The sequence below is a fragment of the Pseudarthrobacter sp. C1 genome (genome assembly GCF_034720455.1).
Lineage (GTDB): Bacteria > Actinomycetota > Actinomycetes > Actinomycetales > Micrococcaceae > Arthrobacter.
Genome location: NZ_JAYESK010000002.1, coordinates 408576 through 466246 on the forward strand (window position 1 = coordinate 408576; position 57671 = coordinate 466246).

At 67.3% G+C, this 57671-nt stretch carries 48 protein-coding genes and 1 pseudogene (1 of these 49 only partly in view); 13 read left to right on the plus strand and 36 right to left on the minus strand.

Features of this window, described 5'->3' with window-relative positions:
* Positions 1-13: 13 nt before the first annotated feature.
* The 6 genes from guaA to U7114_RS04565 form a co-directional block, all read right to left on the minus strand.
* Complete coding sequence (gene guaA / locus U7114_RS04540) at positions 14-1603, minus strand: glutamine-hydrolyzing GMP synthase (protein WP_139029867.1); 1590 nt, start codon at positions 1601-1603, stop codon at positions 14-16.
* Between the two features lie 96 nt (positions 1604-1699).
* Complete coding sequence (locus U7114_RS04545; RefSeq protein ID WP_323056636.1) at positions 1700-2242, minus strand: DUF3817 domain-containing protein; 543 nt, start codon at positions 2240-2242, stop codon at positions 1700-1702.
* Positions 2239-3075, minus strand: a complete 837-nt coding sequence (locus U7114_RS04550) for an SURF1 family protein (RefSeq protein WP_323056637.1) — start codon at positions 3073-3075, stop codon at positions 2239-2241. Before U7114_RS04550 ends, U7114_RS04545 begins: the two co-directional genes overlap by 4 nt.
* 107 nt (positions 3076-3182) lie before the next feature.
* Positions 3183-3671 carry a PTS sugar transporter subunit IIA gene (locus U7114_RS04555; protein WP_157241660.1) on the minus strand — a complete coding sequence of 163 codons (489 nt, stop codon included), beginning with the start codon at positions 3669-3671 and terminating at the stop codon, positions 3183-3185.
* A gap of 41 nt (positions 3672-3712) precedes the next feature.
* Positions 3713-5452: a glycerol-3-phosphate dehydrogenase/oxidase gene (locus U7114_RS04560; protein WP_157241659.1), complete on the minus strand. Its 1740-nt coding sequence runs from the start codon at positions 5450-5452 to the stop codon at positions 3713-3715.
* 75 nt (positions 5453-5527) lie between these two features.
* Positions 5528-6664 carry a GuaB3 family IMP dehydrogenase-related protein gene (locus tag U7114_RS04565; protein ID WP_323056638.1) on the minus strand — a complete coding sequence of 379 codons (1137 nt, stop codon included), beginning with the start codon at positions 6662-6664 and terminating at the stop codon, positions 5528-5530.
* 65 nt (positions 6665-6729) lie between these two features.
* On the opposite strand from U7114_RS04565, the gene U7114_RS04570 reads away from it, so the two are divergent.
* Positions 6730-7413: a hypothetical protein gene (locus tag U7114_RS04570; RefSeq protein WP_323056639.1), complete on the plus strand. Its 684-nt coding sequence runs from the start codon at positions 6730-6732 to the stop codon at positions 7411-7413.
* Here U7114_RS04570 and U7114_RS04575 read toward each other — a convergent pair.
* From U7114_RS04575 to U7114_RS04595, 5 genes are all read right to left on the minus strand, one after another.
* Entirely contained in the window at positions 7391-9244 is a 1854-nt protein-coding gene (locus U7114_RS04575; RefSeq protein ID WP_323056640.1) for an ABC transporter ATP-binding protein, read from the minus strand. The two genes, U7114_RS04570 and U7114_RS04575, sit on opposite strands and share 23 nt — an antisense overlap.
* A 38-nt stretch (positions 9245-9282) precedes the next feature.
* A complete protein-coding gene (locus U7114_RS04580; RefSeq protein WP_323056641.1) occupies positions 9283-9690 on the minus strand; it encodes a hypothetical protein in 408 nt (135 codons plus the stop codon).
* A 91-nt stretch (positions 9691-9781) separates the two neighbouring features.
* Entirely contained in the window at positions 9782-11209 is a 1428-nt protein-coding gene (locus U7114_RS04585; RefSeq protein WP_323056642.1) for a hypothetical protein, read from the minus strand.
* 20 nt (positions 11210-11229) lie between these two features.
* Complete coding sequence (guaB, locus tag U7114_RS04590) at positions 11230-12741, minus strand: IMP dehydrogenase (RefSeq protein WP_104998577.1); 1512 nt, start codon at positions 12739-12741, stop codon at positions 11230-11232.
* A gap of 230 nt (positions 12742-12971) precedes the next feature.
* The gene (locus tag U7114_RS04595; protein WP_323056643.1) at positions 12972-15050 is read right to left on the minus strand and encodes an acyltransferase family protein; all 2079 of its coding nucleotides are present in this window, start codon (positions 15048-15050) and stop codon (positions 12972-12974) included.
* Between the two features lie 123 nt (positions 15051-15173).
* Here U7114_RS04595 and U7114_RS04600 point away from each other — a divergent pair, with 123 nt between their 5' ends.
* On the plus strand, positions 15174-16142 hold the full coding sequence (locus U7114_RS04600) for a DUF389 domain-containing protein (RefSeq protein WP_323056644.1): 969 nt from the start codon (positions 15174-15176) through the stop codon (positions 16140-16142).
* Here U7114_RS04600 and U7114_RS04605 read toward each other — a convergent pair.
* The 4 genes and pseudogenes from U7114_RS04605 to U7114_RS04620 all read right to left on the minus strand — a co-directional run bounded on the left by U7114_RS04605 (position 16111) and on the right by U7114_RS04620 (position 20944).
* Entirely contained in the window at positions 16111-17217 is a 1107-nt protein-coding gene (locus U7114_RS04605; protein ID WP_323056645.1) for a flavin-containing monooxygenase, read from the minus strand. The genes U7114_RS04600 and U7114_RS04605 overlap by 32 nt on opposite strands.
* Entirely contained in the window at positions 17214-17558 is a 345-nt protein-coding gene (locus U7114_RS04610) for a hypothetical protein (RefSeq protein ID WP_157241652.1), read from the minus strand. Before U7114_RS04610 ends, U7114_RS04605 begins: the two co-directional genes overlap by 4 nt.
* A gap of 90 nt (positions 17559-17648) precedes the next feature.
* Positions 17649-19292 (minus strand): response regulator transcription factor, encoded by a 1644-nt coding sequence (locus U7114_RS04615; RefSeq protein ID WP_323056646.1) that lies wholly within the window; start codon positions 19290-19292, stop codon positions 17649-17651.
* Between the two features lie 127 nt (positions 19293-19419).
* Positions 19420-20944 (minus strand): annotated as a pseudogene (locus tag U7114_RS04620) (ATP-dependent DNA ligase).
* Between the two features lie 78 nt (positions 20945-21022).
* On the opposite strand from U7114_RS04620, the gene U7114_RS04625 reads away from it, so the two are divergent.
* A complete protein-coding gene (locus U7114_RS04625; protein ID WP_323056647.1) occupies positions 21023-21625 on the plus strand; it encodes a dihydrofolate reductase family protein in 603 nt (200 codons plus the stop codon).
* A gap of 101 nt (positions 21626-21726) precedes the next feature.
* On the opposite strand, the gene groL is transcribed toward U7114_RS04625, so the two are convergent.
* Both groL and groES read right to left on the minus strand, forming a co-directional pair.
* Positions 21727-23337 carry a chaperonin GroEL gene (gene groL, locus U7114_RS04630; protein ID WP_157241649.1) on the minus strand — a complete coding sequence of 537 codons (1611 nt, stop codon included), beginning with the start codon at positions 23335-23337 and terminating at the stop codon, positions 21727-21729.
* A 77-nt stretch (positions 23338-23414) separates the two neighbouring features.
* Complete coding sequence (gene groES / locus U7114_RS04635) at positions 23415-23708, minus strand: co-chaperone GroES (protein WP_003805290.1); 294 nt, start codon at positions 23706-23708, stop codon at positions 23415-23417.
* 226 nt (positions 23709-23934) lie between these two features.
* On the opposite strand from groES, the gene U7114_RS04640 reads away from it, so the two are divergent.
* Positions 23935-24867, plus strand: coding sequence for a DMT family transporter (locus tag U7114_RS04640; protein ID WP_321214033.1), 933 nt, complete (start codon positions 23935-23937; stop codon positions 24865-24867).
* On the opposite strand, the gene U7114_RS04645 is transcribed toward U7114_RS04640, so the two are convergent.
* On the minus strand, positions 24795-25172 hold the full coding sequence (locus U7114_RS04645; protein WP_157241648.1) for a hypothetical protein: 378 nt from the start codon (positions 25170-25172) through the stop codon (positions 24795-24797). The genes U7114_RS04640 and U7114_RS04645 overlap by 73 nt on opposite strands.
* A gap of 54 nt (positions 25173-25226) precedes the next feature.
* Here U7114_RS04645 and U7114_RS04650 point away from each other — a divergent pair, with 54 nt between their 5' ends.
* A complete protein-coding gene (locus U7114_RS04650) occupies positions 25227-26510 on the plus strand; it encodes a class I SAM-dependent methyltransferase (protein WP_157241647.1) in 1284 nt (427 codons plus the stop codon).
* On the opposite strand, the gene U7114_RS04655 is transcribed toward U7114_RS04650, so the two are convergent.
* The gene (locus U7114_RS04655; RefSeq protein ID WP_157243042.1) at positions 26494-27291 is read right to left on the minus strand and encodes a shikimate 5-dehydrogenase; all 798 of its coding nucleotides are present in this window, start codon (positions 27289-27291) and stop codon (positions 26494-26496) included. The genes U7114_RS04650 and U7114_RS04655 overlap by 17 nt on opposite strands.
* Before the next feature lie 111 nt (positions 27292-27402).
* On the minus strand, positions 27403-28836 hold the full coding sequence (locus tag U7114_RS04660) for a glycoside hydrolase family 3 N-terminal domain-containing protein (protein WP_323056694.1): 1434 nt from the start codon (positions 28834-28836) through the stop codon (positions 27403-27405).
* A gap of 377 nt (positions 28837-29213) precedes the next feature.
* Between U7114_RS04660 and U7114_RS04665 the strand changes: the two genes are divergently transcribed.
* Positions 29214-30365, plus strand: a complete 1152-nt coding sequence (locus U7114_RS04665; protein ID WP_323056648.1) for a glutamate--cysteine ligase — start codon at positions 29214-29216, stop codon at positions 30363-30365.
* 15 nt (positions 30366-30380) lie between these two features.
* Here U7114_RS04665 and tsaD read toward each other — a convergent pair whose 3' ends face one another.
* Genes tsaD through U7114_RS04695 form a run of 6 tightly spaced genes read right to left on the minus strand, consistent with a single transcriptional unit; the run spans position 30381 to position 35607 of the window.
* Complete coding sequence (gene tsaD / locus U7114_RS04670) at positions 30381-31484, minus strand: tRNA (adenosine(37)-N6)-threonylcarbamoyltransferase complex transferase subunit TsaD (protein WP_323056649.1); 1104 nt, start codon at positions 31482-31484, stop codon at positions 30381-30383.
* Positions 31481-31960: a ribosomal protein S18-alanine N-acetyltransferase gene (gene rimI / locus U7114_RS04675; protein WP_323056695.1), complete on the minus strand. Its 480-nt coding sequence runs from the start codon at positions 31958-31960 to the stop codon at positions 31481-31483. Before rimI ends, tsaD begins: the two co-directional genes overlap by 4 nt.
* A gap of 44 nt (positions 31961-32004) precedes the next feature.
* Positions 32005-32676 carry a tRNA (adenosine(37)-N6)-threonylcarbamoyltransferase complex dimerization subunit type 1 TsaB gene (tsaB, locus tag U7114_RS04680; protein WP_157241645.1) on the minus strand — a complete coding sequence of 224 codons (672 nt, stop codon included), beginning with the start codon at positions 32674-32676 and terminating at the stop codon, positions 32005-32007.
* The gene (tsaE, locus tag U7114_RS04685) at positions 32676-33257 is read right to left on the minus strand and encodes a tRNA (adenosine(37)-N6)-threonylcarbamoyltransferase complex ATPase subunit type 1 TsaE (RefSeq protein ID WP_323056650.1); all 582 of its coding nucleotides are present in this window, start codon (positions 33255-33257) and stop codon (positions 32676-32678) included. Before tsaE ends, tsaB begins: the two co-directional genes overlap by 1 nt.
* A complete protein-coding gene (gene alr, locus U7114_RS04690) occupies positions 33254-34474 on the minus strand; it encodes an alanine racemase (RefSeq protein WP_323056651.1) in 1221 nt (406 codons plus the stop codon). Before alr ends, tsaE begins: the two co-directional genes overlap by 4 nt.
* Positions 34475-34515: 41 nt before the next feature.
* Positions 34516-35607 carry a carbohydrate kinase family protein gene (locus U7114_RS04695; RefSeq protein WP_157241644.1) on the minus strand — a complete coding sequence of 364 codons (1092 nt, stop codon included), beginning with the start codon at positions 35605-35607 and terminating at the stop codon, positions 34516-34518.
* Between the two features lie 69 nt (positions 35608-35676).
* On the opposite strand from U7114_RS04695, the gene U7114_RS04700 reads away from it, so the two are divergent.
* The 3 genes from U7114_RS04700 (at position 35677) to U7114_RS04710 (ending at position 40159) form a co-directional block, all read left to right on the plus strand.
* Positions 35677-37098 carry a 6-phospho-beta-glucosidase gene (locus U7114_RS04700; protein WP_323056652.1) on the plus strand — a complete coding sequence of 474 codons (1422 nt, stop codon included), beginning with the start codon at positions 35677-35679 and terminating at the stop codon, positions 37096-37098.
* A gap of 75 nt (positions 37099-37173) precedes the next feature.
* Positions 37174-38439: a D-inositol-3-phosphate glycosyltransferase gene (gene mshA / locus U7114_RS04705; protein WP_323056653.1), complete on the plus strand. Its 1266-nt coding sequence runs from the start codon at positions 37174-37176 to the stop codon at positions 38437-38439.
* 43 nt (positions 38440-38482) lie between these two features.
* Positions 38483-40159: a formate--tetrahydrofolate ligase gene (locus U7114_RS04710; RefSeq protein ID WP_157243037.1), complete on the plus strand. Its 1677-nt coding sequence runs from the start codon at positions 38483-38485 to the stop codon at positions 40157-40159.
* A 62-nt stretch (positions 40160-40221) separates the two neighbouring features.
* On the opposite strand, the gene U7114_RS04715 is transcribed toward U7114_RS04710, so the two are convergent.
* The gene (locus U7114_RS04715; RefSeq protein WP_323056654.1) at positions 40222-40761 is read right to left on the minus strand and encodes a DUF2306 domain-containing protein; all 540 of its coding nucleotides are present in this window, start codon (positions 40759-40761) and stop codon (positions 40222-40224) included.
* A 92-nt stretch (positions 40762-40853) separates the two neighbouring features.
* Between U7114_RS04715 and U7114_RS04720 the strand changes: the two genes are divergently transcribed.
* Positions 40854-41471 (plus strand): MerR family transcriptional regulator, encoded by a 618-nt coding sequence (locus U7114_RS04720; RefSeq protein WP_321214042.1) that lies wholly within the window; start codon positions 40854-40856, stop codon positions 41469-41471.
* Positions 41472-41595: 124 nt separating this feature from the next.
* On the opposite strand, the gene U7114_RS04725 is transcribed toward U7114_RS04720, so the two are convergent.
* The 8 genes from U7114_RS04725 to glmS all read right to left on the minus strand — a co-directional run bounded on the left by U7114_RS04725 (position 41596) and on the right by glmS (position 54379).
* The gene (locus U7114_RS04725) at positions 41596-42681 is read right to left on the minus strand and encodes an inositol-3-phosphate synthase (protein WP_321214043.1); all 1086 of its coding nucleotides are present in this window, start codon (positions 42679-42681) and stop codon (positions 41596-41598) included.
* Positions 42682-42844: 163 nt separating this feature from the next.
* Complete coding sequence (gene mgrA / locus U7114_RS04730; RefSeq protein WP_323056655.1) at positions 42845-43885, minus strand: L-glyceraldehyde 3-phosphate reductase; 1041 nt, start codon at positions 43883-43885, stop codon at positions 42845-42847.
* A gap of 105 nt (positions 43886-43990) precedes the next feature.
* Positions 43991-45760 (minus strand): malto-oligosyltrehalose trehalohydrolase, encoded by a 1770-nt coding sequence (gene treZ / locus U7114_RS04735; RefSeq protein ID WP_323056656.1) that lies wholly within the window; start codon positions 45758-45760, stop codon positions 43991-43993.
* The gene (gene treY / locus U7114_RS04740) at positions 45757-48084 is read right to left on the minus strand and encodes a malto-oligosyltrehalose synthase (RefSeq protein WP_323056657.1); all 2328 of its coding nucleotides are present in this window, start codon (positions 48082-48084) and stop codon (positions 45757-45759) included. Before treY ends, treZ begins: the two co-directional genes overlap by 4 nt.
* The gene (glgX, locus tag U7114_RS04745; protein WP_157241636.1) at positions 48081-50336 is read right to left on the minus strand and encodes a glycogen debranching protein GlgX; all 2256 of its coding nucleotides are present in this window, start codon (positions 50334-50336) and stop codon (positions 48081-48083) included. The genes treY and glgX overlap by 4 nt, the downstream gene beginning before the upstream one ends.
* Positions 50337-50403: 67 nt before the next feature.
* On the minus strand, positions 50404-51999 hold the full coding sequence (locus tag U7114_RS04750; protein ID WP_323056658.1) for an NAD(P)H-hydrate epimerase: 1596 nt from the start codon (positions 51997-51999) through the stop codon (positions 50404-50406).
* Between the two features lie 29 nt (positions 52000-52028).
* The gene (locus U7114_RS04755) at positions 52029-52376 is read right to left on the minus strand and encodes a holo-ACP synthase (RefSeq protein ID WP_323056659.1); all 348 of its coding nucleotides are present in this window, start codon (positions 52374-52376) and stop codon (positions 52029-52031) included.
* A gap of 116 nt (positions 52377-52492) precedes the next feature.
* Positions 52493-54379: a glutamine--fructose-6-phosphate transaminase (isomerizing) gene (gene glmS, locus U7114_RS04760; protein WP_323056660.1), complete on the minus strand. Its 1887-nt coding sequence runs from the start codon at positions 54377-54379 to the stop codon at positions 52493-52495.
* A gap of 116 nt (positions 54380-54495) precedes the next feature.
* Between glmS and coaA the strand changes: the two genes are divergently transcribed.
* The 3 genes from coaA to mscL are packed head-to-tail and all read left to right on the plus strand — an operon-like array spanning position 54496 to position 56810.
* Entirely contained in the window at positions 54496-55491 is a 996-nt protein-coding gene (gene coaA, locus U7114_RS04765) for a type I pantothenate kinase (protein WP_157241632.1), read from the plus strand.
* Between the two features lie 5 nt (positions 55492-55496).
* Entirely contained in the window at positions 55497-56381 is an 885-nt protein-coding gene (locus U7114_RS04770; protein WP_323056661.1) for a M15 family metallopeptidase, read from the plus strand.
* 24 nt (positions 56382-56405) lie between these two features.
* Positions 56406-56810 carry a large conductance mechanosensitive channel protein MscL gene (mscL, locus tag U7114_RS04775; RefSeq protein WP_157241631.1) on the plus strand — a complete coding sequence of 135 codons (405 nt, stop codon included), beginning with the start codon at positions 56406-56408 and terminating at the stop codon, positions 56808-56810.
* Between the two features lie 66 nt (positions 56811-56876).
* Here the strand turns inward: mscL and glmM are convergent, their stop codons facing one another.
* Positions 56877-57671: the 3' portion of a phosphoglucosamine mutase gene (gene glmM, locus U7114_RS04780; protein WP_323056662.1), read on the minus strand. The gene runs 567 nt beyond the window's last position; 795 of the gene's 1362 nt are visible here — the last part of the coding sequence; its start codon lies beyond the right edge, outside the window — the gene reads right to left on this strand; it ends in the stop codon at positions 56877-56879.

Here is a 57671-nt window from a genome sequence, read left to right on the forward strand (position 1 = left end):
GCCACTCAGGATGCTACTCCCACTCGATGGTTCCCGGCGGCTTGCTGGTGACGTCGAGCACCACGCGGTTGACGCCTTCCACCTCGTTGGTGATGCGGTTGGAGATCCTGGCCAGCAGTTCGTACGGAAGCCGGGACCAGTCCGCCGTCATGGCGTCCTCGGAGGAGACGGGGCGGAGCACGATGGGGTGGCCGTAGGTGCGGCCGTCACCCATGACTCCGACGCTGCGCACGTCAGCCAGCAGCACCACGGGCATCTGCCAGACCTCGTTGTCCAGGCCGGCGGCGGTCAGCTCGGCGCGCGCGATGGCGTCGGCCTTGCGCAGCAGGTCAAGGCGTTCCTTGGTGACCTCGCCGACGATCCGGATCCCGAGGCCGGGGCCGGGGAAGGGCTGGCGACCCACGATTTCCTGGGGCAGGCCCAGCTGTGCACCCACGGCGCGGACTTCGTCCTTGAAGAGTGCCCGCAGCGGTTCGACGAGCTCGAACTGCAGGTCCTCGGGCAGGCCGCCCACGTTGTGGTGGCTCTTGATGTTCGCTGCGCCTTCGCCACCGCCGCTTTCGACGACGTCCGGGTAGAGGGTGCCCTGGACCAGGAACTTGATCTTCTCGCCATGGGCGGCGGCCTCGGCGATGATGGCCAGTTCGGCTTCCTCGAACGCGCGGATGAACTCGCGGCCGATGATCTTGCGTTTGGTTTCGGGATCGCTGACGCCGGCAAGCGCGGACAGGAAGCGCTCCTGCTCGTTCGCGACATACAGCTTCACGCCGGTGGCGGCCACGAAGTCGCGCTCCACCTGCTCGGCTTCGCCTTCGCGCAGCAGTCCGTGGTCCACGAACACACAGGTCAGCTGGTCACCGACGGCGCGCTGCACCAGGGCTGCGGCGACGGCGGAATCCACGCCGCCGGAGAGGCCGCAGATGACCCTCGCATCACCGATCTGCTTCCGGATCCGTTCCACCTGCTCCTCGAGGATGTTCCCGGTGGTCCAGTTGGGCTCGATCCGGGCACCCTTGAAGAGGAAGTTTTCCAGGACCTGCTGGCCGTAGGCGGAGTGCTTTACCTCGGGGTGCCACTGCACGCCGAACAGGCCCTTCTCCTCGTTGGCGAAGGCAGCCACTTCGGCGCCCGCCGTCGTCGCCAGCACTTCAAAGCCTTCCGGGGCCTCGTGGACGGAGTCGCCGTGGCTCATCCAGGTGTTCTGGTGCTGGGGCATGCCTTCCAGGACCGAGCGGCCTTCACCGATGATGGTGGTCTGGGTTGAGCCGTACTCGCGCAGCCCGGTCTTGTCCACCTTGCCGCCGAGGGCGTTCGCCATGGCCTGGAAGCCGTAGCAGATGCCGAAGACCGGGACCCCGGCCTCGAAGAGGTCGGCACCGACGCTCGGGGCCCCGTCAGCGTAAACGCTGGAGGGGCCGCCGGACAGGATGATGGCGGCGGGGTTCTTGGCCAGGAGCTGCTCGGTGGTGTAAGTATGCGGAACCACTTCCGAATACACGTTTGCTTCCCGGACGCGGCGGGCAATCAGCTGCGCGTACTGGGCACCGTAGTCAACAACCAGCACCGGCTTCTGGGAAGTCTGGGATGCAGTGGGAGTAGTCACCGTTATAGCCTACTTTGCGCTGTTGCGCCGGCGCACCTTGAGAAGCGGTGCTGTGACGGAGCAGACTCCCCGGCGGGCAGCCCCGGCCATTGCCGGTCAGTAGCGCCGGGGTGCCTGGGGGTTGGCGGCCAGCTCCGCCTCAACCTCGGCGTGGACTTTCTTTTCCACGATGAAGGAGAGGAAGGGAACCACGCCGCCCAGTGCCAGCAGGACCAGTTTGAGGAACGGCCAGCGCATCAGGGACCAGAGCCGGAAGTTGGAGATCAGGTACACCACGTACATCCAGCCGTGCACAATCAGGACGGCCACGGACAGGTTGACGCCTCCCAGCACACCCGGAGGCTCCGCATCGGCAAAACCGAAGCCGAAAGGCTGCCCGGTGACGGCGTTGGTGCCGCCGGCAAACAGGTACTGCCCGAAGCCGTACCGGGCGGCCAGTTCGGCGCAGAGCAGCAGCAGCATGGTGCCGGTCAGGTAGGCGAGCACCTTGTAGAACTTCAGGGCAGAGCGGATCTGGGCCTCAGTCCCGCCGAAGCGCCGCTTCCTGCCGGCGGACTTTCCTGCCGGGCTGGCGCCGGTGTTGGTGCCGGTGTTGGTGCCTGCGGCGGTGGCGGGGTTGGCCGGTTTCGGGTCGATCATGGCTGTACCTTTTGCTGGTTGTGTTCGGGATGCAGGGTGTCTTCGTCTTCTTCCTCAAGGCTGTCCTCGAGGTCGCGGTGGTAGTCGTCCTTGACGAGCCGCCACCAGATGAAGAGGGCAAAGCCGGCGAAGACCACCCATTCGAGGGAATAGAAGAGATTTAGCCAGTTGATCTGCTGGGCCGGCGGCTGCGGGCCGATGTTCAGGGGAAGGAGCTCGCCGGGCACGGCAGCCGGGCTGACGTCCTCGCCGCCCGTTATTTCCGCGGTGGCGGCGACGAAACCGGGGTAGCTGCTGACCTCCCAGTAGTTGATCAGCTCAGCCACGGAAACCGCGGTGGCTTCTCCCGGCCGGGGCGCCGTTCCCGGCACGGGCGCCTCGGACGGCAGGAGCCGCCCCGTCAGTTGGAGGATGCCCGACGGCGGCGCTGGAGCAGCCGCGCGGTCCGCCACCCAGCCGCGGGCCACCGGGATCCACGTCTGGGGTGAGGCGGCAACGCCGCTCAGCGTGGGTGCGCCGGAGACGGCAAAGGCGGTAACTACCCAGTAGCCTGGCCTGCCGTCGTGAAGCCGGCCGGGAACCAGCAGCTGCCTTGCGGGATCATAGGATCCCTCTGCCGAAACCATCTGGTCGGCATCCGTTCCGTGGAAGAACTCGCCGGGCTGCAGGGTTTCAGTGAGGGGCCGGACCTGTTCGGTGGCGGGGTTGGCGGGGATTTCGGGCCTGGTGGACCGCCCGAACTGCCACTGGCTCAGCAGCACGAAGACCCCGGAGATGGCGATCGCGAAGACAAAACCGGCGATCCATCGGGGCTTAAGGGCTGTTTTCCACACGTCTTAACCGTACTTCGTGCCGCTGTAGAACAACTAAACGCCGGGACGGCGGCAGGAACCGCACCGGACGGTCGGTCCCGGTGGCCCGGGTGGTTGGCTGGGGCTGCCTAGTGATCGAAGAACACCAGGCTCGAGTTGATGAGCTCCGCAATCACCTCAGGATCGTAAGCCCGGCGCAGCGACTCCCGGAACGACTCCTTGGACAGCGACCGGGCCAAGGTTGCCAGGACTTCGAGATGGTCCGAGAAGGAACTCGCGGGGGTGGCGATCAGCAGGATCACGGTAGCGGGACCGTCCGCCGCGCCAAAGTCCAGGGCATGTCCGTACTTGGCGATGCCGACGGCAATGGACGTGCGGGAAACAAACTCGCTGCGGGCGTGCGGAAGGCCAATCCCGCCGGGAAGCCCTGTGGCCAGCTGGTGTTCCCGGGCATTCACATGCTTGAGGAATCCGTCCAGGTCCGAAATCCGCCCGGCGGCATACAGCCGCTTGGCGAGTTGCGTGGCGGCATCAGCCTTGTCCGTTGCCTCCAGCTCCAGGATCACCATTTCGGGCGTGGTGAGCCCGGCATCGTACCGGTCAAGTGGTTCCGCCAAGGCGTGTCCCTTCGGTCAGGAGTGCTGTTGCCGTGGACCCCTCAGCGCAAGGGCACGATGTCTTCCACGCCCAGGCGGGCGGCGTCTGCGGATTCGTCGTCCGGCTGTTGCTGGCTGAGGCGTTCGGCCTCCACCCGTGCGATGTAGTGCCGGACCTCGTTTTCGCGCTGTTCGTCACTCCAGCCAAGAACGTCACCCATTAGTTTAGCGACAACCGGCACGGCGGACACGCCGCGGTCCCACGCCTCGATGGAAATCCGGGTCCTTCGGGTCAGGACGTCGTGCACGTGCCGGGCACCCTCGTGGGTGGCGGCGTACACGGCCTCGGCCTGGAGGTAGTCGTCAGCGCCGGGAATCGGCTCAGCCATTGCCGGATTCTCCTCGATGATGGCCAGCACTTCATCGGTCATGGAGCCATAGCGGTTCAGCAGGTGCTCGATGCGGGCCACATGCACGCCGGATTCCTCCGCGGTGCGGTTGCGCCGGTTCCAGGCCGCCCTGAATCCGCTTGCGCCCAGCAGCGGGATGGTCTCCGTGCAGCTGGGCGGAACCCGCTCGTCCATGGTGCGGGTGGCCTCATCCACCGCGTCCTTGGCCATCACGCGGTAGGTGGTCCACTTCCCGCCGGCCACCACCACAAGGCCCGGAACGGGATGGGCCACCACGTGTTCGCGGGACAGCTTGGCGGTGGAGTCGTTTTCCCCGGCGAGGAGCGGACGCAGGCCGGCGTAGACGCCCTCCACATCCTCCCGGGTCAGCGGCCGTTTGAGGACCTTGTTGACGTGTTCCAGGATGTAGTCGATGTCCTTGCTGGAGGCGGCCGGGTGGGCCTTGTCCAGGTTCCAGTCGGTGTCCGTGGTGCCGATGATCCAGTGCCGGCCCCAGGGAATCACGAACAATACCGACTTTTCGGTGCGCAGGATCAGCCCCACCGTTGACTGGAAGCGGTCCCGCGGAACCACCAGGTGGATGCCCTTGGAGGCCCTGACCTTCAGCTGGCCGCGGTCGGTCACCATGGCCTGGGTTTCGTCCGTCCAGACCCCCGTGGCATTGATGACCTGCTTGGCGCGGATGTTGAACTGCGTCCCGTCCTCATGGTTGACCACCTTGGCCCCCACTACCCGTTCACCCTCGCGGAGGAAATCCACCACTTTCATCTGGTTGACGGCGTGGGCGCCATAGTAGGCGGCGGTCCGCACCAGGTTGGCGCAGTATTTGGCGTCGTCCACCTGGCCGTCGTAGTACCGGATGGAGCCAACGAAGGCATCGTTCTTGAGGCTGGGGGCGGCACGCAGGGTGCCCCGGCGGGTGAGGTGTTTATGGAACGGCACTCCCCTGCTGTGCCCGCTGGAGATGGACATGACGTCATACAGCGCGATGCCGGCACCCACGTAGGGCCGCTCGATGAAGGGCTTGGTCAGCGGATACAGGAATGGCACCGGCCGCGCGAGGTGGGGCGCCAGTTCCGAGAGCAGCAGCCCCCGCTCCTGCAAGGCCTCCTTCACCAGGCCGAAATCCAGCATTTCGAGGTAGCGGAGACCGCCATGGATAAGCTTCGAGGACCTGGAGGACGTGCCTGCCGCCCAGTCGTTCGCCTCAACGATGCCCACCGTCAGGCCCCGCGTGACGGCGTCCAGCGCGGCTCCGGTGCCCACGATCCCGCCGCCAACAATGAGGATGTCCAGCTCCTGGCCGGGCTCCGAGGTTGCACGCAGCCGTTGGATGGATGCTTCCCTGGCTTCCGGGCCGAGTGCCCCGCCGTTAACAGGAAATCTCTTCATTGAACGCCTCCAGTGCCTCTCGTGCCGGTAGTAAAACCACCCTACTTGCTTGCGGCACGCTTGGGCAGGAGTCTGTCAGTTTCCGGCGTAAGGGGAAACCACGACGTCGACCCGCTGGAATTCCTTCAGGTCCGAGTAGCCGGTGGTCGCCATGGAGCGGCGCAGTGCGCCGATGAGGTTGGAGGTTCCGTTGGTGTGGTGGCCCGGCCCGAACAGCACTTCCTCCAGCGGGCCTACAGTGCCCACGTTGGCGCGGTCGCCGCGGGGAAGTTCGAGGTGGTGGGCTTCCTGGCCCCAGTGCCATCCCTTGCCTGGCGCCTCCTCGGCCCGGGCCAGGGCGCTGCCGAGCATCACGGCGTCGGCTCCCATTGCGATCGCCTTGACGATGTCGCCCGAGGTGCCCATGCCGCCGTCGGCAATCACGTGGACATAGCGGCCGCCGGATTCGTCCATGTAGTCCCGGCGTGCGGCGGCGACGTCGGAAATGGCGGAGGCCATGGGCGAGTGGATGCCCAGGGCGCGGCGGGTGGTGGTGGTGGCACCGCCGCCAAAGCCCACCAGGACACCGGCGGCGCCGGTGCGCATGAGGTGCAGGGCGGGCGTGTAGCCGGCCGCGCCGCCCACGATGACGGGGACGTCGAGTTCGTAGATGAACTGCTTGAGGTTCAGCGGCTCGTGGTCCTTGGAGACGTGCTCGGCGGATACGGTGGTGCCGCGGATGACGAAGATGTCGACGCCGGCGGCCACGACCGTCTTGTAGTGCTCCTGGGTGCGCTGCGGGGTGAGCGACCCCGCCACGGTCACTCCGGCCTCGCGGATCTCCGCCAGGCGGGACGTAATCAGTTCAGGCTGGATGGGCGCCTTGTACAGCTCCTGCATCCGCCCCGTCACGGCGGGGCTGTTGGTTTCATCCTGCAGCGCGCCGATCTCGTCCAGGATGGGCTGCGGGTCCTCGTAGCGGGTCCACAGGCCTTCGAGGTCAAGCACGCCGAGGCCGCCGAGCCGGCCCAGGGCAATGGCGGTCTGGGGCGACATGGCTGAATCCATCGGCGCCGCGATCACCGGCATGCTGAACTGGTAGGCGTCGATCTGCCAGGAGACGGAGACGTCCTTGGGGTCGCGGGTACGACGGTTAGGGACGATTGCAATGTCATCCAGGGAGTAGGCTCGACGCCCACGCTTGCCACGGCCGATCTCGATCTCGTAAGTCACTGCTCTAGGTTATCCCAGCCGGGGTACTGGCCACGGCTGCGGCTGTCCGTGGCTACAGTGGGCTGATGGGTTCACAGTGGGTATTCGACGGCCATATTGCCGGCATTGGCACGGGCTCCGGACTGCGGGCGGTGGTGGGCATCTGGCAGGAGTCCCCGTTCGGACGGTTTGCGGACGTGATGGTCCAGCACCCCTCCGGGCACCGGCAACTGCTGGCCCCCACCGGGGCGGCGGCGGACTTCATTTCCGCCACCTACACCTTCGACGACGTTGCAGTGGTCGGCGTGTCCGCGCGGCTGGAGCAGGGGATCCTGACGGTCGACGCCGGTCCCTTGGGGATCAGCGCCAGCCTGGGCAGCCGGACCCTCCTTGGCCGCACGCTGCGGACCGTCCCCCGGCGGCTGGCAGTCCACCCCGGCTGGCTGCGCGCCGTCAGTCCCGTGGCCGGCATTGTCAGCCGCGGCTCCCGGACGTCCGGCACCGCGGGCAGCGGCCGGCGGGAGTACTACGGGGTGAGCGACCTGCACACCATCAGTGCCGCCGTCGTCAGCTGGGACGGCGCTGACGCCGGCGCACTGGCACCTGTCCACCCGCCGGTGACCTTCGGTTTCAGCAGCGTTCCGCCGCAGCCAAGCCTCGCCCGCGTGCGCACCACCGTGGTTGAGGCCGCGCCCCGCCGGCCGCCTGCGGCCGACGCCCGCCGGTTCCCTGGCAGGCGAAGCGGGGTCAGGGGCTGGTGGGGACGCTGAGCTGGGACTCGAACATCCGGAAGTACCGCCCGCGCAGCGCCACCAGTTCCTTGTGCGTGCCCTGCTCCACGATCCTGCCGTCCTCCAGCATGTACACGATGTCCGCCTTCTCGATGGTGGCCAGGCGGTGGCTGATGGCGATGATCGTGCTGCCGCGGTCGGCGAAGAGGCGGGTGAAGATCCGGTGCTCGGCGAGGGCGTCGATGGCTGACGTCGGCTCGTCCATCACCATGAATGAAGCATTCCGGTAGAAGTTGCGGGCCATCGCGAGCCGCTGCCACTGGCCGCCGGAGAGGCCGCTGCCCTTCCGGCCGCGCGGGTCCTCCATCCAGTTGCTGACGTGGTTTTCCAGGCCGTTGGGGAGTTTGTTGATGAACTCCAGCGCCTCCGCGTCTCCAGCAGCCTTGCGGATGCGCGCATCGTCCCGCGGCGAGTCGACGTCGCCGAAGTAGATGTTTTCCGCAGCCGTGGCGAACTCGTATTTGAGGAACTCCTGGCTCAGCACCGCCAGGTGCCGGTGCCAGGAGGTGACGTCGACGGCGGCGAGGTCAACGCCGTCGAGCATCACCTGCCCGGAGTCGGGGCGGTAGAGTCCGGCGAGTATACGTATCAGGGTGGACTTTCCGGCGCCGTTCTCCCCCACGACGGCGATGTGCTGGCCCTCGCGGATGGTCATGCTGATGCCGCGGATCACCTCGATGTCGCTGCCCGTGTAGGTGAAGCGGATGTCTTTCAGCTCAACGGTTTTCGGGGATGCCAGCAGGGGCGGCGCGTGTTCCGAGTGCACCGGCAACGCCATGAACAGCTCGTAGTCCTTGAGGTTGGCCAGGTCCTCATCGATGGAACTGAGGGAGGATACGAGGCTGTTCGCGGTGGACAGTGCCCTGCTGACAATCTGCTGTACGTAGAGGAACTGGCCCACGGGCTGGGCCCGGGCGATGATCTGCCCCACCACCCAGATCAGGGACACCACTTCCGCGCCGTACTGCAGGGCATCAGCGGCGAGCTGCTTCGGGATATACCGGCGCTGGAAATCAAGGCGGCGGCGCTCGTCCGCGTCCCGGAGGCGGGAACGGAGGCCCATCAGGAATCCCACGATGCCGTAGAGGCGCATCTCCGCGATGTGCTGCGGCCGGAGGAGGTTCGTTTCGATCATCCTGCGCTGCCGGCGCGAGTCCACCTGGGTGTTCCAGTGGGCAATCTGCTCACGGGACAGCTTGAACTGAAGGTAGACGCTGGGCACGATGGCCACCAGGACAATCACCGCGATCCACCAGCTGACCAGGAGCAGCGCCCCGATGGCCAGGATCACCGATACGAGCTGGGTGAAGATGGCTGCGATCCGATCCAGCACCCGGGCGTAGGAATCGGAGAAACGCTTGGCACGGTCGTACAGGTCAACGGTTTCTTTGTCGTCGTAACGCCAGAACTCCAGCGCCAGGAACCGCTCGTACATCTGGTCGCCCACGATGGCGCCCACCCTGAAGCTCATCAGTTGCTGGATGTAGCGGTCCACGCTGCTGAAGGCGCCCCAGAACAGCCCGAGGGCAGCGGTGACGATGACGTAGACGATGGCCAGCTGCCCTGCGCCGGAGTCACCAGCGTAGGCCGCCGCCAGCGCCGTGGTGGTGAGCGCGGCGAAGTAGGTGGTCACCAAGGGAAGCACGGCCGAGATCAGCGAGCCGAGCACCTTCATGATCACAGCGCCAGGCGAGGCATGGAAGCTGACGCGCAGTACCTGGGCCACCGCGCGGGCGTATGGGCGAAGGGCCAGCCGCCGCGAGGGCTCACGCTTGGGGGTAAGCTCCGCCGGATGTTGCGTTGGGGGCATGGTCCCAGCCTAGTGCCGCGCCCCGGGTCGGGCGGGCGTCAGTACTCCTCGCCGTACTCGTACTCGGGGAAGGGGAAGCAGGCGCTGTAGCCGGACACCCTGAGTGTCTCGGGTGCATCCCGGAAGGACACCAGCAGGTGGGTACCGTCACTGTGCAACAGGTCGACCCTCCGCTTTCCGCCGGCGGTTTTGCCGTCATCCACTGTCCAGCCGTCCTTGGTGGACATCGACGCCACGACATCGTCCAGGAATGCATCCCGGTCAACTCCCGGCCCAAGCTCGGCCTCGGCGTCGCCGGTCCACTTTCGTTGTTCCCCGGAACAGGGCATCAGCGGCGAGGTGTCGTGGGCGAACCTGGACAGCACCTTGTCCTGGGGCAGGAGGCCTACGATCTCCTGCTCGGTGGACATGACCTTGTCCTTGGCTGATTCCAGGCTGATGTCCATGTTCTTTCCATTTCCGGCCTGTCCGCACGAGGCCACCATTGCTAGCAGTGCTGTTGCTCCTGCAAGTCGCCAGGCAGAAGCGCGCCTGGACTTACCGGCCACTGATTTCCTCTTCGATGTCATCAAGGGCTTCCTCGTTTTCGGGAACAGTCTCGGCAATCAGCGAATGGTTGTCGATGCTGTACATCTCCGAGGGCCTGAGACCGCCCGGCGGAGCGTAGACGTGCTTGTCAAAGGCGGGCTCCCGCATGGGGTAGTTCTCGCCCACCAGCCCGTTGGCCTCTGCCGTGAGCAGGATATCGGGGTAGGTGTAGCTGGTGTAGTCGGTCCCAGGGCTGGGCGTCCAGCCCGGCGGCATCGCGGCACCTGAGAGCGCGATGACCTTGCTGTAGGACGCCCCCTCCATTTCGGAGCCCGTCACGTTCCGCAGGCCCCAGCTGTGGCCCATGCCCACCGTCTGGGCGTCGCGTGGCAGCTCCAGGTCCACCGCCTCCTGGAAGGCAGCGAGGACCGGTGCCGATGCAGCCACGAATTCATCGCTTTTGGCCTCCACCAGGAAGGCCTCCACGAGGTCGCCGTCGGGGAACTCGGATCCCTTGTAGACAAATGCCGCCGTGCTCCCGGAGGTATCGGCCTGGACCAGGCGGTTGGGCACAGCCTGTGGGCCGCCGTCGTAAAAAGACGCCTCGTTGGTGGTGGTTCCGGGAACGTAGGTGATCACCGTCGTCGTGGCAGCGTTGTATTCACCCAGCAGCTCCACGATCGAACTTTGGCCGGGATCGTAGGCTGCCAGGTGGATCTTGCCTTCCACGACATTTTGAAGGTATCCGATGCCATCTTGACGCTTGCGCCACGCCTCATGTTCGGCAGCGAAGCGTGCGGGATAGCCCGAGTCGAGGATCCAGGGATTCAGCCTGGGCTCAGGATCGTTGTTTTGCAGCCAGTCGATCCGTAACCGGGCGTTGAGCCGGTTGGCCTCGATCCGCGCGTCGAAAGGGATCCCGTTGGTGTTTCCCGCCTCGTGGGGGTGGCTGCGGATGAACGCCTGCTGCTGGTGGCCGGCCAGCCCGAACCACCAGGTCCTTATCTCCGCCGGGGATCTGCCGTGAAGGTCCTCGGGCCGGGGCTCCGGGGACCGCTCGACGCCAGGCAGGGACAGCATCGCTGAAGCACCGCCTGCAGCACTTGCCCGCTGCTGTTCATCCGCCTGCCGCATCAGGTCCTTAGCTGCCTGCTGCAGGAGTATGGCGGCTGCCCCAAGCGAGCGGCTGTGGACGGTTTTCCAGTCCTGGCGGAATATCTCAGCGTCCGGACCGGGCCAGGGCGTGCCAGCCACCCGGCCGTTCAGAGCCAGCCGTTGCATCTCCAGCATCCGGCCCGCGCTGCTCATGGTTGTTGCGAGCTGCTGCAACTGCGCGACGTCAGCTCCGTAGAATCCGCCGTTCAAACCGTCCCCCAATTGCCGGATGTTGATCCATCGAATGTACTTGACGGCGCAAAAAGAAGGGATGGGCAGCACTGCCCATCCCTTCCTGGTGTTTAGCGGGAGCCGTAGTTCGGCGCCTCGACGGTCATCTGGATATCGTGCGGGTGCGATTCCTTCAGGCCGGCCGGGGTGATCCGGACGAACTTGCCGCGGGCCTTCAGTTCGGCAACGGTGGGCGCCCCGGTGTAGAACATGGTCTGGCGGAGGCCGCCCACCAGCTGGTAGGCCACGGAGGACAACGGACCGCGGTAGGCAACCCGGCCTTCGATGCCCTCGGGGATGAGCTTGTCATCACCGGAGACGTCTGCCTGGAAGTAGCGGTCCTTGGAGTAGGACGTGTTCTTGCCGCGGGACTGCATGGCGCCCAGCGAGCCCATGCCGCGGTAGGACTTGAACTGCTTGCCGTTGACGAAGATCAGTTCACCCGGGGACTCGTCGCAGCCCGCGAGCAGGGAGCCGAGCATGACGGTGTCGGCTCCGGCAACCAGCGCCTTGCCGATGTCGCCCGAGTACTGCAGGCCGCCGTCGGCAATCAGCGGAACGCCGGCCGGGATGGCAGCCTTGGCGGACTCGTAGATGGCGGTGATCTGCGGGACGCCAACACCGGCCACCACACGGGTGGTGCAGATGGAGCCCGGCCCCACGCCCACCTTGATGCCGTCGGCACCGGCGTCGATCAGCGCCTGGGCGCCTTCGCGGGTGGCGGCCTGGCCGCCGATGATGTCCACGTGCGCGGCAACGGGATCGGATTTGAGCCTGCGGATCATGTCCAGCACGCCTTGGGAGTGGCCGTTGGCGGTATCGACGAACAGGGCGTCGACGCCGGCGTCCACGAGTGCCATGGCGCGCTCCCAGCCGTCCCCGAAGAAGCCGATGGCGGCGCCCACGCGGAGCCGGCCTTCGTCGTCCTTGGTGGCCAGCGGGTACTGCTCCGCCTTGGTGAAGTCCTTGGTGGTGATGAGGCCTTTGAGCCGGCCCTGGTCGTCAACCAGGGGCAGCTTCTCGATCTTGTTGGTGGCCAGCTTGTGCGAGGCTTCCTCGCGGCTGATTCCCACGTGTCCGGTGACCAGCGGCATCTTGGTCATGACGTCGCTGACCAGCCGGAGCGGAAAGTCGGACTCGGGAACAAAGCGGGTGTCGCGGTTGGTGACAATGCCCAGCAGGCGGTTGTCCTCATCCACCACGGGAAGGCCTGAGACCCGGTACTGGGCGCAGAGGTTGTCCAGCTCGCGCAGGGTTGCCTCGGGCCGGATGGTGAGCGGGTTGGTGATCATGCCGGATTCGCTGCGCTTGACCCGGTCCACCTGGTCCGCCTGGTCCGCGATGGAAAGGTTCCGGTGCACCACGCCCAGGCCGCCCTGCCGCGCCATGGCGATGGCCATGCGGGATTCGGTGACGGTGTCCATGGCCGCGGAAAGCAACGGCGTCTGCACAGTGATCCGCTTGGAGATCCGGGAGGACGTGTCGGCCTCGGACGGGATGACCTCGGTGTGGCCCGGCAGGAGCAGGACGTCATCGTAGGTCAGGCCTATGAAGCCGAAGGGGTTGTGTTCGGGCTCGGTCATGAGTGCGCCTCTTACCTTGGTTGCTGGACGGGTAGGGGTTGCAGCCGATGACCAGCCCGTCATTACGGGACTGGCCTGTGCAGGAGATGTTGCCGGGCTGCCGCGGGGGCGGCGCCCTGCGGGCCGGAAAGTATTGAGTAAATATTAGAACCTCCGCGCCGATCCCCCTATTCCACGCGTGCAATGTGAGCAACTGCACGTCCCGGCCGGCCGCTGAGCAGCCCCGGCCCTCAGCTCCAGCCCGTGGCTGCCAGCAACCGCTCCTCAAACATGGGGATCATGCTTTCCACATACGTCCGGGTGAGGTGGTTGTCGTCCTTGTACACATAGACGTTCCCCACCACGCCGGGGCAGATCCCCCGGGCACAGATGAAGTCGCTCAGATCCATCAGGTGCAGCCGCTCCAGTTTGCCCCGGTAGCCGTCCAGCGGCGACGGGTCCGCCAGGGACTCCGAGAGGGGCACACTGCATTCCGCGGCGTCCGCGCCGTTCCGCTGCACGCACTCGGGCATGTTGAAGGTGAAACGGGGGTTGTCCCTGATCCCGATCACATCGATTCCCGCGGCCGCGAACGGGCGGACTCCCTCAAGGTATCCCGGGACCTCAGTCTCGTAGGGCGCCTCCTCGTGCGTCAGCGAGGCCACCGTGAACACGGCGTCGGGCCGATGCTCCAAGACGTAGGCAGCGCTGGCCCTGTTGTGGGCGTTGCACTCGGCGTTCCTTTCGGCCGATTCCGCCCCGAAGCGGCAGGCCGGCATCAGCAGCGTCACCAGTTCCCAGCCCCGGCTGGCCGCGACCGGCGCCAGCGCGCCGAGGTACTGCTGGGAGTGGGAGTCGCCCAGGACCACAATGCGCCTGGCCGCCTCCCCTTCCGGAAGCTCCTGCCGGCAGCCCTCAAGGATGGGGTCGCTGGTGGCGTTGGCCCCGGTGCAGGGAGCATGGATCCCGGCCCAGTCGTTGTCCAGCGCGGCAGGCCCGGGAATGATCCTGGCATCCGGGGCCGGCACCGGGGCGTTTTCCAGGTTCAGTGCCGCGGCACCGGGCGTGAGCTCCCGGGGCTGCGCCGCCGTCGCGCTTTCCTCGGCGGTGAGCGTGGTCTGCCACACTGCGACGGGCCCCGCCAGGACGGCACCGCAGGCGGCAATGACGACGGCGGTGCGCCGGGCCCGCAGCTGGGGCCAGCGCCAGTCGCGGAGCGGCTTTTCCACAAAACGCGTGGTGAGGACGGCGAGCACGATGGAGGCGCCGACGATCCCCAGGCCCTGGACGAGATTGGGCGCCTCCACGCCGGTGGCGGCGAGCGAGAGGACCAGGACGGGCCAGTGCCACAGGTACAGGGCATACGAATTGTCTCCCAGTGCCACCAGCGGCTTGCTGCCGAGGAGCCGGTCCACGCCCCACCGGCTGCCGGTCTGCCCGGCCAGGATGATCGCGGCGCCGGCCAGGGTGGGCCAGAGTGCAACGTACCCGGGAAACGAGCGGTCCACGGTCAGGAGCAGGCCGCAGGAGACCATGGCAGCCAGGCCTGCCCAGCCCAGCACCACGCGGAGGGCCCGTGCCGGCCTCAGCCAGGGCAGGGCAAGCGCCAGGAGGGAGCCCAGCGCGAACTCCCAGAGCCGGGTCCTGGTGTCGAAATAGGCGTAGGCCTGGTTGGTGGCTGTCTGCTCCACGGAGTATGCCAGCGATGCCGCGAACACCGCGCCGAAGGCCAGCCCCAACAACCCGCGGTAGTTGACCCCGGCCAGTGCCGGGACGCGGTGCAGCAACGCCAGCAGCGCCGCGGTGCCGGTGAAGATCAGTGGCCACAGGATGAACACCTGGCCCTGGATGGACAGCGACCAGAAATGCTGAAGCGGGCTGGCGCCTGCGTGGTCCTGCGCGTAGTAGTCCACCGCCGTGTCCGCGAGCAGCCAGTTCTGGCCGTAAAGCAGCGAGGCCCAGGCCTGTTCCAGGACCTGCGGCCAACGGCTCTGCGGGAGGATCAGCCAGGTGCCGGCGAGGACGCCGAGGATTACCACGACGGCGGCCGGCAGCAGCCGCTTGAACAGGTGCAGCCAGTGGGCCAGGAGTCCAAACGGGCGCCCTGCTTCGGCTTTCCGGACAAAGGAGAGTGTCAGCAGGAAGGCGGAGACCAACAGGAAGATGTCCACTCCGCCCGATACCCGGCCAAGCCACACATGGTAGGCGACGACCATCAGGACGGCGAGCGCCCGGAGCCCTTGGACTTCGGGACGGAAGGTCGGTTTCCGCTGGCCGGACCGGGCCTGGCGTCCACGGCGTGGTTCAACCAGGGTCCCCGCACTCGACATGAAAACCCCTCCAGACCCGCCAGCCAAAACATCAAGCCTACGGATCGGCGTCGGCCAAGGCCAATAAACGGCAGCGCCCCAGCCCACGAACTATGCTTGCCACAACCAGGGAGGGGAGCCGACGTGATTGTCCAGCTGCGGATCTGTGTGCCGGAAGAGTTGTCGGCAGTGACGCTGAATACTTGTCAGGACCATCCCGGAACGGCCGAGGCAGCCTTTTTTCCAGGCGCATCCGTGGCGCCCCCGGGCGATGTCATCGAACTCCAGGTTGCCCGGGAATCGGTCGAGGGGCTGCTTGAGAAACTTGATGTCCTCAAGGCGCAAGAGATGGGATCGATCGTCATTTCGATGCCGGAGCTCGTACTGTCGCGGCGCGCAGACAGTGCCGAGTCAGCTGCCCCTGGATTCGGCGCGGATGCGGTGATTTGGGACGAGGTCTCGCACCAGACCGGCGAGGACTCAAAATTATCGTGGAGCTATCTGGCCTTCCTGGTCCTGGCCACCCAGCTTGCCGCGATCGGCATCGTGACCAATTCCACAATCGCCATCGTGGGGGCGATGGCCGTAGGGCCGGAGTTCGGTCCCCTGGCTGCGCTGGCCGTGGCACTGGCGCGGGGCCAGTGGGGGCTCGGGCGGAAGGCCGCCGTCGCGCTTGGCGTCGGTTTTCCGGTGGCGATGCTGCTGGCGGCGCTGACCGCCTGGCTATCCATCCCGCTCGGGCTCTTTCCCGCCGATGCCCTGGACACCGGATCCGCCGTCGAATTCATCTACCATCCAGGACCCTATTCACTGATCGTCGCCATCCTGGCCGGCGCCGCGGGAATGTTGTCCGTCATCAGTCGCCGGTCAGCGGCGCTCATCGGCGTCTTTATCTCGGTCACCACCGTCCCGGCGGCGGGATACGTTGCCGTGGCGCTGGTGTTGGGCGAGTTCCAGAAGGCGGCCGGATCCGCCTTCCAGCTGTTGCTGAACCTCGTCGGCATAGTTGTAGCCGCTGTGGCGATCCTCCTCATCTACCGTGTTGTCTCCAAACGGCTGCCTGAGGCCACAACGCGGCGGCTCAAGTGGGAGCTACGGCGGACTCGCGGTTGAGCGGAGCAGGAATCCTGGCCGCAAGGTACCGCGCGTCGCGGCCGACTCCGGGAAGGGTTGCGGAGGCCGCCGCGTACAGGAATTCCTGCCCCAGGAAGAACAGCCCGGGGGTGTCCAGGGCGATACCGCGGTGCTGGCGCGGCAGCGCGCCGCCGTCGAGCAGGTCCGGATCGATCCAGCTGAAATCGTCCCGGAACCCCGTGCACCAGATCACGTTTGCGGCATCCTGCCGGGTGCCGTCCGCCAGGACCGGCTTCCCGTCCTCCACGCCGGCCACCCGCGGTGCGAGCCGCACGCCGGCCGCCGCCAGGTCCTTGGTCTTGGTCCTGATCAGGGGCGTGGCGTGCGCTTTGAAGACCGGCGCCGCTTTGCGCCCGATGGGCGTGCCAAGCGTGAGCACATGCAGCCCAAGGAAGCGGACAAGGGGCAGAGCGTAGCGGGCAGCGGCCCGGCCGTGTTTCACCGGAAGCTCGCCGCCGGGCTTGCCCGCCACGGTAGTGGGGTGGGTCCGGCATACTTCGAGGGCTATCTCCGCCCCCGAGTTGCCCAGCCCCACCACCAGGACCGGCCCGTCCTGCAGCTGGCCCGGATTCCGGTAGCCGCTGGAGTGGAGTTGGAGTATGGAGGGGGCAAGCTCCGCCGCAAAAGCAGGCACTTTGGGTGCCTGGCTGACCCCGGTAGCCACGACGGCGTTGCGCGCCTCCCAGCGGCGGCCGTTGGACGCTGCGACGAAGTGGTCCGCTTCCCGCCACAGGCGTTCCACCCGGGTGCCGTGGACTATGGGCAGCCCCTTCCCCGCGGCATAGCTTTCCAGATATCCGGCCACCTCGTCCTTCGTGGGGAAGGACAGCGGATCGGCCGGGAACGGTTCTCCGGGAAGTCCGTCGAACTTCGCGGGTGTGAACAGCCGGAGCGAATCCCACCGCTGGCGCCAGGCGTCGCCGGTGCGCGGATTTGCATCCAGGATGAGGAAGTTCCGGTGCTGCTCCATGAGGTGGTGGCCCAGGGCGAGTCCCGCCTGGCCGCCGCCGATGATCATTGTGTCCAGCATGCCGGTCACGTTGCTGCTGTTCATGGCTGTGCTCCTGTTGTGCTGATGGGAATGCCTGATTCTGAGCCTTCCTGTCCTGACGCGTGGGCGCCTCCCTCAGTGCGGCCTGCACCGCCGTAGCGCAGCCACCACACCAGCATCAGGCCGGAAGCCGCGACGTAGGCGAGATGGAGGGCCCAGATGGGCCCGGCCGGGAGGTTGAACACGTACACGGAATGGACCGCATTGGCCACATTTGTCAGCAGCAGGTTTCCCAGGCTGTAGGAGGACAGGTTCTTGGTCCGTGCCGCCTTGACCAGCATCGGCAGCATACCGAGGGCGAAGAGCACCGTGGAAAGGGTGCCGGCAAGGACTGAAAGGTTCATGCTTGAAGGCTATGGGCCGCGAACGGGCGGGCGCGTCGGGCAAAACATGCAACTGGGCCGCAGGACCTGCTGGGTAATTTTGTGTACCCCCTAGCCGGTGAGCCCGTGTTCGAAGGCGTACCTGGTGGCCGCTGCCCGCGAAGACAGTCCGAGCTTCAGGAAGATGTTGCTGATGTGCCGGGCCACGGTTTTCTCGCTGAGGAACAGGTGCGCCGCGATGGCGCGGTTTCCTTCCCCGGACGCCACGAGCCGCAGCACCTCGACCTCCCGCTCGGTCAAGGGGCCTTGGTGCCGGCCGGCGTCGTCCGTGCCTGCCTGCATGAGGGAGGCCGCCCACGCGGCGGCCGGAGCGGCGCCAAGTTCGAGGAATTCAGCATGGGCGGACTCAAAATCCATCAGCGCAGAGGCTTCATCGCCCAACGCCCGGCAGGCAATTCCGATCAGCACACGGCACTGGGCAGCCTCGTACGGCACGCCAAGTCCAGCCCACAGGTGCCAGGCCTGCCTCAACGACACGCACGCCGCGGCAGGATTACCTTCCGCCAGCCGGACCGCCCCATCAGCCTGGCTGGCTGCCGCCCGGACCATTGGTTTGGGGTACTCCCGGGCGAAGAACTCCAGCTCTGCGGCAGCCCGGGCCGCTGCTTCCACATCGGCTGCTGCCAACTCGATCTCCACCAGTGCCGGCAGCAGGTGCCGGCGGGTGGCCTCATCAGCTTCGCCGGCGGTCCGGCGGATCATCGACTGCGCCTGCCGAGGGTCACCCCGTGCCAGCCAAAGGAGGGCAAGGCCAGGTTGGGGCTCGTAGCCGCTCCGGGCCGCCCGGCGGTAGGAAGCGTCCGCTGCGTCAAGGTCGCCGGCGAGGCGCTGCACCTCGCCCTGCTGGTAGTAGCCGCCGAACAGCGCCTGGGGATCACCGTGGATGGCCCGCTTCCGGGCGACCGCCGCTGCCTCCAGGGCTTCATGCCAGGCGCCGTGGAGCCGGAAGAGTTCGGCCCGGTGGGACTGGCACTGGCCGCTGAACGGCACCATATCCGGGCGGGCAGCGCACCAGCGGTCGAGGGCCGCTGTCCACTCCAGCGCCCTCTTCAGGTCGAAGGCCAGATGGCAATTGCCGATGACTGCACAGTAAATGATGCCGGAAGGGATCGGGGACAGTTCACCTGTTGTCACAGCGACCATGGCCTCATCGAACAAGCTGATCGCCTCGTCCGCCCGGCCCAGCATAAGGGTGGCCTGGCCGGTGCCAAGGAGGCCAAGTGCTGACAGGTCCTTATCCTGGAACCTCCGGCCGACCTCGGCAGCCTGGGAGAAGAGCTGGAGTGCGGCTGCGGGCTCCCCGCCATACAGTTTGCCCAGGGCTGCGGGGACCAGCAGGAACCCCTCCACGACGTTGGGCTCGGTCAGCTCATCGAGGAGCCGCTGGCCGCGGGCGAACCATCCCCCGGCCTGCGCCGCCTCGCCGAGGTTCATGAACTGGATCCCGAGCCAGCCTGCGCACCGGGCGGCCCCTGCCACATCGCCGATTTCCAGGTACTCTTCGTGGGCCCGGGTGAGTGTGTCCAGGCCCGTTGTGGTGTTTCCGGTCAGGATCTCGGCGGTGGCCAGCCGTTCAAGGTCGGCGGCGGGAAGCCCGCCACGCTGGTTCGCGTCCGTGTAGCTCCTGAGGGAATCGGTCCAGCGATTCTCCCGGAAGGCTGACCTGCCCTCGTCAATGGCCGTTTCAGTTGACACTCGGACCTCCTTGGGCACCTGCCCGCCCCGCCGGCCTCGCCGCCCCGGGCGCCGGACGCCCGGGACCTAAGCGTCACGCTACGCCCGGTACACACCGGGCACAAGCGGCTGGAAGAGGCGGGTCCGGCTACGGCCGCAGCAGCCCCCGCAGGGTCTGGATGGTGTCCGCTTCCGCGGCCGGCTTGTCGTCCCGGTAGCGTTTTACGCGCGCGAACCTCAGCGCGATACCGCCTGGATAGCGGGACGACTGCTGTACACCGTCGATGGCAATCTCGACCACCGTGACCGGCTCTACCCAGACGGTGCCCGCCGTGCGCCGCACCTCGAGTTCCTGGAACCGCCCGGTCTGCCAACGCAGAAGCTGATCAGTGAGGCCTTTGAAGGTCTTGCCCACCATGACGAAGCCGCCGGGATCGCCAAACTCACCCGTGGGGTCCAAGGCGCCAAGGTGCAGGTTGGACAGCAGCCCGGTGCGCCGGCCCGAGCCCCATTCGCAGGCGAGCACCACCAGGTCGTAAGTGAGCACCGGCTTCACCTTGATCCAGTTGGAGCCCCGGCGGCCGGCCGCGTAAGGGGACCCCACGGCCTTCACCACCACGCCCTCATGGCCGGCGGCGAGTGCATCGCGCGACACCCTTTCGGCAACGGCCGCGTCCGCCGTGATCTCCCCGGGGATCCTGTGCCCGGGCACGATGCTTTCAAGCACGCCGATGCGTGTGGACAACGGTTCGTCCAGCAGGTCCCGCCCGTCAAGGTGAAGCACGTCGAAGAACCACGGATGCAGCAGCGTCTCGCGTGCGGCGTTCGCCCCGAACCGGGACATGGTTTCCTGGAACGGCCGGGGGCCGCCGTCCTCGTCCAGGGCGAGGGTCTCGCCGTCGAGGATCACGTCCCGCACCCCAAGTCCTCGCACCACCTCCACCACCTCAGGCAGCCTGTGGGTCACTTCCGCCAAGGTGCGTGTGTAGATGCGCACGTCGTCGCCGGTGCGGTGCACCTGGATGCGTGCGCCGTCGAGCTTGTATTCCACGGACGCCTCCCCGGTGACCTCCAGCGCCGCGCCGACGCTGGCCGCGGTTGAGGCGAGCATGGGCTGCACGGGGCGTCCCACGACGAGTCCGACGGCGTCAAGCTCGGCAGGCGTTCCCGTGAGCGCCAGGACGGCGGTGTCGCCCAGGTCGCCGGAGAGCATGGCCGCCCGGCGCACGGCCTCGACCGGCCGGCCGGAGGCACGGGCAACCGCATCCGCCAGGACGCCTTCGAGCGCACCGGTCCGCAGTTCTCCCAGCAGCACGCCGGCGATGAATGCCTGCTCGCGTTCAGTGGCTGCCGCTGTGAGCGTCCTGAGGGTCGCAGCACGTTCTGCTGCCGATCCCGCGCCTGCTGTTGCGAGCAGCCGGTCCAACGCCGCATCGAGGTCTGCGACAGTAAGGGTGGGGCTCGGCGGCCGGCTCCCCCATGGCCGCTGACATGCCGCGCCAGCCAATCCCTACCCGGCCCTGGCGCGGCCTGGCAGCCAGCAGGCCCACCGCCGTCGCGATCTCCGCGGGCTCGAGGCGGCGCAGCAGGTGGGCCAGTGCGTCCACTTTCGCCAGCCGGGACCGGGTGGACGCGACGGCATCCGAAGTTCTCACGAGCTCGTCGAGCAGCATTGCCCCAGTCTGCCACGGCTGTTGTGCCGCGGGCGGCGGATGCTGGACAGGGCCGGAACTCCGTCCCAAAATGGGCTGGTGGGGATCATTATCGCCAACCTGTTCATCACCCTCGACGGCGTCTACCAGGCACCCGGCGGCCGCGAGGAGGACACTGCGGGCGGCTTCGCCTTCGGCGGCTGGCAGGCGCCCGTTTCCGACGACGAGGCTGAAGCGGCTATTGAGGCTGAGATCAGCCAGATCGACGCCCTGCTTCTCGGCCGGAAAACCTACGACATTTTCGCTTCCTACTGGCCCCGCCAGTCCGGCGATATCGGGGGCACGCTCAACCGCGTGCCGAAGTACGTTGTCTCCGGCGCCCTCACCTCTCCGGGCTGGGCGGGCACAAAAGTCCTGCCGGATGCCAAGGCCGCGGGCCGGCTGCGGGAGGAATACGACCAGGTGCACATGTTCGGCAGCGGCGTCCTCATCCGTTCGCTGCTCGCGGCAAACGTACTGGACCGCCTCCACCTCTGGCTTTATCCGATAACCCTCGGGCAGGGCAAGCGCCTGTTCGACGCCGGGACCATCCCTGCGTCCTTCCGCCTCGCGGAGCCGGCACGCAGTTTCCCGAAGGGGGCGGTGTCGCTGGTCTACGAGCGCGCCGGCGACGTGGAAACGCAGGACATGCCGGGGACTTAAGTCCCCGCCGCTCCCCCGCCGTCCCTGCAGACGAAAAAACCGGCCCAGCGGAGGCTGGACCGGTTTTTTGCGTTACACGGTTGCCCGTGCGCAGCTACTTGCTAGTGGCTGTGTCCCGCGTGCTCGTCTTCCTCGGCAGGCTTCTCGACAACCAGGGTCTCGGTGGTGAGAACCAGGGCAGCGATGGAAGCCGCATTGCGGAGGGCCGCGCGGGTGACCTTGACGGGGTCGATGACACCGGCAGCGATCAGGTCCTCGTACTCGCCCGACTTGGCGTTGAAGCCGTTGTTGGTTTCGAGCTCGGCAACCTTGGCGGTGATGACGTAGCCGTCGAAGCCGGCGTTCTGGGCAATCCAGCGCAGCGGCTGGACCAGCGCGCGGCGGACAATGCCCACGGCAGCGGCGGCGTCGCCTTCGAGTGCCTTGACGGCCGGGTCCTCATCCAGTGCCTTCAAGGCGTGGATCAGGGCCGAGCCACCGCCGGCCACGATGCCTTCTTCCAGGGCAGCTCGGGTGGAGGAAACAGCATCCTCGATGCGGTGCTTCTTCTCCTTGAGCTCAACCTCGGTGGCTGCGCCAACCTTGATGACACCGATGCCGCCGGCCAGCTTGGCCAGGCGTTCCTGGAGCTTTTCACGGTCCCAGTCGGAATCGGTGCGGGTCAGCTCGGCGCGGAGCTGGGCCACGCGTGCTGCCACGTCTTCGGCCGAGCCTGCGCCGTCAACGATGGTGGTGTTGTCCTTGGTGACGGTGATGCGGCGGGCGGTGCCCAGCACCTCAAGGCCGACGGTGTCCAGGCTGAGGCCCAGTTCCGGGGACACAACCTGCGCACCGGTGAGGGTGGCGATGTCCTGCAGCATGGCCTTGCGGCGGTCACCGAAGCCGGGAGCCTTGACGGCGACGACGTTCAGGGTGCCGCGGATGCGGTTGACGATCAGCGTGGACAGGGCCTCGCCCTCAACGTCTTCGGCAATGATGAACAGCGGCTTGGAAGCCTGCAGCGCCTTTTCCAGCAGCGGCAGGAATTCCTGGATGCTGGAGATCTTGCCCTGGTTGATCAGGATGAGGGCGTCCTCGAGGACTGCTTCCTGGCGTTCCGCGTCCGTGACGAAGTACGGGGACAGGTAGCCCTTGTCGAACTGCATGCCCTCGGTCAGGACCAGTTCGGTCTGCGTGGTGGAGGACTCCTCGATGGTGATCACACCATCCTTGCCCACCTTGCCGAATGCCTCGGCGAGGAGCTCGCCGATCTCGTCGCTCTGGGCGGAGATGGCTGCAACGTTGGCCACCTGGGTGCCTTCAACGGGGCGGGCGTTCTCCAGCAGGCGGGCGGCGACGGCCTCAACGGCAACCTCGATGCCCCGCTTGATCTGGCCGGGAGCTGCGCCTGCAGCCACGTTGCGCAGGCCTTCCTTGACCAGGGCCTGCGCCAGGACGGTTGCCGTGGTGGTGCCGTCACCGGCAACATCGTTGGTCTTGGTTGCGACTTCCTTGGCCAGCTGCGCGCCAAGGTTCTCGTAGGGGTCGTCCAGTTCCACTTCGCGGGCGATGGTGACGCCGTCGTTCGTGATGGTGGGAGCGCCCCACTTCTTGTCCAGGACGACGTTGCGGCCGCGGGGGCCGAGCGTCACCTTGACGGTGTTGGCGAGCTTATCGATGCCGGCTTCAAGAGACCGGCGGGCAGCGTCGTTAAACGCAAGCTGCTTTGCCATGGTTTTGTCCTTTCAAGACAGAACCCCGCGCAGCCGACCAGCAGAATGCATGACCAGCGGCACGGGGATCCGGAGAGTTACTTTACGACGATCGCCAGGACGTCGCGGGCGGACAGCACGAGGTACTCGGTGCCGCCGGTCTTGACTTCGGTTCCGCCGTACTTGGAGTAGATAACGACGTCGCCAACGGCTACGTCGACAGGAACGCGGTTGCCGTCCTCAAAGCGGCCGGGGCCTACTGCAACAACTTCGCCTTCCTGCGGCTTCTCCTGTGCGGAGTCCGGGATGACCAGGCCGGAAGCCGTGGTCTGCTCGGCTTCGAGCGGGCGGACAACAATACGATCCTCAAGAGGCTTAATAGAGACCGACACTCGGACCTCTCCTTCTTCGTCAGCAAATTCGTGGACTGGAAAGCTTTCCGCCCTGGCTGGCAAACCGTCGTCGCGGTGCCGGCAGCAGCCAGGCTGGCAGCTCTTCATGTGTTAGCACCCTCCTAGGGAGAGTGCTAATGATGACTCTATGTAAGGCTTAGCACTCGGTCAAGGCGAGTGCCAGCGTTTCGTCATGGGCGGACACCAATCCATGTACATTTGACCGGTGCGAGCAGCCCTGTACCTGACCCTTGCCACCCTCTTCTGGGCGGGTAACTTCGTTGTAGGCCAGGCCGCCATGGAAACCATGCAGCCGCTCCAGCTGACCTTCTGGCGCTGGGCCCTGGCTGCCGTGCCGCTGCTGGCCCTGGCACAGGCGGTGGACCGGCCGGACTGGCGGGCTGTCCTGCGCCGCTGGCCGATGCTCCTGCTCCTGAGCTGCCTTGGGATGAGCGCCTATACCCTGCTGCTCTACAGTGCGCTGGGGCACACCTCAGCCCTGAACGCCTCCCTGGTAACGGCTGCGAACCCGGCCCTGATCATGGTCCTGGCCGCCATCCTGCTTCGGGACAGGCCGGGTCCCCTGAGCTGGGTGGGCGTTGCCCTGGGCCTGGCAGGCGTCCTGCTGGTCCTCACCGGAGGCAACCTGCAGCGGCTGCTGACTTTCTCGATCGATGCCGGCGAATTGCTGATCGTGGCCGCCATCACCGTCTGGGGCTTCTATACGATCATCGCCCGCAGGCTCTCCGTCCCGGCGATTACGTCCACCGCGGTGCAGGTGGCCATGGCGGCGATTGTCCTGGTTCCCTTTGCGGTGGCCACCGGGGCAGGGCTGCCGGCCACCGCCTCGGAGGGCTGGTCGCTGGCCTACATTGCCCTGTTCCCCTCCTTGGGTTCCTACCTGCTCTGGAACCTTGCACTCAAGCGCACCACCGCTGCCAATGCGGGCAACTACCTGAACCTCATTGCCGTCTTCACCGCGATCATCACGGTGGCCCTGGGCCAGCCCATCACGGTCCCGCAGGTCCTGGGCGGCGTCCTGGTCATTTCCGGGGTCCTGCTCACCAGCGCGGGCGGCAGGCCACCTCAGCGGCCCAGGTCGTCGAAGTCGACGTCCTCTCCGCCGTCGGCCCCGCCTGCGGAGTTCCGCCCCCGGTAGAGGAGGAAGGCAGAGACCAGGGCGGTCAACAGCGACGCGGCAAGGAAGACGACGCTGCCGGCCCGGGCTCCGTCGTACAGCCCCCGGATGTCCCGGGCCTCCTGGGTGTCGTCCTTGATGTCGTTGCCGCCCACCGAATAGACGGTGGCGTTGAAGGTGTCCAGGAAGAAGATGATCACCAGGAGCGCCAGGCACACCACCGCCACCACGGAACCTGCGATCAGTGCCGGCCGGGCGAACCTCGCCGGGCCGCCGTCCCCGGGTTGGTGCTGACGGGGCTGCTGCGGACCTGCACTCTGGTTCATGGCTTCAACACTATCGGCATAGCGGCGGCCCGCTCCTCCACTAGGCTGGAACCCATGGCTCACGCTCCCCAGGACCAGATTGCACCGCTGCTCACCCCTGAAGGCTGGGAGCTCCTGGCGTCCCTGGGCCCCTACCAGGAAGAGAAGTCCTTCGAGCTGAACTCGGCCCTCCGCAAGGCCGGCCACTCCCCCGAACTGGTTTCCGCCGTCCTGACCCAGTCCCGGCTCCGCACCAAGGCCGCGGCGAAGTTCGGTGAGTTCGCCCGCAGCATGCTGTTCACCCAGGCAGGGCTGGAACAGGCAACCCGGCTGAACGTCGCCGCCCGCCATGCCCAGCGGTTCGCCGAGGCCGGAGTCCGCCACGTGGCGGACCTGGGCTGCGGCCTGGCCGCGGATTCGCTGGCGCTGGCTTCCATGGACATCAACGTCACCGCTGTGGAGATGGACGAGACGACGGCGGCCTGCGCCACGGTGAACCTCATTCCGTTCCCCAACGCCACCGTGGTCCACGCAGACGCCACGGCGGTGCCGCTGGACGGGGTCGACGGCGTCTGGCTGGATCCCGCGCGCCGGGTCACTTCGACGTCGGGCACCAAGCGGATCTGGGACCCTGAAGCCTTTTCGCCGCCCTTGTCCTTCGTTGAGGGCCTGGCCGCGTCCGGCCTGGCCGTCGGGGTCAAGATGGGCCCGGGCATGCCGCACGAGTCCGTTCCGGCCGGCTGTGAGGCACAGTGGGTTTCGGTGGCGGGCGACGTCACCGAGGTTGCGCTGTGGTTCAACGCAGTGCGCCGGCCCGGAGTCCGCCGGGCCGCTCTGGTGCTCGGCGCCCGGGGCGCGGCGGAGCTTACCAGCGGAGAAGACTTCGGCGCCGGTCCTGCCGCTCCGGTGGGGCCGGTGGAGGGCTACCTCTACGAACCGGACGGCGCGGTGATCCGGGCCGGCCTGGTGGCCGACGTCGCGCTGCAGCTTGGCGGACACCTGGTGGATGAGCACATCGCCTATGTGTGCGCACCGGAGCTGGTGGATACACCGTTCGCGCGCGCCTACAAGGTCCTGGACGTGATGCCCTACAACGTCAAGGCGCTCAAGGCCTGGGTGAAGGCAGAGGGCATCGGGGTGCTGGACATCAAAAAGCGCGGCACCGCCGTCACTCCCGAGGAGCTCCGCAGGCAGCTCCTGCCAGGGGGGAAGAGCGCAGCCGGAAAGAACTCCGGCAAGAAGGCCGGGACCAAAACAGCCACCCTGGTCCTGACCCGTATCGGGGAGGACCGGGTGGCCATCGTGGTGGAGCCGGTGCCGGGCACTGCCCGCGAAGAAACGGCTACTGCGCGCGCATGAACTCTTCCGCCGCGCGCACCTGCCCGGCAGTGGGCCGGATGCCGGTGTACAGCACGAACTGCTCCAGGGCCTGGATGGTTGCCACTTCCGCACCGGTAATCACGGGTTTCCCCGCCGCCCGCGCAGCTTTGACCAGCGGCGTCTCGGCGGGCAGCGCAACCACGTCGAACACCACTTTGGCGGCGTCGATGGCTTCCTGCGGGAAGGCCAGGGCACCTGCCTCGGATCCGCCCGCCATGCCAATCGGCGTCACGTTGATGATCAGGTCGGCGGTCCCGCCGTCGAGTTCGGCGCGCCACTGGAACCCGTACTGTTCTGCGAGCGCCCGGCCCGTGGTTTCGTTCCGTGCAATGACCGTGACGTCGGTAAAGCCGGCGTCCCGAAGCGCGGCGACAGTGGCCTTGGCCATCCCGCCCGCGCCCTGGACCAGGACGGAATAGCCCGTAGGCACCTTGTTGGCGGCCAGAAGCTGTTCGATTGCCGTGTAGTCGGTGTTGTAGGCCTTGAGGTGCCCGTCCGTGTTCACGATGGTGTTCACTGAATCAATGGCCTTGGCCGAGGGGTCCATCTCGTCGACGAGGGCGATGACGTCCTCCTTGTACGGCATGGAGATGGCGCAACCGCGGATGCCCAGCCCCCGGACCCCGGCGATGGCCTGTTCAAGGTTGGTGGGGGCGAAGGCCTTGTAGATCCAGTTGAGGTCCAGCTGCTCATACAGGTGGTTGTGGAACCGGGTCCCGTTGTTGCTGGGCCGGGCCGAGAGCGAGATGCAGAGGGTCATGTCTTTATTCAGAATGGGCACCCCACCATTTAACCCGCTCCCACCCAACTAGGTAGCGCTAAGTGTCGTTTTGAGCCCCCAAAACGACACTTAGCGCTACCTAGTTGGGTTCTAGGGGCAGCCGGTGCCGGCCGGGAAGCTTCCGACGGCGGCGGGCAGCTTCCCGGGGGCGGGCGCCTTCCCTGCCAGGACGGCGGCCAGGGCGTCGAAGGCACCGTCGGTGCGGCCATAGAGGGCTATCTTCACCGGAGCGGGCGAGTCCTGCAGCGGCCAGGGAGCATCGAGCGCGACGGCGATGTCCCCGTCCGCCCCGCGCCCGCCGTAGCCGATGAGGCTGACCAGCGGCCCGGAGCCCACGGACAGTCCGGCCCGGGCGGCAGCGGCCTCAAACCGGGCCCTGTCCCCCGGCCCGCCGCCGGCCACCCGCACCGCTCCGGGCACCAGGGGTCCGCTGCACGGTCCGGAGAGCACGGTGACGGCGGAGGCGGAAACCCGGGCTGAGAGGGCTCCCCCGCTTCCCGCCGGCGCACCGTTCGCCGCAGCGGTCCTGCCGTGCCACGCCATCATCGTTGCCACCCGCCGGGCGGCCTCGTCCAGGCGCTCAGCCGGCAGGGCGCCGGAGGCGACGGCCTGGACGATGGCCGCATGCGCCTGCCCCACGTCGGCCGGCATCAGCAGGAGGTCAGCTCCGGCGGCAAGGGCCATCACGGCGGCGGTTCCGCCGGGGTACTGCTTGGCCACGGCGCCCATGTTCAGGGCATCCGTCACCGCCACCCCGTTGAAGCCCAGGCCCCGCAGTGCGGCATACGTGGGTCCGGAGAGCGACGCCGGCACGCCGGGTTGCAGCGCCGGGACGGCGATGTGCCCTGTCATCACCATGGGCGAACCGGCGGCGATGGCGGCCCCGAACGGTTTCCAGTCGCGGCCGCCGAGGTCCGCAACGGCGGCGGGCTGCACGGGGAGGCTGACATGGGAATCAACGGCCACCGAACCGTGCCCCGGGAAGTGCTTGACCGCAGGCAGGACGCCCGCGGCGAGCATCCCCTGGGAGAATGCCACGCCGAGCGAAGCGGCAGCGCCCGGGTCCGAGGACATGGACCGGGCACCGATGGTGGGATCCTTCGGGCCGATGGTGACGTCCGTGTCGGGAGCGAAGTCCACGTTGAACCCCAGCGGCACCAGCTCCGCAGCCAGCCCTTGCCCGGCCTCCTTGGCCAGTGGCACGCTCCCGGCGGCCCCGTAGCTCATGGGCGTGGGCCATTCCGTCAGGGGTGGCCCCAGCCTGGCAACCTGGCCGCCTTCCTGGTCCACCGCGATGATCCCGGGCCAGGGCCGGCCGCCGGCGGCTGCAGCCTGGGCCAGCCGCTGGTTGACGGCGGCCATGCCGGGCACGTCCAGCCTGCCCTGGGGGTCGAGCGGAACGTTGTCGCCCATGATGATGGACCCGGCAAGGTGCAGGCGCTCGATGGCGGCAGCGTGGGCCTCCACCTCCTTGCCCTTGAAGGACGGAAGGAGGACCTGCCCGGCTTTCTCCTCGGTGGTCATCGCCGCCACCGCCGCGGCGGCCTTGTCCTGGTCGCGCTGCTTGGGCCCCCAGCCCAGTGGCCGGGCACCCGGATCAGGTGGCGGGGAGGAGGTGGCGGGCGCCGTCGTCGTACTCGGCGATGCGGCGGGCGAGGCTGGCGCAGAAGGGGCCGACGACGGGACGGGGCCGGGTGCGGCCGTACAGGACGCCAAGGCTACTGCGGCGGAGGCTGCCGCCAGGAGGGGGAAGGTTTTGTTAGGACTCTCACGCAGGTGTTGGAACAAGGCCATCAATACGATGCTACCCCTGCACTAGACTTGAACCATCCGTTCGCCTGCCGGCAACAGCCTGTCAGTGACGGCGTGAGCCAGCGGCAAACAGGACAGTTAGGAAATGCGTGAAGATCGATTTCGCCCCCTCAAGGCAGTCAACGCTGGGAGTTGAGTGGGAACTCGCGCTGGTGGACGGCAGGACAGGCGAACTCGCGTCCGTAGCCAATGAGGTGCTTCGCGGCGTTTCTTCACGACACCCGGAACTCAATGATGACGACGAGCATCCCCACATCAAGCAGGAACTGCTCCTGAACACGGTTGAACTGGTGACCGGCATCTGCGAGACCGCCGCTGAAGCCAAGGAGGACCTCAGCCGTTCCCTGGCCGCCGTCCGCGAAATCACCGATCCCATGGGCGTGGAACTCTTTTGTGCCGGAAGCCACCCGTTCAGCCCGCCGCAGCTGCAGCCGGTGACGGACAAGGCCCGTTATGCCAAGCTGATCGACCGCACCCAGTGGTGGGGCCGGCAGATGGTCATCTACGGCGTGCACGTCCACGTCGGCCTGGACCGCCGCGACAAGGCGCTGCCCGTGCTGGACGGCCTGGTCAACTACTTCCCGCATTTCCAGGCGCTCTCCGCATCAAGCCCGTTCTGGGGCGGCGAGGACACCGGCTACGCTTCACAGCGGGCGCTGATGTTCCAGCAGCTCCCCACCGCCGGCCTGCCCTTCCAGTTCAAGTCCTGGGAGGAGTACGAGTCCTACGTGCAGGACATGTTCACCACCGGCGTGATCGACACCCTCTCGGAGATCCGCTGGGACATCCGGCCGGTGCCCAACCTGGGCACCATTGAGATGCGCATCTGCGACGGCCTGGCCACGCTGGAGGAAGTGGGCGCCATCGCGGCCCTCACCCAGTGCCTGGTGGACGAGTTCTCCACGATCCTGGACAACGGCGGCACCATCCCCACCATGCCGCCCTGGCACATCCAGGAAAACAAGTGGCGCGCAGCCCGCTACGGCATGGACGCCATTATCATCCTGGACGCCGCGGGCCACGAGCAGCTGGTCACCGAGCACCTGCTGGAGACCCTGAACCGGCTTGAGCCCGTGGCCGCCAAGCTGGGCTGCCCGGACGAGCTGGCCGACGTCGAAAAGATCATCCGCCGCGGTGCCGGCTACCAGCGCCAGCGCCGCGTGGCCGCCGAACACGGCGGAGACCTCCGGGCCGTGGTCCTGAACCTGGTCAAGCAGATGCGCAACGGCCCCACCGCTTAGGCCCCTTCCCGCGGTTTACGCCGGGAGGGACACCGAGGTGACCGGCATGGACGAGTCCGGGGCGAAGCGGAGGCCGCTGGGTTCCACGCCCGCCATCACCAGCTGCGCGCCCAGTGCCGCCACCATGGCGCCGTTGTCCGTGCAGAGGTCCAGCGGCGGCACGTGCAGCCTGATCCCGGCGGAGGCGCAGCGCTGGCCCGTGAGCTCGCGCAGCCTTGAGTTGGCCGCCACGCCGCCGCCCAGGAGCACGTCCTTGATGCCGTGCTCGCGGCAGGCCAGGACGGCCTTGGAAGAGATGACGTCCACCACGGCCTCCTGGAAGGCGGCCGCAATGTCAGCCACCGGAATCTCCCCGCCGCGCGCCTCGAACTGCTCCACGCAGCGGGCCACCGCCGTCTTGAGGCCGCTGAAGGACCAGTCATAGCGGTGCGGGCCGGGCTCCTCGGCCGTGCCCATGTACTTGGGCTGGCTGAGGCCGCGGGGAAACCGGATGGACTTCGGGTTGCCGGTGCGGGCCACCTTGTCGACGGCCGGTCCGCCCGGATAGCCGAGGCCCAGGATGCGGGCCACCTTGTCGTAGGCTTCGCCGGCGGCATCGTCGATGGTGGAGCCGAGGAGCACCACGTCGTCGGTAATGCTGTTGATTTTCAGGATTTCAGTGTGACCGCCGGAGACCAGCAGGGCGCCGAGGTTCTCGGGCAGCTGCGGGGTACCAGGGGCCGTTCCGGCCGGAGCGCCCCCGTCCAGCAGTCCCACACCCACGTGGGCCACCAGGTGGTTGATGGCGTACAGGGGCTTTCCGGTGGCCACCGCCAGCGCCTTGGCCGCGCACACCCCCACCATGAGGGCTCCGGCCAGGCCAGGACCGGACGTGACGGCGATGGCGTCCACCTCGTCGAGGGTCACGCCGGCGTCGGACAGCGCCTGTTCCAGGGTGGGAACGAAGGCATCCAGGTGGGCCCGGGAGGCGATCTCGGGAATGACACCGCCGAACCGGACGTGCTCGTCCATGGAGGAGGACACGGTGTTGGTGAGCAGCGTTGTGCCGCGGACCACGCCGACGCCGGTCTCGTCGCAGGACGATTCGATGCCCAGCACCAGTGGCTGCGAGCGGTTCATGGCCGGCGTCCTTCCGTGGGATTCGCGTCTTCAGTGCCTGTTCCCGGGGTTCCGGTGAGCTGGAGGCGCATGATGAGGGCGTCGGTGCCGTCGCGGTAATACCGGGGGCGGACGTGGATCTGTTCGAAGCCGAAGCGGACATACAGCTGCTGGGCCCGCGGGTTGTCCGCCCGGACCTCCAGCAGGACGTCCGCCGCCCGCCTGCGCCGGGCTTCGTCGATGAGGCTGGTGAGCAGCGCAGTGCCGATGCCCCGGCCCTCATACTCAGGGACGACGGCGATGGTCTGGACGTCCGCGATGGGCTCAACGCACATCAGGCCGGCGTAGCCCACGATGCCGTCGCTGCCTTGCGCCACCAGGTAGCGGCGGGTTTCCGGCTGGGACAGTTCGTCTAGGAACATCTGCAGGGGCCAGGCATCGACCGGGAAGAGCCGCTGTTCCAGGGCACTGACGGCGGGGATGTCGTCCAGGGTCATGTCGCGGACGGTGACGTCCTGGCTGCGGGAGCCGGGCGTGGCGTTCACAGGGCCCTCTTCCTTGGTCCGGGGACTTGGGCGTCGGATTCCCGAAGGTACAGCGGCGTGGAGTCGGGAAGTCCGTTGCCGGCCGCCAGCCTGGCCAGCGCGAACTGCCCCAGGTACAGGGCGTCCGGCTGTTCCTCCGCGAAGTCGGGGTGGACTTTCAGTACGTCCGCGTACAGGCCGGCTCCGGCACCGAAAGCGGGCAGGTCGGGCAGGTCGGCGGCGAAGCTGACATGCGGGCCGTCTTCCAGGACTGGAAGCTGGCCTTCCGTGAGGCTGTAGCGAGCCCAGTAGACCTCTTTGCGGCGCGCGTCGGTTGCCACGAGGAACTCGCTCACCGCCGCCGAGGATTCCGCCACTTCCAGGGCCACGGCATCCAGGCTCATCAGCCCGTGGAGGGGCTTGCCCCAGACAAAGGCCAGGGTCCTCGCGGTGGCGATTCCGGACCGCAGCCCGGTGAAAGGCCCGGGACCCACCCCCACAACCAGGGCGTCTATGTCGTTTCCGGTAACGCCGGCGTCGGCGAGCATCCCTGCGATCCCGGGGGCAAGGACCTCGGCGTGGCTGCGGGTGTCCTCTGTGGAGAAGCTGGCGAGCACTCCTTCCGGCACATGGTCTGAAACCAGGGCGGCGCTGGCTACGGCGGAGGTGTCAATGGCGAGGATCAGCATCAGCGGACGCCTTCCTTCGCGGCGCCGAGCGCCGGGGCTTCAGGCCAGCGGGGACCGTACCCGCGCATGACGATGGTGCGGGGCTCGTCCGCGTCTTCCGTGTCGAAGTCCAGGCCGGCCGAGGGCAGGCCAGTGCCGAGCCCGATGGCCCGGTGCAGGTCGATCTCCAGCCTGCTTTCGCTGAGGTGTTCCACCCGCTCCTTGCCCCACTCCACCACCGTGACGGAGGAGTCCATGGTGTTTTCAAGGTCGATGTCGTCAATCTCGGCTGCTGATCCCAGCCGGTAGGCATCCACATGGACCAGGTCCGGGCCGCCGGGCCGTGGTCCCGCCGGCAGGTTGGGGTGGATGCGGACCAGGACGAACGTTGGGGAAATGATGCCCTCGCGGACGCCCAGCCCCTCTCCCAGCCCCTGGGTGAAGGTGGTCTTCCCGGCACCCAGCTCGCCGCTCAGCACCACCAGGTCCCCGGCCTCCAGGACCGCAGCAAGGCGGACGGCGAGCGCATGGGTCTGCTCCGCCGTCGTCGCGGTGAAAGTCTCTTCCCAGTTGGGCAGGGCAGCCTCGCCATTGGTGCTCACGGGAGCTTCTCCTGGCTGGACACGGAGCCCGGGTCCTCTTCGTTGACGAAGCAGCGCGGCACCCTGGGGCTGATCCTGGTGACGATCTCATAGTTGATGGTGCCGGCCGCCCGCGCCCAGTCATCGGCGGTGGGGCCGCCGTCCGCGCCGTCGCCGAACAGTTCCGCCTCCGCGCCCAGCAGGTCCGCACTGGCGGGGCCGTCGTCGCCCATGTCAATGACCATCTGGTCCATCGCAATCCGGCCCACCACGGGATAGGTCGTGCCTGCCACCCGGACCGGGCCGCCGGTAGCGACGCGCGGGACGCCGTCGGCATAACCCATCGGGATCAGGCCCAGCGTGCTGGGGCCGCTGGTGTGGTAGCGGAGGCCGTAGGAGACGCCCTGCCCGTCCGGCACGTCCTTGCACTGTGACACCAGGGTCCGCAGGGTCATGGCCGGACGCAGCCCCAGCTCGGCTGAGCTCTGCCCGCTGAACGGCGAGAGGCCGTAGATGCCAAGGCCCACCCGGACCAGGTCAAAGTGGGTGTCGGGCCGGGAGAGCGTGGCAGGGGTATTGGCGAGGTGCCGGACCTCCGGGTCCACCCCGGCGTCCTCGGCAACGGCAAGGACCTCCCGGAATGTGGCCAGCTGCTGGTCTGTTTCGGGGCGCTCGGGCTCATCGGCAACGGCAAGGTGGGAGAAGATTCCCACTACGCGCAGCAGGCCCTGGTCCTGGTACTCCATGGCCTCGCCCACCAGCTGGTCCCAGGTGTCCAGGGCGGCTCCGTTCCGTCCCAGTCCGGTGTCCACTTTCAGGTGGATGCGGGCGGGGCGCTCCTGCTCCCGGGCCGCGGCCACGATGCTTTCCAGCTCCCAGCCCGAGCAGCCAATGTCGACGCCGGCCGCCACGGCAGCACCGAAGTTGCTTTCCGTGGTGTGCAGCCAGGCGAGCAGCGGCGCGTCGATACCGGCGGCGCGCAGCGCCAGGGCCTCGGAAATGTGGGCCACGCCCAACCAGGCGGCGCCGGCCTCCAGGGCTGCCCGCGCCACCGGGACCGCACCGTGCCCGTACGCATCAGCCTTGACCACGGCCATGACTTTCGCAGGGGAGGCGGCGGCGGCCAGGCGCCGGACGTTGTGCCGGATCGCGTCGAGGTCGATCACGGCCGACCGTTCATAGCGGGGGCCGGGCCCCGGGGCAGCGCTGAATTCTCCGGTTGTTGCGGGGTAAGTCACCCTAGTGATTCTAGTGCTGGCGCTTCAGGCCGAATAATCCGTCAGGCGTCCGAGAGGTGGGCGATGGTTGCCGAAGCCCGGCGCTGGGCGGCGAGCGGGACGTCCTGGATGATGTCGGCGAGGAAGCCGAAGCGCCTCAGCCATTGGCTTGTCTGGCGCTCGGGACGGGCGTTGGCGCGCTTCCACCAGTCGGCGATATCTCCCCAGCCGGGGGCGGCCAGCGATCCGCCCACCTCCTGCACCGCCAGCGAGGCGCAGAGGTTGGCAAAACGCAGCCTGTTGCCCAGCGGCCAGCCAGCGAGGCTGCCAACGATGAACGCGGCGTCGAAGCAGTCCCCCGCGCCGGTGGGATCGTAGGCCTTGACCGGAAGCGACGGCACCCATTCCTCCTCCCCCGTTTCGGAGTCCACGGCCATGGCACCCTGGGCACCGAGCGTCACCACGGCCACCGGGACCCGGTCCGCCAGCGCATAGAGGGCTGTCCAGGGATCGTCCTTCCCGGTGAAGGCCATGGCCTCGCGCTGGTTGGGCAGGAAGGCATGGAAGTACTGCAGGTTGTCCAGCCGGGCGGGCGCCCATTCTCCGCTCGGGTCCCAGCCGACGTCGCCGAACAGCTTGACCCCCGCGTGGTGGGCTGCCTTGGCCCACGGCTCGATCTCCCTGCCCACTTCCGCGATGCCTGCGAGCGCAGGAGGGGGGTCCCCGATCAGCTCGGAGGAGGTGATGGGCGCGGCGTGGCCGTGGGTCACCATCGACCGGTCCTTCTCCACGCAGAGGGAGACGGTGACGGGTGAGTGCCAGCCGGGCACTTTCTGCGACAGCGAGAGGTCCACGTGCTCCTGGCCGGAGAGAATCTTCCAGTTGAAGTCCCCGTAGCCGTCGTCGCCGAACGCGGCGGCCAGTCCTGTCTTCAGTCCCAGCCGTGCCGCGGCGATGGCCTGGTTGGCAACCCCGCCGGGGCAGCTGCCCATGCCGTCGCTCCAGATTTCGGTGCCGGGCTCCGGCGCATGCGGAAGGCCCGTGAAAATGATGTCCTGGAAAACTGTTCCGGCCAGCAGCACGTCGAATCCGGGAGTGGAGGGCGGGCGGACAGCTTCCAGGGGGTCGAAGGGGCGGGCTGGGATCGCGTCCATGTCCGCACACTACGCCCTGCCGCGGACATCCGGTAGGGGCCTGCCGGGCGCGGGCCTAGACTGCTGATTATGCGGCTTCTTATTGCCGGCGGCGGGGGTTTCCGGGTGCCGCTGATATACCGGGCGCTGGCCTCCGGCCGCTTTGCGGGGATGGTCAGCGACCTTGTGCTGTACGACGTCGACCCCGCCCGCCTCGAGGCTGTCACCGCTGTTCTTCGCAGCATGCCGGGAGGACCCGGTGCACGCCTTCCCGTCCATTCCACCACCGACCTTCCCGAGGCGCTGGACGGTGCCGGGATGGTGTTCGCCGCGATCCGGCCCGGCGGGACGGCAGGACGGGTGGCGGACGAAAAGGTGGCCCAGGACCTTGGCCTGCTGGGGCAGGAAACGACGGGCGCGGGCGGGATTTCCTACGCCCTGCGGACCATACCGCACATGCTTCGACTGGCCCGGCTGATGAGGGAGCATTGCCCGGATGCCTGGCTGATCAACTTCACCAATCCAGCGGGCATGGTCACGGAGGCGCTGTTCCCTGAGCTGGGCCGGAAGGTGATCGGCATCTGCGACTCCGCAGGGGCCCTGGTGCAGCGGGCCGCACGGGCGGCCGGCGCGGCGCTTCCGGAAGGACGGCTCGACGGCGTGGGCTACTACGGGCTCAACCACCTGGGCTGGCTGTACCGGCTGGAGTCCGCCGGGCGGGATGTGCTGCCGGAGCTGCTCCGGGACCCGCGGGCGCTGGGCTCGTTCGAGGAGGGCCGGCTGTTCCCGCAGCCGTTCCTGGCCGGCCTTGGCGCCCTGCCCAACGAGTACCTCTATTACTACTACCGGCAAGACGCCGCGCGGACGGCGATGCGCGCCATGGCCCGGACCCGCGGAGAAACCATCCACAGCCAGCAGCAGGAGCTTTATCCACGGCTGGCCGCGGCGGGCGCCGACGCCTTCCGGCTGTGGGAAGAGGCGCGCCGGTCCCGCGAGGAGGGCTACCTGGCCGAGGCCCGCCATGAGGGCGGGCAGCGGGACGAGGCCGACCTGGCGGGCGGCGGCTACGAGCGGGTGGCCCTTGCCGCAATGCACGCCCTGTCCGGAAGAGGCGGCACGCAGCTGATCCTCAACACCCGCAACTCCCTCTCCCGCCCAGCGGAGACAAGCGCGCCTGAGCCGGCCACCGCAGGCCCTGCCGCCCTTGAACCGGCGATTCCCGGGCTGCCGGCGGACGCCGTCGTCGAAGTTCCCTGCACGGTGACGGCCGACGGCGCGCTGCCGCTGGCCCAGCAGGCTCCCCCGGAGCCGCAACTGGCACTCCTCCGGCGGGTCAAGGAGGTGGAGCGGCTGACGGTGCGGGCGGCCACGGCCGGTGACCGGGACGCGGCCCTGGACGCATTCACGCGCCATCCGCTGGTGGATTCCCGGGAGCTGGCCGCGCAGCTGCTGGCGGGTTATGAGCGGGAGTTCCCCGAGCTCCGGGACCTGTGGCGCCGTGGCGGGCCTTAAGGGAGGAGTAGTGTTTTATCGGATGCGCACACTACCGGCGCTGCCAGGACACGCCGGTGGCCGGAAGGAGGTCCCATGGCACTGATCCGCAGGGTCGCTTTGCTCTCCCTCCATACCTCCCCCATGGAGCAGCCGGGCTCCGGCGACGCCGGCGGGATGAACGTCTACATCCGCGAACTCGCATCCGCGCTGGCCGAAGCAGGCGTTGAGGTGGAGATCTTCACCCGGTCCACCTCGGCCAACCAGCCCGCCGTCGAGCACCCGGATCCAGGAGTCTGCGTCCATAACGTCCTGGCCGGGCCCCTGAAGAAGATTCCCAAGGAAGAACTTCCTGGCCTCCTGCACAGCATGGTTGCCGAGATCGAGCAGATCCGCCGCCGCCAGCCGCACGGGCGCTACGACGTGATCCATTCGCACTACTGGGTCTCCGGAATCGCGGGGCTGGAGCTGTCCGGACTCTGGGGTGTGCCGCTGGTCCACACCATGCACACCATGGCCAAGGTCAAGAACCTGCTGCTGGAATCGGGTGAGCAGCCGGAGCCGCGGCGGCGGGAGCTGGGCGAGCACCGGATCGTGGACGGGGCGGCCCGGCTGATTGCCAATACCAGTGCCGAGGCCGCTGAACTCGTTTCGCATTACGGCGCCACGTACGACCGGATCGACATCGCCCCGCCCGGCGTGGACCTCAGCACCTTCACGCCTGCCTTCCGGGCACGGTCCCGGGCAGACCGGGGTATCCGTCCCGGGACGTTCCACCTTGTTTTCGCCGGCCGCATCCAGCGGCTGAAGGGGCCCCAGGTCCTGGTCAAGGCCGCCGCGCTGCTCCGGCGGCGCCGCCCGGACATCGACCTCCAGGTCACCATCCTTGGCTCGCTGAGCGGTAACAAGGAATTCAACCTCCGCCGCCTGGTCTCCGAGGCGGACATGGACGACGTCGTCACGCAGCTTCCGCCGGTCACGGCGCCGGAACTTGCGGCGTGGTTCAGGGCGGCGGACGTAGTGGTGATGCCTTCCTTCAGCGAGTCCTTCGGGCTGGTGGCGCTCGAAGCGCAGGCCTGCGGCACGCCGGTGGTGGCCACGCGGGTGGGCGGGCTGTCGCGGGCGATCTTCCACGGCAGGACCGGGCTGCTGGTGGACGGTCATCACGCCGCCGACTGGGCTGATGCGCTTGAGGCCCTTTATGACGATCCCGCCACCCGCGAGGACATGGGGCGGGCAGCCGCCATCCGCGCCCAGAACTCCGGATGGGCCCGCACCGCCGCCATCACGCTCGAAAGCTACCACGCCGCCGTCGACCGCTACTCGGGGAGCAGGCTGGTACAGGCCTTTCCGGCCTCCTGACCACCCCCTACACCCCACCGGACCCGCCAAGCAAAGGACAATGATGCCTTCCACCCCAAGTGACCTGGAGATCGCCAGGACGGCACGGATCCGGCCCATCGAGGAAATCGCAGCGGCGGCCGGCATCAACGCTGACGCCCTGGAACAGTACGGGCGCTACAAAGCGAAGATCGACCCCGCGCGGCTGCAGGCTCCGGCCCCGGCAGGGAAGGTGGTGCTGGTCTCCGCGATGTCCCCCACCCCCGCCGGCGAGGGGAAGTCCACCACCACGGTGGGGCTTGCCGATTCCCTGGCCCGGGCCGGCCACAAGGTAATGATCGCCCTGCGCGAGCCCTCCCTGGGCCCGGTGCTGGGCATGAAGGGCGGCGCCACCGGCGGCGGCTACTCCCAGGTGCTGCCGATGGACGAAATCAACCTCCACTTCACTGGGGATTTCCATGCCGTCACGGCCGCCAACAATGCCCTGATGGCCCTGGTGGACAACCACATCTACCAGGGCAACCAGCTCAACATCGATCCCCGGCGCATGACGTTCAAGCGGGTGCTGGACATGAACGACCGCGCACTGCGGGAGGTGGTCATAGGTTTGGGCGGGCCCACGCAGGGCGTCCCGCGCCAGGACGGTTTCGACATCACCGTGGCGTCCGAGATCATGGCGGTCTTCTGCCTGGCCACGGACCTGGCCGACCTCCGGTCCCGGCTGGGCCGGATCACGTTCGGTTACACCTTTGACCGGTCGCCCGTGACCGTCGCGGATCTCGGCGTGCAGGGGGCGCTGACGCTGCTGCTGAAGGAAGCCGTCAAGCCCAACCTCGTGCAGACCATCGCCGGTACCCCCGCCCTGGTCCACGGCGGCCCGTTCGCCAACATTGCCCACGGCTGCAATTCGCTCATTGCCACCCAGACGGCCCGGCGGCTGGCGGACATTGTGGTCACGGAGGCGGGCTTCGGCGCCGACCTTGGTGCCGAGAAGTTCATGGACATCAAGGCACGGACCGGTGGCCTGGCCCCCTCGGCGGTGGTGGTGGTGGCAACGGTGCGGGCCCTGAAGATGCAGGGTGGCGTGGCCAAGGACCAGCTCACCGCACCGAACCTCGCCGCCCTCGAGGCGGGAATGGCCAACCTGCACCGGCACGTGCGGAACGTGGAGAAATTTGGGGTTCCGCCCGTGGTGGCCATCAACAGGTTCGCCTCCGACTCGGCCGAGGAACTCGACTGGCTGCTGGCGTGGTGCGCGGCGGAAGGAGTGCCGGCCGCCGTCGCCGATGTGTGGGGACGCGGCGGCGGAGGTGACGGCGGGGATGAACTTGCGGCGCTCGTGGCGAAGACGGTGGCGGGGCCAAACAATTTCCGGCACCTGTACGCGCTGGGGCTGCCGGTGGAGGACAAGATCCGGACCATCGCCCAGGAAATCTACGGGGCGGACGGGGTGGACTTCTCCGTACCGGCCCTGAAACGGCTGGCCGATATCGAGCGGAACGGCTGGGGCGGCCTCCCCGTATGCATGGCCAAGACCCAGTACTCGTTCACGGACGACGCCTCACGCCTGGGCGCCCCCAAGGGATTCACCATCCACGTCAGGGACCTCCTGCCCAAGACCGGTGCCGGCTTCATTGTGGCGCTGACCGGAGCGGTGATGACCATGCCCGGGCTGCCCGCTGCCCCGGCCGCGATGCGGATGGACGTGGACGGCGACGGCAACCCCGTGGGCCTCGCCTAGCCGCACCCTCTCTCACTTAATGTGCGCTTTTAAGGCATCCTCTCTCACTTAATGCGGGCTTTTCACAGACGCTCTCTCACTTCCGACGAGTCAGGGACCCGTGCGGCCGACACTTGTGCGGTCACAACGGTCCGCGACGTCACGCCCATCCGGTCTCCGCGCTTCAGCGAAACGAAGATCGCCACCGTAGTCAGCACCACAAGCCCGCAGACGAACGCCACGGAAATGGGGTCCTCGCTGACCAACTTCGGAATCGCCCGCCCGGGCACTGTGACGGCAAAGATAAACGCCACCGCGATTCCGATATAGCTGCCGATCATGTTTCCCCTGTGCGATGCGATGTTGCCGCGAACGGCACTGACCAGGCCCAGAGTAACGGTCACGATGGTGAAGGCCGAGAGCCCGTGCAGCCAGCTGAAATGCCCGTCGGACACAATCCAGAAACTGCTGAAGCAGACGTAGTACATGGCAGCCACCCATAAGTAGCCCATGGTGCGGTGGATGCGGTCTCGCCGTGGGCGCAGTATCTGCAAGGGCCCGATGGCCAGAACAAAAAGGGCGGCCACCACGTGGCTGGCAAGTAGGACATTCCAAGGCTCCATAGGCTTAGGATAGAGCCACTATCCAATTGTGTACATCAGGATAGCCGGGGCCGGATTCACTATCCAAACAGACGGGCAGGGAAAGAGGCGGGATGCAGCTCCATGAACTGAGCCAGCGGTCAGGAGTCACACCCGCAAGCATCAAGTACTACCTGCGCGAAGGCCTGCTTCCGCCGGGCGAGGCCGTTCACGCAACCCGTGCCGAGTATTCAGCCAGTCATCTCGAGCGGCTCGAATTAATCCAGGCGCTCCGCCGGATCGTGGGCCTCAACATCGGGCAAATCCGCGGCCTCGTGAAAATGGCCGACGACGGCGTGCCCCGCCTCGATCTCCTAGCTGCGGTCCAGCGGGTGGTGCTGGATCTCGGAAACTACACCACGGTGATCGGTGGCGAAGCGGCAGAGGCGACTGCCGCCGTCGTACGTCTCCGCGGCTGGCCGGATTCCCCAAGTGACGCCCGGAACGCACTCACAGCCCACCTGGAGCTGATGGCGGGCCTCAAGATTGCCGTCTCAGCGACAGTGCTGGAGGCGTACAGCAAGGCGATGGACGATGTGGCCGGAATCGACATTGCCGCAACGACCGCCCCGGAGAGCACCGACAGGCTCATACTTACTGCCGCCGTCGGCATGCATATGCACAGCCAGCTTCTGCTCAAACTCCTGGCACTCGCCCAGGCCAGCCACGCCATCCGCCGATACCAGGACTAAAGGCGCGGCGCTCCCCCACCGAAGTGAGAGAGCGCCGCGTGAAAGCCCACGTTAAGTGAGAGAGGATCGTCCAGAAACCCGCGTTAAGTGAGAGAGGGTCTCAGGGGCAAACCGGACTGGAGGGTTAGCGCTCGAGGTCTCCGCGGATGAAGGCTTCCACCTTTTCGCGGGCGAGGTCGTCGTTGAACTGCTCCGGCGGGGACTTCATGAAGTAGCTCGATGCCGAGAGCAGGGGTCCGCCGATGCCGCGGTCCAGGCCGATCTTGGCGGCGCGGATGGCGTCGATGATCACGCCGGCGGAGTTCGGGGAATCCCAGACCTCCAGCTTGTATTCGAGCGACACGGGCGCGTCGCCGAAGTTGCGGCCCTCAAGGCGGACGAACGCCCACTTGCGGTCGTCGAGCCACTGGACGTAGTCGGACGGGCCGATGTGCACGTCCTTGGCAGCCAGTTCGGCTTCGACGTTCGACGTCACAGCCTGCGTCTTGGAGATCTTCTTGGACTCCAGGCGGTCGCGCTCCAGCATGTTCTTGAAGTCCATGTTGCCGCCGACGTTCAACTGGTAGGTGCGGTCCAGGGTGACGCCGCGGTCTTCGAAGAGCTTCGCCATGACGCGGTGCGTGATGGTGGCACCGATCTGGCTCTTGATGTCGTCGCCCACGATCGGAACGCCGGCGGCGGTGAACTTGTCAGCCCACTCCTTGGTCCCGGCAATGAACACGGGCAGGGCGTTCACGAAGGCGACGCCGGCGTCGATGGCGCACTGGGCGTAGAACTCGGCAGCTTCCTGCGACCCCACCGGCAGATAGCACACCATGACGTCGACGTTGGCGTCCTTGAGCGCCTGGACGACGTCCACGGGCTCTTCGGTGGACTGTTCAATGGTCTCAAGATAGTACTTGCCCAGGCCGTCGAGGGTGTGGCCGCGCTGGACGGTGACGCCGGTGGGCGGCACGTCAGCGATCTTGATGGTGTTGTTTTCGCTGGCCAGGATGGCGTCGGCAAGGTCAACGCCGACCTTCTTGCCGTCGACGTCGAACGCGGCGACGAACTCAACGTCACCCACGTGGTACGGGCCGAACTCAACGTGCATCAGGCCCGGAACCGTGGCCTTGGGGTCGGCGTCCTTGTAGTAATGGACGCCCTGGACCAGCGAAGCGGCGCAGTTACCTACGCCGACGATTGCAACACGAATCGGATGTGAAGACACGGAACTCCTTTGAGGACAAACGTCAGCCCGCCGCGATCGCGTCGAAGAATGGACGACGGCGGCGCGGCAGGCTCTGCGCCAAGCGGCGCGTTTTCATAGTATCCAACTGAGTGGGACCGGGGCTTGTTCCCCCGTCCCACTCTGTGGAATCACGGTAACGGAATCAGGCAGGCTGCTTCCAGAGGTTGATGTCCGATTCAACGGCGAACTCGTCGATGGCGTTCAGCTCGTCCACGGTGAACTCGAGGTTGTTGATGGCGGACAGGGTGTCCTCCAGCTGGCGGACGCTGGAGGCGCCGATGAGGGCGGAGGTGACCGGCGAGCCCTTCGGCTGGTCCCGCAGGATCCAGGCAACGGCCATCTGGGCCAGCGACTGCCCGCGGCCCTCGGCGATCCTGTGCAGGCCCCGGATCCGGTCCAGCTTCTCCTCCGTGATGGCGTCCTCGGAGAGGAAACGTGCCTTGGCTGCCCGGGAATCGGCGGGGATGCCGTTCAGGTAGCGGTCGGTGAGCATGCCTTGGGCCAGCGGGGAGAAAGCGATGGAACCTGCACCCACCTGGTCGAGCGCCTCGTACAGGTTCGGAGTTCCGTTCTCGGTCCAGCGGTTGAGCATGGAGTAGCTGGGCTGGTGGATGAGCAGCGGGGTGCCGAGCTCTTTCAGGATGCGGGCGGCTTCAAGGGTCTGCTCGGGTGTGTAGGACGAGATGCCGGCGTACAGCGCCTTGCCGGAGCGGACGGCGTAGTCCAGGGCGCCCATGGTCTCCTCCATGGGCGTCTCGGGGTCCGGCCGGTGGCTGTAGAAGATGTCCACATAGTCCAGGCCCATCCGCTGCAGCGACTGGTCCAGGCTGGAGATGAGGTACTTGCGGGAGCCCCACTCCCCGTACGGGCCAGGCCACATGTAGTAGCCGGCCTTGGTGGAGATGACCAGCTCGTCCCGGTAGGGCTTGAAGTCATCCTGCAGGTGGCGGCCGAAGTTGGTTTCGGCGGAGCCGTCCGGCGGGCCGTAGTTGTTGGCGAGGTCGAAGTGGTTCACGCCCAGATCGAAGGCGCGGCGGAGGATGGCGCGCTGTTCGTCAAAGCGCTTGTCGTCACCGAAGTTGTGCCAGAGGCCCAGCGAGATGGCCGGGAGTTTCAGGCCGCTCCGGCCGACGCGGCGGTAGGGCATGGATTCATAGCGGTTTTCCGCGGCTGAATAAGTCATACGTTCCATCCTGCCAGTTGTGACGGGCGCTACAGTCCGGAGCGCAAAAGTTACGCCGCGGGCTGACAGCTCCAGCCCGCGGCGCAAACGTTGCCTGACCAGGGATCAGGACTTCACAATGGCCGCGCTCCAGGGCGCCAGTGCGAGGGCTTCGCCGTCAAGGCCGGTCCCCTCGTCCGTTGCCAGCAGGACGGCACCGGGCACATTTTCCAGCCGGACCTTGGCGTCCGACAGGTTCAGCAGCACCTCAATGCTCCCCCGCCGGAATCGCAGCCAGCCCGCGTCGTCGTCGAACGTCACGTCCGTCTCGGTGAAGCCAAGGCCGGCAAGTTCTGCGTGCTCCCGGCGCAATGCCGTCAGGGAGCGGTAAAGCTCGAGGAGCCGCGCGTGGTCACCCCTGGCGGCCTCGTCCCAGTTCAGCTTGGACCGGCGGAAGGTCTCCGGGTCCTGGGGATCGGGCACGACGGCGGGATCCCACCCCATGCGCTCGAACTCCTTGATCCGGCCTTCCGCAGTGGCCTTGCCGAGCTCCGGCTCAGGGTGGGAGGTGAAGAACTGCCAGGGCGTGCTCGCGGCAAACTCCTCGCCCATGAACAGCATGGGCGTGAACGGCGAGGTCAGCGTGAGTACGGCGGCCACGGCCAGCTGCCCGTGGGACAGCGACTGCGAGAGCCTGTCCCCCGTGGCGCGGTTGCCGATCTGGTCGTGGTTCTGGCTGCACACCACCAATGCCGCCGGGTGCACCAGCGAAGCATTGATGGGCCGGCCGTGGTGCCGGCCGCGGAAGCTGGAGTAGCTGCCGTCGTGCAGGAAGCCGTCCTTGAGTACCTTCGCCAGGACCCCCAGCGATTGGAAGTCCTCGTAGTACCCGGTGGTCTCGCCGCTGACGCTCACGTGCACCGCGTGGTGGAAGTCGTCGCTCCACTGCCCGGCCAGCCCGTACCCGTTGGCGTCCCGGGGATACAGCAGGCGGGGGTTGTTCAGGTCCGATTCCGCAATCAGGGTCTTCGGCAGCCCCGTTTCGGCCGAGACGGCGTCGCCCAGCGCACCGAACTCTTCCAGGATGTGCACGGCCCGCTCATCGCGCAGCGCATGCACCGCATCCAGCCGGAGCCCGTCCACGTGGTAGTCGCGGAGCCACAGCGCCAGGTTGTCCAGGATGTACTCGCGCACCACGTCCGAGCCGGGGCCGTCCAGGTTCACCGAGTCGCCCCACGTGTTGGCGTCGCCCTGCTTCAGGTAGGGACCGAACCTGGACAGGTAGTTCCCGCTGGGGCCGAGGTGGTTGTAGACAACGTCCTGGATGACGCCAATGCCGGCAGCATGGGCCGCGTCCACGAACCGCTGGTAGGCCGCCGGGCCGCCGTAGCCTTCGTGGACCGCGTACCACTGGACGCCGTCGTAGCCCCAGTTGTGGGTTCCGTTGAAGCCGTTGACCGGCAGCAGTTCGACGAAGTCGACGCCGAGGTCCGCCAGATAGCCCAGCTTTGCGGCGGCGGCCTCCAGGGTTCCCTCGGGCGTGAATGTCCCCACGTGGAGTTCGTAGATGACCGAGCCCTGCAGTTCCTTGCCCTTCCAGCCGCCGTCCTGCCAGGCATGGGCGGCGGGGTCGAAGGTCCTGGAGAGCTCATGCACTCCGGCAGGCAGCCGCCGCGACCGCGGATCCGGCAGCGGGTGGCCGTCCCCGTCCAGCAGGTACCCGTAGTCCACCTCGCCCTCGCCCGGTGCGTCCGGAGCGGCCCACCAGCCGTCCGAGCCGGGCGCCGTCTCCTTCTTCACCATGGGGTACTGCCGGCCGTCCGCGAGCAGGGTTACCGACCTGGCCTCCGGGGCCCAGACATCGAAACGCTCCGGCCCAACATTCACGAGGGTCATGCCTGTTCTCCATCCACTGGTACCAGCAAAGCCACAGGGTAGGTACCCAGCACGTCTGCCACCGAAACTGCGCCCGGCCCGTAGCCGGCGCCGGTCAGGGCGTCCCGCATGGCTACGGGAAGCTCGACGGCGGTGTCCTGCCAGCCGCCGTTGGCCGCCAGTCCGGCGGGCAGCCGGGTGGCCAGCGTCAGGGCGCCCGCGGCACCGTCACTCCCGCGGTGGAAGGCGAGCAGGTGCCCTGCCGCGGAACCTGTGGCCGTCACAGGGTGGTAGCCCTGGAACAGTTCGGGCCGGTCGCGGCGGAGCCGGAGTGCCCGGGAGGTGGCCAGGAGCTTGCTGGTTTCGGTGCCCGCCTCAGGCAAGGTGCCGGCGTCGAGCTTTGCCAGCTCCTCCTGCCGGCGGGCGAAGTCCACGGGCCGCCGGTTGTCGGGGTCGGTCAGGGACCGTTCCCAGAACTCGCTGCCCTGGTACACGTCCGGAACGCCCGGCATGGTCAGTTGGACCAGCTTGGCGGACACGGAGTTGGACGCGGCGTAGGAGTCGATCCGTGCCACGAAATCCTCCACCGCCCTGGCGACCCGGGCGTCGTCGAACACTGCGTCCACGGCTGCCTTGACTGAGGACTCGAAGTCCCCGTCCGGGTCCGTCCAGGTGGTGGAGTTGCCGGCTTCCCGGGCGGCCTTTTCCGCGTAGCCCTGGAGCCGTTCCCGGCTGGCGGGCCACGCTCCGACGACCGCCTGCCAGAGCAGGTTCTCGTACGGGCCGTCCGGGATCGGGGCAAGTTCGCGCAGCGTGTCCAAGGTGTCCGCCCACTCCCGGGGAAGTTCAGCGATGACCGAGATCCGTGCCCTGGCGTCCTCGCTGCGTTTGGTGTCATGGGTGGACATGGTGGTCATGGACAGCGGCAGCTCCTGCTGGCGGCGAAGCATCCTGTGGTGGAACTCCTCAACCGGCACGGAGAATTCGGTCGGTTCGGCCCCCACCTCCGTCAGCGTGCCCAGACGGGTGTAGCGGTAGAACGCGGTGTCCTCCACGCCCTTGGCCATCACCATGCCGGAGGTCTGCTGGAACCGGACCGCGATGGGGTTCGCGGGATCAAGGAGCAGCGGCAGCAGCGTTCCCACCGCAACCTCCAGCTCGGGCCGCGAGGCAGCGGCGGACTCGCACGCCTCCTTGAGGATCTCAGCGCCGGTGGGCAGGTAGGTCCGGTACACCGGGAACGCGGCAATGATCTCGGCGATGGCGTCGGCTGCCTGGTCCACCGTCAGCCCGTGGGACTCGGGAACCAGCCGGGCCAGCCGCAGCACCTCGGAACGCAGGATGCCGTCCGCGATCATCCGCTTGGTGCCCCGGATCATCCCGGCATAATCCGCGGGAATATCGGAGTTCCGGAGCTTCGCGTCCAGGGCGTCCAGCGCCTGTTCTCCGGCCGGGTCCACGAACACCCGGTCCACGTCCGCCAGGGCGTCGTACCCGGTGGTTCCTTCACACGCGAACTCGCTGGGCAGGTCCTCGCCCGGTTCGAGGATTTTCTCCACCAGCACATAGGCGCCGCCGCTGAGGTCCTTCAGCCAGCGCAGGTACCCCACCGGATCTGCCAGCCCGTCAGGGTGGTCCACCCGCAGGCCGTCCACCAGGCCCTCGCTGAACCACCGGCCCACCTCGGCATGGGCTTCCTCGAACACGCGCGGAGTTTCCACCCGGATCCCCGCGAGCGTGGTAACCGCGAAGAAGCGCCGGTAGTTGAGCTCCGCGTCCGCGCGGCGCCAGTCCATCAGCTCGTAGTGCTGGCGGCTGTGCACCTCCTGCGGTGAATCGCCGTCGGAGTACGTGCCCTCGGCGAGCGGGAAGCGGTGGTCGTAGTACCGGAGTTCGCCGTCCTTGATCTCCAGCTTGTCCAGGTCCCCGTCAGAGCCCAGCATGGGCAGCCGGATTTTCCCGCCGGCAAGCTCCCACTCGACATCGAACGCTTCGGCGTACGGTGAGCCCTGCCCTTCCTTCAGCAAAGACCACCACCACGGGTTCTGGGCCGGCGTCGCCACGCCCACATGGTTGGGCACAATGTCCACCAAAACGCCCATGCCGTGTTCGCGCGCGGCTTTGGACAGCGCCGCCAGCCCCTCGGGGCCGCCCCGCGCCGGGTCCACGGCGGAGGGATCGGTCACGTCATAGCCGTGGTCCGAGCCCTGTTCCGCCGTCAGGATGGGTGAAAGATACACCCAGTCCACCCCGAGCGACTTCAGGTACGGCACCTTTTCGGCAGCATCAAACAGTGTGAAGCTGCTCCGGATCTGCAGGCGGTAAGTGGATGCGGGCACCCTCATTTTTTGGAAGACTTCCGCGAGCCGACCTTGGTGGTCTTCCCGGGTTCGGCCACCATGGGCGTGGTGAGCGACTCGGTTTCGCTGGTGGAGGTCTGCGTCAGAGCCGCCAGGGATGCGGCCACGGAGTGGTCAGGCTCAACTTCCTCGACTTGATGCGCGCGCAGGACCACCAGGGACTTTGCTTCCACGGGCAGCGGCTCCCCGGCGTTGACCGGCTGGGTGTCCGCGTTCTGCCCGGCAGTGTCGATGATGACGTCCCAGGCCGGTGCGTATTCGTCCGCAGGCAGGGTGAACTTGACGGTGTCATCGTGGGCATTGAAGTACAGCAGGAAGTTCACGTCGGTGATCCTCCGGCCGCGGCTGTCCTTGCCCTGGATGCCATGGCCGTTCAGGAAGACGCCCACGGACCGCCCGAATCCGCTGTCCCACGCTTCCGGCTTCATGGTCTCGCCCGACGGATCCAGCCAAACGATGTCCGGCAGCCGTTCTCCCTCGCCCCGCAGCACGGGCCGTCCGTCGAAGAACCGGCTGCGGCGGAAGGTGGGGTGCTTTGCCCGCAGCGCGTTGACCGCGGCCGTGAACTCGATCAGTGGCTGGTCGACGGTGTCCCAGTTGACCCAGGTCAGCTCGGAGTCCTGGCAGTAGCCGTTGTTGTTGCCCTGCTGGGTGCGCCCCATTTCGTCACCGTGCAGGAGCATGGGGACGCCCTGGGACAGCAGCAGCGAGGCAATGAAGTTCCGTTGCTGCCGGGCGCGCAGGCCAAGGACTTCAGGGTCATCGGTGGGACCTTCGACGCCACAGTTCCAGGACCGGTTGTGGGATTCGCCGTCGTTGTTGCCTTCGCCGTTGGCCTCGTTGTGCTTCTCGTTGTAGGACACCAGGTCCGCGAGCGTGAAGCCGTCATGCGCGGTGACGAAGTTGATGGAGGCCACCGGCCGGCGGCCGGAGTGCTCGTACAGGTCCGCGGAACCGGTGATGCGGGAGGCGAATTCGCCGAGCGTGGCGGGCTCGCCGCGCCAGAAGTCCCGCACGGTGTCGCGGTATTTGCCGTTCCATTCAGTCCACTGCGGCGGGAAGTTGCCCACCTGGTAGCCGCCGGGACCAACGTCCCAGGGCTCGGCGATGAGCTTCACCTGGGAGACGACCGGGTCCTGCTGGATGAGTTCGAAGAAGGTGGACAGCTTGTCAACGTCGTAGAACTCGCGGGCCAGGGTGGAGGCGAGGTCGAAGCGGAAGCCGTCCACGTGCATCTCGCTGACCCAGTAGCGCAGTGAGTCCATCAGCAGCTGCAGGGAGTGCGGCTGGCGGACGTTGAGGGAGTTGCCGGTGCCGGTGTAGTCCATGTAGTGCTTCTCGTCGCCCTCCATCAAACGGTAGTAGGCGGCGTTGTCGATGCCCTTGAAGGACAGCGTGGGGCCCAGGTGGTTGCCTTCCGCGGTGTGGTTGTAGACGACGTCCAGGATGACCTCGATGCCGGCCTTGTGAAGGGACCGCACCATGGCCTTGAAGTCCTGGACCTGCTGGCCGGTGTCGCCGGTGGAGCTGTAGGTGTTCTGCGGCGCAAAGAAGCCGATGGTGTTGTAGCCCCAGTAGTTGTTCAGGCCCTTGTCCTGCAGGGTGCCTTCATTGACGAACTGGTGCACGGGCATCAGCTCGATGGCGGTGACGCCGAGCTTCTGCAGGTGGGAGATGACGGCGGGGTGCGCCACACCGGCGTAGGTTCCGCGCTGTTCCTCGGGGATTTCCGGGTGGAGCTGGGTGAGGCCCTTGACGTGGGCTTCGTAGATGACGGACTGGTGGTAGGGAATCCGGAGGTTCTGGTCCCCGTCCCAGTCGAAGAAGGGGTTGATGACCACGCCCATCATCATGTGGCTGGCGGAGTCCTCGTTGTTGATGGAGTCCGGCTCGCCCAGGTTGTAGGTGAACAGGGACGGATCCCAGTCCACCTGGCCGTGCACGGCCTTGGCATAGGGGTCCAACAGGAGCTTGTTGGGGTTGAAGCGGTTGCCCGACGCGGGGTCGTAGGGTCCGTGGACGCGGTAGCCGTACTTCTGACCCGGCTGGACCTGCGGGATGTAGCAGTGCCAGACGTATCCGTCCACCTCGTCCAGGGTGATGCGGGTTTCCTTGCCGTCCTCATCGAAGAGGCAAAGTTCGACTTTTTCTGCTCGTTCGCTGAACAGGGCAAAGTTGGTGCCGGTTCCGTTGAACGTGGCACCCAGGGGATAAGCCGATCCAGGCCAGACTTCCATAATGCTCCTCTTTGTGATTCGGCAGCAGAGGAGCAGGAGCGCCCCTACTGCCGGTGCGAACTAATGCCTACCGTAACGGCTGGCTGTGACTATTACATTTCCCGGCCCCAGAGTTACTAAGCTTGCTGACTTTACCCCACACTTCGGGTAAGGCGTCGGCAATTCCGCCAGCAGCGATCGGACCACCGGAGCACGCGTCCGACGCCGACGTGCCGGCTTTCCCGTGCAGGGCGGCTCCCAGCGCGGCAATAGCGGCCCAGCGCGCGTCCCCGTCAGCGCCCACCTTACGGAAGCGTCCGACGTCGGAACCTGCCTGGGCGAGCAGCGCGCCGATGACGCCGGCCAGGACGTCGCCGCTGCCGGCGGTGGCGAGCCAGGGTGTGCCGTCAGCCTGGCTGTACACGCTGCCGGAGGGTGCGGCCACCAGGGTGGTTGCGCCCTTGAGGAGCACTGTGGCCCCGGTCAGCTGCGAAGCGTGGCGGACGGCGGCCAGGGTTCCGGCTTCCACGGCTTCCCTGTCCTCCCCCCGGCCAAGGCGCCGCAGGAGCGCGGCGAGCTCGCCGGCATGCGGGGTGAGGACAACCTGCGGGGCCAGAACATCGGGAAGGGCGGGCAGGGCCCCGGCATCTGCCACGACAGGGAGCCCGGAGTCCACGGCATCGCGGGCGCGCTGGAGCTGGTCATGGTCCCCGGGACCCATGCCCGAGCCCACCAGCCAGGCCTGGACGCGGTTCTCCGCAACCGTGCCGGTACTGCAAACCACTTCGGGGCAGGACTGCCGCACCAGGTCAGCGACTTCGGGCGGACCGAGGTAACGGACCATCCCCACCCCGGCGGCGAGCGCACCCCGGCAGGCCAGGACGGCGGCGCCCGGATAATCAGCGGACCCCGCCACCACGCCCAGCACCCCGCGCGAATACTTGTGGGCCCGGCGGGCAGGGCGCGGGAGGATCCTGGCCATGTCCACGTCTTCGAGCCGGCGCAGCAACGGTTCGGGCAGGTGTTCCTCGATGCCGATCGGCACTACCTCCACCCTGCCGGCAAAGTCAGCGCCCGGGTCGGCCAGCAGGCCCGCCTTGGCGCCGCCGAACGTGACGGTCAGGTCAGCCGGCAGCACAGGCCGGGACACTTCCCCGGTGTCGGCGTCCACGCCGCTGGGAAGGTCGCAGGCCACAACAAAGTTCTTTCCGGCGCCGTCAGCCCTGAGCTCGGCGAGGGCGGCCACGAGGCCGGCAGCACTTCCCCGCAGCCCGCCTTGCGCACCTGTGCCCAGCACGGCATCGATCACGACGTCGGCGCAGGCCGTCTCTGCCGCAAGTTTCCCGGGTGCCGCTTCGGAGAGGCGGCGGACCCGACCGCCGGCGCGCTCAAAGGCAGCCAACGCCAGTGCGTGGGCGGAATCCCCGGTGAGGACCGCCGTCGTGCGCACGCCCCGGGCCGCAAGGAACGAGGCCGCGTACAGCCCGTCCCCGCCGTTGTTGCCCTTGCCGGCGAGCACTGCGACGCTGGCACCGTAAACGCGGCGGCCGCGGGTTTTGAGCTCGGCGATGACCGCGTTGGCCAGGCCGTGGGCGGCGCGCTGCATGAGGGCGTCCCCCAGGCCGGAGGCGAGGAGCGGTTCCTCGGCCTGCCGGACCTGGGTGCCGGTGTAGGCGCTGATCAACGTGTCAGTCCCGTGACGGCCGGAGCCGCTCAGCCTTCGGCCAGGACCGTCGCAGTGGCGATGCCGCCGTCGTGGCTCATGGAGAGGTGCCAGCGCTTGACGCCCTTGACCTCTGCCACGGCCAGCACGGTGCCCTTCACCTGGACGGTGGGCCCGTTGTGGTCCAGGCCGATCCAGCAGTCCTGCCAGTTCATGCCGGCCGGCGCGCCCAGGACCTTGGCCACAGCCTCCTTCGCGGCAAACCGCGCGGCGAGGGACCGGGTGTTCAGTTCCCGCTCAGCCGGAACGAACAGCCGGTCCCGGAGGCCGGGGGTGCGCTCAAGCTGGCGGCCGAACCGCTCGATGTCTACAACGTCTACGCCAATGCCAACAATCATGCGGCTTATTCTACGGTGACGCCCCCGGGCTGCCGCCTATGCCGGGCCGGAGCACATGCTTAAAAGGTGAAGCCCCGGGCTCTGTGCCCGGGGCTTCAGCTCTAAATCAGGTCCAGTTACTCGACGGTGACGCTCTTGGCGAGGTTGCGGGGCTGGTCCACGTCGTAGCCCTTTGCCTGGGCCAGTTCCGCGGCGAAGATCTGCAGCGGGACGGTGGTCAGCAGCGGCATCAGCAGCGTGGGGGTTTCCGGGACGTAGAAAACGTGCTCGGCGTAGGCCTTGACCGCTTCGTCGCCTTCCTCGGCGATGACCAGGGTGCGGGCGCCGCGGGCGCGGACTTCCTGGATGTTGGAGACCACCTTGGCGTGCAGGGAATCGCGGCCGCGCGGGGACGGGACCACCACGAACACCGGCTGGCCTTCATCGATCAGGGCGATCGGGCCGTGCTTGAGCTCACCGGCGGCGAAGCCCTCGGCGTGGATGTACGCGATTTCCTTCAGCTTCAGCGCACCCTCCAGGGCCACGGGGTAGCCCACGTGGCGGCCCAGGAACAGCACCGACTTCTCGTTGGCCATGCTCCGGGCAAGCTCGCGCAGCGGGCCGGCATTGTCCAGGATCTTCTGGATCTTGGCCGGGATCTTGTTCAGGTCCGCAAGGACGTCCTTGATCTGGCCGGAGAAGATGTTCCCGCGCAGCTGCGCCAGGTACAGGCCCAGCAGGTACGCGGCGGTGATCTGGGCCAGGAACGCCTTGGTGGAGGCCACCGCGATCTCCGGGCCGGCGTGCGTGTAGAGCACGGCGTCGGACTCGCGCGGGATGGTTGAGCCGTTGGTGTTGCAGATCGAGATGGTCTTGGCGCCCTGTTCCCGGGCGTAGCGGACGGCCATCAGGGTATCCATGGTTTCCCCGGACTGGCTGATGGACACCACCAGGGTGTTCGCATCCAGGATCGGGTCCCGGTAGCGGAACTCATGCGCGAGCTCCACCTCGGTGGGGATCCGGCACCAGTTCTCGATCGCGTACTTCGCCACCATCCCCGCGTACGCCGCGGTGCCGCAGGCCAGGACGATGATCTTGTTCACCTGCTTCAAAAGCGCCGGATCAATCCGGAGCTCATCCAGGGTCAGCTTGCCCTTGATGTCCGAGCGGCCCAGCAGGGTCTGCGCCACGGCGTCGGGCTGGTCATGGATTTCCTTCTCCATGAACGAGCTGAACCCGCCCTTTTCGGCGGAGGCCGGGTCCCAGTCCACATGGTATTCCTTGCCCGCGGCCGGATTGCCGTAGAAGTCGGTGATCTCCACCGTGTCCGCGGTGATGGTGACAATCTGGTCCTGGCCCAGTTCCACCGCGCGGCGGGTGTAGTCGATGAACCCGGACACGTCCGAGCCGAGGAAGTTCTCCCCCTCACCCAGGCCCACCACCAGGGGCGAGTTGCGGCGGGCGGCCACCACAACGTCGGGCTGGTCAGCGTGGACCGCGAGGAGGGTGAACGCACCCTCAAGGCGCTGGCAGGCGAGCTCCATGGCCCGGGTCAGGCCGCCGTCGGACGCATCCCCGCCAAGCTTGTTCCGGAAAATGTCGCCCAGCAGCGCCGCAGCCACCTCGGTGTCCGTCTCCGACAGGAACGTCACGCCCTTGTCCAACAGCTCCTGCTTGAGCTCGGCAAAGTTTTCGATGATGCCGTTGTGGATCACGGCAAGCCTGCCCTCATCAGCCAGGTGCGGGTGCGCGTTCCGGTCCGTCGGCCCGCCGTGCGTGGCCCAGCGGGTGTGGCCGATCCCGGTCATCGTCTCCGGCAGCGGACGCGCCTCCAGCTCAGCGATCAGGTTGCTCAGCTTCCCGGACTTCTTCCGGGACTCGATCACGCCCTTGGACACCACAGCCACCCCGGCGGAGTCGTAGCCCCGGTACTCCAGGCGGCGCAGCCCCTCAAGGACAACATCCAACGCACTGTGACTTCCGCCGTTACCAGAACGGCCCACATAACCCACGATTCCACACATAGGCTCAAGACTATCGGCAGGGGTGCCCTACCTCTAAACCGGGACACTCTGCCCGGGCGGTTGTGCGTGGCACTCCCAGCCGCTGCCGCCGCGCTCAAATCCGCCTCCATTTCGCTATGTGCCGGGCGAGGGGCAGAATCACTAACGTGACTTTGCAACGCAACGAGGCGAACGGAGAGGGTGTCTCCCCGTTCGTCGAGCTGGACCGGCAGACCTGGTCCCGGCTCGCAGATGAGATGGAACAGCCTCTTAACCAAGAGGACATCGTCCGTCTCCGCGGCCTCGGGGATCCTTTGGACATGAAGGAGATCCGCGAGGTCTACCTTCCCCTGTCGCGGCTCCTGCACCTCTACGTCGAGGCTGCCGGGCAGCTGCACGCCGCCACCACCACGTTCCTGGGCGAGCACACCCAGCGCACGCCGTTTGTGATCGGCGTGGCGGGGTCCGTGGCGGTGGGCAAGTCGACCATTGCGCGCGTGCTCCGGGAGATGCTGCGGCGCTGGCCCGGTACCCCCAACGTGGAACTCATTACGACGGACGGCTTCCTTTATCCGCTGGCCGAACTCAAGCGGCGGCAGCTGCTGGAGCGCAAAGGCTTCCCGGAGTCGTACGACCGGCGGGCCCTGCTGCGTTTTGTGAGTGAGATCAAGAGCGGCGCGGAGGAAGTGCGCGCCCCGTGGTATTCCCACGTGACGTACGACATCGTTCCGGACAAGGAAGTGGTGGTGCGCCGGCCCGATGTCCTGATTGTTGAAGGGCTGAACGTGCTGGCCCCGGCGCGGCCGAGGCACGACGGCCGGCAGGGCCTGGCCTTGAGCGACTTCTTCGACTTCTCCATCTACGTGGATGCCAAGACTTCCTACATCGAGGAATGGTATGTGGACCGGTTCCGCAAGCTGCGGAGCACGGCGTTTGCCCAGCCGGAATCGTACTTCCACCGCTACGCCACGTTGTCCGACGAAGAAGCCGAGGTCACCGCGCGGGAGATCTGGAAGCGCATCAACGAACCCAACCTGGAGGAAAACGTCCTTCCCACCCGGGGCCGTGCCCAGCTGGTGCTGACGAAGGAGGCGGACCACTCGATCCGCCGTATGCTGCTCCGGAAGGTTTAACACAGGTGTGCCACGACTGCTCCCCCGGTGCGGCTGTCCCCCCGGCTGAGGCACCCAGCCGGCGCAGCTTCACCCGCTTCCTCGCAGCCGGCGCCGGACTGATTGTTCTGGCAGCGTGCACGCCGGAGGCACCCGCGGCGGTGGCGCCGTCGTCCGCCTCCCCCACCTCCTCCACGGGCAGTGCACCCGCGCCCGCCCCGGAAAGCACGACGGCGGCGCCCCCCACCGAGGTTGCCGCACCTGCCGCCCCGTCCCCCGCGCCGTCGCCCTCCGCAGCCCTGCCGCGGCAGTTCTCGCTCACAGACCCCGCGAGTCCCTGGCTGGTGGTCAACAAGCACCGCCCCCTGGTCCCGGCCGACTACGTCCCGGCTGATTTGGTGCCGCCCGCCGTCGCAATGACCGCGTCCGGCGAAGCTGCGCTGCTGAACAGCACGACGGCGGCGGCTGCGGAGGCGATGTTCGCCGCTGCCGGGCGGGACGGCGTGGCGATGGTCCTGGCCAGCGGGTACCGCTCGTACGGCACGCAGGTGGGGACCTACAACAACTACGTCTCTGCGCGGGGGCAGGCCGACGCGGACACGGCCAGTGCGCGCCCGGGCTACTCGGAGCACCAGACGGGCTGGGCGTTCGACATCGCCGACGGCGGGGGCGCGTGCAGTTTCCAGCCGTGCTTTGCGGACCAGCCCGCCGCCGTGTGGGCCAAGGCGAACGGGCACCGGTTCGGCTTCGTGGTGCGGTACCCGTGGATGTTCCACGCCGTCACGGGGTACTACTACGAGCCGTGGCACCTGCGGTATATCGGCGTGGAGGCGGCCACGGACATGATTGCGCGCGGGATTTTCACGCTCGAGGAGTACTTCGGCGTGGAGGCGGCGCCGGGCTACCCGTAAGGCAACTGCGCTAGTTTGGTTCCTATGCTGACTGGATTCAAGAACTTCATCATGAAGGGCAACGTCGTTGACCTTGCCGTCGCCGTGGTTATCGGCACCGCCTTCGGCGCGGTGGTGACTGCTTTGGTGAACAAGGTGCTCATGCCGTTCATCGCCGGGCTGACCGGTTCACCCAACTTTGACAGCTTCGCCAAGATTGACTTCAACGGCAACGCCATCGAGTTTGGCGTCCTGCTGACGGCCATCGTCAATTTCCTGTTGATCTCGGCCGCCATCTACTTCGTGGTGGTGATGCCCATGAACCTCATGGTGGAACGCCGCAACCGCAGGCTGGGGATCGGCCAGGACGTTAAAAAGGAGTCCGCGGAAGACCCGCAGATCGCGTTGCTTACCGAAATCCGGGACGCCCTCAAAACCCGCTCTTCCTAGCCACATTCCAGACGAAAGTGGCCCGTTTCCTTTTGGAAACGGGCCACTTCTTGTTATGTCGGTTTGTTACTCGCTGACCAGTTCCAGGGCGAGCTCGGTGCGCACCACCTGGGCCAGGTGTTCGGCGATGGACTGGGCTGTATCTTCGTCGGCTGCCTCCACCATCACGCGCACGACGGGCTCGGTGCCGGAGGGGCGGAGCAGGACGCGGCCAGTCTCGCCGAGGGCGGCCTCTGCCGCCGCCACGGCCTGGGCCAGGACTTCGTTCCTGCCCACCCGTGTGCGGTCAACGCCCTTGACGTTGATGAGCACCTGGGGAAGCTTGGTCATCACGGTGGCCAGTTCCTTGAGCGGCTTTCCGGTCAGGGCGATCTGGGCAGCCAACTGCAGGCCGGTCAGGACGCCGTCGCCCGTGGTGGCATGGTCGGCGAAGATTACGTGCCCGGACTGTTCCCCGCCCAGGTTGAACCCGCCGTCGCGCATTTCCTCCAGGACGTAGCGGTCCCCCACGGCGGTTTCGCGGATGTTGATGCCCGCGTTGCGGAGCGCGATCTTGAGGCCGAGGTTGCTCATGACCGTGGCCACGAGGACGTCGTCCTTGAGTTTGCCGGACTTTTTCAGGGCAACAGCGAGGATGGCCATGATCTGGTCGCCGTCCACCTCGTTGCCCTCGTGGTCCACCGCGAGGCAGCGGTCGGCGTCGCCGTCGTGGGCAATACCGAGGTCGGCCTGGTATTTGACCACCGCTTCCTTGAGCGGGCCAAGATGCGTGGAGCCGACGCCGTCGTTGATGTTGTGACCGTCGGGCTCGGCACCGATGACGACGACGTCCGCGCCGGCGTCCTTGAAGACCTGGGGTGA

What these genes read in the sequence shown, in the direction of transcription:
- U7114_RS04545 (WP_323056636.1), bottom strand. Translation starts at nt 2,242, where the DNA reads ATGATCGACCCGAAACCGGCCAACCCCGCCACCGCCGCAGGCACCAAC.
- U7114_RS04560 (WP_157241659.1), bottom strand. Translation starts at nt 5,452, where the DNA reads ATGAAGAGATTTCCTGTTAACGGCGGGGCACTCGGCCCGGAAGCCAGG.
- U7114_RS04570 (WP_323056639.1), top strand. Translation starts at nt 6,730, where the DNA reads ATGGGTTCACAGTGGGTATTCGACGGCCATATTGCCGGCATTGGCACG.
- U7114_RS04575 (WP_323056640.1), bottom strand. Translation starts at nt 9,244, where the DNA reads ATGCCCCCAACGCAACATCCGGCGGAGCTTACCCCCAAGCGTGAGCCC.
- U7114_RS04580 (WP_323056641.1), bottom strand. Translation starts at nt 9,690, where the DNA reads ATGGACATCAGCCTGGAATCAGCCAAGGACAAGGTCATGTCCACCGAG.
- guaB (WP_104998577.1), bottom strand. Translation starts at nt 12,741, where the DNA reads ATGACCGAGCCCGAACACAACCCCTTCGGCTTCATAGGCCTGACCTAC.
- U7114_RS04595 (WP_323056643.1), bottom strand. Translation starts at nt 15,050, where the DNA reads ATGTCGAGTGCGGGGACCCTGGTTGAACCACGCCGTGGACGCCAGGCC.
- U7114_RS04605 (WP_323056645.1), bottom strand. Translation starts at nt 17,217, where the DNA reads ATGAACAGCAGCAACGTGACCGGCATGCTGGACACAATGATCATCGGC.
- U7114_RS04610 (WP_157241652.1), bottom strand. Translation starts at nt 17,558, where the DNA reads ATGAACCTTTCAGTCCTTGCCGGCACCCTTTCCACGGTGCTCTTCGCC.
- groL (WP_157241649.1), bottom strand. Translation starts at nt 23,337, where the DNA reads ATGGCAAAGCAGCTTGCGTTTAACGACGCTGCCCGCCGGTCTCTTGAA.
- U7114_RS04645 (WP_157241648.1), bottom strand. Translation starts at nt 25,172, where the DNA reads ATGAACCAGAGTGCAGGTCCGCAGCAGCCCCGTCAGCACCAACCCGGG.
- U7114_RS04650 (WP_157241647.1), top strand. Translation starts at nt 25,227, where the DNA reads ATGGCTCACGCTCCCCAGGACCAGATTGCACCGCTGCTCACCCCTGAA.
- U7114_RS04655 (WP_157243042.1), bottom strand. Translation starts at nt 27,291, where the DNA reads ATGACCCTCTGCATCTCGCTCTCGGCCCGGCCCAGCAACAACGGGACC.
- U7114_RS04660 (WP_323056694.1), bottom strand. Translation starts at nt 28,836, where the DNA reads ATGACCACCGAGGAGAAAGCCGGGCAGGTCCTCCTTCCGTCCTTCAAG.
- tsaD (WP_323056649.1), bottom strand. Translation starts at nt 31,484, where the DNA reads ATGAACCGCTCGCAGCCACTGGTGCTGGGCATCGAATCGTCCTGCGAC.
- rimI (WP_323056695.1), bottom strand. Translation starts at nt 31,960, where the DNA reads ATGACCCTGGACGACATCCCCGCCGTCAGTGCCCTGGAACAGCGGCTC.
- tsaB (WP_157241645.1), bottom strand. Translation starts at nt 32,676, where the DNA reads ATGCTGATCCTCGCCATTGACACCTCCGCCGTAGCCAGCGCCGCCCTG.
- U7114_RS04695 (WP_157241644.1), bottom strand. Translation starts at nt 35,607, where the DNA reads ATGGACGCGATCCCAGCCCGCCCCTTCGACCCCCTGGAAGCTGTCCGC.
- U7114_RS04700 (WP_323056652.1), top strand. Translation starts at nt 35,677, where the DNA reads ATGCGGCTTCTTATTGCCGGCGGCGGGGGTTTCCGGGTGCCGCTGATA.
- mshA (WP_323056653.1), top strand. Translation starts at nt 37,174, where the DNA reads ATGGCACTGATCCGCAGGGTCGCTTTGCTCTCCCTCCATACCTCCCCC.
- U7114_RS04710 (WP_157243037.1), top strand. Translation starts at nt 38,483, where the DNA reads ATGCCTTCCACCCCAAGTGACCTGGAGATCGCCAGGACGGCACGGATC.
- U7114_RS04715 (WP_323056654.1), bottom strand. Translation starts at nt 40,761, where the DNA reads ATGGAGCCTTGGAATGTCCTACTTGCCAGCCACGTGGTGGCCGCCCTT.
- U7114_RS04720 (WP_321214042.1), top strand. Translation starts at nt 40,854, where the DNA reads ATGCAGCTCCATGAACTGAGCCAGCGGTCAGGAGTCACACCCGCAAGC.
- mgrA (WP_323056655.1), bottom strand. Translation starts at nt 43,885, where the DNA reads ATGACTTATTCAGCCGCGGAAAACCGCTATGAATCCATGCCCTACCGC.
- treZ (WP_323056656.1), bottom strand. Translation starts at nt 45,760, where the DNA reads ATGACCCTCGTGAATGTTGGGCCGGAGCGTTTCGATGTCTGGGCCCCG.
- treY (WP_323056657.1), bottom strand. Translation starts at nt 48,084, where the DNA reads ATGAGGGTGCCCGCATCCACTTACCGCCTGCAGATCCGGAGCAGCTTC.
- glgX (WP_157241636.1), bottom strand. Translation starts at nt 50,336, where the DNA reads ATGGAAGTCTGGCCTGGATCGGCTTATCCCCTGGGTGCCACGTTCAAC.
- U7114_RS04755 (WP_323056659.1), bottom strand. Translation starts at nt 52,376, where the DNA reads ATGATTGTTGGCATTGGCGTAGACGTTGTAGACATCGAGCGGTTCGGC.
- glmS (WP_323056660.1), bottom strand. Translation starts at nt 54,379, where the DNA reads ATGTGTGGAATCGTGGGTTATGTGGGCCGTTCTGGTAACGGCGGAAGT.
- coaA (WP_157241632.1), top strand. Translation starts at nt 54,496, where the DNA reads ATGTGCCGGGCGAGGGGCAGAATCACTAACGTGACTTTGCAACGCAAC.
- mscL (WP_157241631.1), top strand. Translation starts at nt 56,406, where the DNA reads ATGCTGACTGGATTCAAGAACTTCATCATGAAGGGCAACGTCGTTGAC.